The organism is Kribbella sp. NPDC056345, assembly GCF_042262745.1.
Lineage (GTDB): Bacteria > Actinomycetota > Actinomycetes > Propionibacteriales > Kribbellaceae > Kribbella.
In genome coordinates, this window is the sequence record NZ_JBHJQQ010000001.1 from 662002 (window position 1) to 719672 (window position 57671).

Below are 57671 nucleotides of genomic sequence, written 5' to 3' on the forward strand. Positions count from 1 at the left end.
GAAGCCCTCGAGGATCTCGATCGTGGTGCTCTTCCCAGCCCCGTTCGGCCCGAGCAGCGTCAGCACCTCCCCCGCCCGAGCCTCGAACGAAACCTCATGCAGAACCTCGACATCGCCGTACCGCATCCGCAGCCCGTCGACCGTCACTATGCCTTTACTCATACCCGAAAGCTACGTTGCGTTTATCCTGCAGGAAAGCTCACCGAGCGGGATCTGTGCAATCATATGACGGTGAATGCACTGATGTTGCAATGACTAGAGATGAAGGCTCGCGGAGGAACCCATGCCAGGTGGCCGACTCACCCAGCAGGAACGACGGACGATCGCGGCCGGCCTGAGCGAAGGACTTGGGTACGCCGAGATCGCGCGGCAGCTCGACCGGCCGACCTCGACGATCAGCCGGGAGATCGCCCGCAACGGTGGCGCGCGTGCGTACCGCGCCGATCATGCGCATTACGCCACCTCGTTCCGGGCTCGCCGGCTGCGGCCGCAGAGCCCGCCTCCGACGGGTGACACCCATGAGTACGCCGAGCGGTTCGCCGCGATCATGGTCGAGGGCGGAGTCCCCCGGATGGCGGCGCGCGTTCTCGTCCAGCTCTACACCGCGGAGAGCCGCAGCCTGACCGCGGCCGAGCTCGTCGCCTCGCTGCACGTCAGCCCGGCCTCGATCTCGAAGGCCATCGGCTACCTGGAGCAGGTCGGGATGCTGCATCGCGAGGCTGATCCGCGGCGCCGGCTGCAGCACTATGTGATGGCCGAAGACGTCTGGCAGAAGGCGTGGCAGGCCAGTTCACGCACCAATGAGAGCTGGGCCGAGATCGCGACCGAGGGGATCGAGTTGTTCGGCTCCGACAGTCCGGCCGGTCGTCGGCTCGCGCTGATGGCCGACTTCTTCCATCAGCTCGCCGACGACATGAGCGGCGGGCCCGGGTTCGCCGTCATCGACGATGCGCTGACGATTCTCGCGGCGTACCGGGAGGCCGGCCGGGTGCTCGACGCCGACCGGCTGGCCGCCGTACTGGACTGGCCGGTCGACCGGATCAAGACCGCGCTGGACGTCGCGGCAGTTGCTCGGCTGTCCCCCGAGCAGCGAGCAGTCCTCGCAGCAGGCGGGGAGTGACCGTGCCCTCGGCCAGGCCGAGTTCCACCAGGTCGTCGAAGACACCCTGATCGGCCGCGGCCGCGCGGATGCCACGGGTGAGCACGTGCGGCGAGTTGGTGAGATAGGCCGTCAGCGCCGTATGGCGGATGTGCCGGCCGAGGAGTTTGCGGACGCTGCGGTCGTAGCGGCGACTGGGGTCAGACTCGTTGCCACGCAGGGATTCCGCGGCGGCACGTCCGGCGAGGAGACCGGTCGCGATCGCGTAGTAGATCCCCTCGCCGGTCATCGGGTTGATCAGACCGGCCGCGTCACCGGCGAGCAGAACCCGCCCCTTGGTCGGTCGCCAAGACCAGCCCGTGAGCGGCAGATGGTGACCTTGCCACTCGCCACCGCCCGCAGTTGCGCCAGGAAGAAGAGCCTCCAGTTGCGTGAACAGCTCGGCGCGGGTCGGATGCGGACGGTCGGCGGCGAGGCGTTCGCCGTACCCGACATTCGACAGACCGTCGCCGCGATCGAAGGACCAGGCGTACGACGGTTGCCGGCCGGCGCCGTACGCGATCACCTGACTGGCGGCACGTCCCGGCGGAGTGGGCGCGTACCCGCGGATCGCCAGTGCGACCGGCCCCGGCGGTACGCCGAGCTCCCGCCGTACGACGGAGTGCGCCCCGTCCGCACCGATCACGCAGCGAGCCTCCAGGTCCTCGACCCTGAGCGCCCCGAGGTCGAGTCGGCGCACTCGGCGGCGAACGAACTCAGCACCCGCTGCCTGGGCAGCCGCCACCAGCCGGTGGTCGAAGACAGCGCGTGGGACAACCCAGTTCGGCCGGGCCATATCGCGCTTCACTCCGACAACCCCGTTGGTCAGCACGAAGCGCCGTACCGGGGTCCAGTCGTCCACCAGCCCGGTCACGCCGACCGCAGCCAGGAGGTCGAAGACGTGCGGAGCGATCCCGTCGCCGCAGGTCTTGTCGCGGGGAAAGTCGTGGCGGTCCACTAGTAATACAGACAGCCCCGGGTCGACCGCGAGCGCGCCCAGAGCGGCCGCGGCCCCGGCCGGTCCGGCGCCGACGATCACCAGATCCCACACGGCACCCAGTCTCCCATTGGTCTACTCAGTGTTCGAGGGTGTTCGAACAGGTTCACGCCGACAGGGCTGGCCGCGACCATCGAGGCATGAGAATCCGCCTCCTCGCGGCCGCCGTACTGATATTCGGAGCCACTCTGGTCGCTCCGGGTACGGCGCAGGCCCGCGATCTGCAGCTAGAGAGTGTCGCGAACGGCCCGATCTCGCGGCAGGAGATGCTGCTGCGGTCCGCGTCGTGGATCCGCGACAAGGTGCCGTACAGCCAGGACAACGGCAGCCCACATGTGAACGAGTTCGGCAGCTACCGCCGCGACTGCTCGGGGTTCCTGTCGATGGCCTGGCACCTGAGCAGCTCACTCAGTACGTCGACGCTGCCCTCGGTGATGCGGCAGATCACGTACGACGATCTGCAGCCGGGCGACGCGTTGTTGCGGCGATCGGGTGGGGTGAACCACGTCGGTCTGTTCGTCGGGTGGTACGACACGGCGCGGACCCGGCCGAAGGTGCGTGAGGAGTACGACTTCGGCCATATCGCCGAGGAACGGATCTGGACGAACAGCTACTTCAAGACGTTCACGCCGTACCGGTACAACAAGGTGGTCGGGGCGACCACGAGCCCGGGGTCGTCGATCGGTCAGGACGTGACCGGGCGGCTGATGCGGTTCGAGGCGACCACTGACGGCGCGGTCCAGTTGACCGAGCAGACCGGCCCCGCCACGACCACCTGGCAGACCGGCACGATCGACCCACCGGGTGGCGTCGTTCCCGGCGTACCGATTGCGACAGCGGCCGACTCGATCGGGCGGGCGTACTACTTCGCGCGGACGCCGGACAACAAGCTGCGCGCCGGTCGGGAGAGCACCCCGGGTGCAGGACCGTGGCTGTCGGCAACTATCGAGCCGACCACCGACCTGGACGGGGTCGAGACAGTACAGCCGGTCGGGCGGATCGCTGCGGCGATCGATGCCCGAGGCAAGTTGACGTACTTCGTCCGGACCAGCGACGGCCGGCTGCTGCACGGATGGCAGGACCAGCCGGGGAGCGCGGCCTGGCACGCGACGATCATTCGGGACAGTGCGGGCGTCGCCGTACAACTCGACGGCGACCCGGTGGTTTCGCAAGACGTGCACGGCCGCATCGCGTTCCTGGCTCGCACCTCCGACGGCAAACTGCGCTATGGGCGACAGGCCGCACCGGGTACCGGTCCGTGGGTGGTCAGCACGCTGGCGGCGACCGGCATCGTCGGCAACCCCTCGGTCGGTCTCGATGTTTCGGGCAAGCTCGTGTACTTCGCTCGCGGCACCGACGGCAAACTGCAGCACGGCTGGCAGTCGACTCCGGGTGCGGACACCTGGCAGTCGACCGTGGTCCCGCCGACCACCGATACGGACGGCATCGAGACCGTGCAGCTCGCCGGCGATCCGGTGATCAGCATGGACAACAGCGGCAAGCTGACGTACTTCGTCCGGACCACCGACAGCCGCATCCTGCACGGCTGGCAGGACATCCCCGGCTCGGACCCGTGGCACGCCACGATCATCCGCGATGCCGACACAAACCAGGCCGCCCCGGCCCCGGTCGACCCGGTTCTCTACACCGACTCCGCCGGCAAACTCGTCGTACTGATGCAGGGCACGTGGCTCTACCAGCACGCGCCGGGCACCGGCCCCTGGCACCTTCGGGCAGTCGCGGGGTAGCGCCGGAACTACCTCGATCAGGGTCCTTGGGCCACTGCAGGCGCCGGAGTCCAGCTCTAGCGTCTGCAGTGACTTCAAGGAGGGGACGATGAAACTACTGCTGGCGCTGGCGCTCCTGGCCGCATCGACCAGTACGACGGCTGTCGCGCAGGCGGCGCCTATTGAATGGCATCAGTGCGCGTTGAACGCGAACGATGCCGAAGGCAACGCCCTCGACGAGGCCGGGGCGCAGTGCGGTGAGCTCGAGGTCCCGCTGGACTACACCCGGCCGAGCGGACCGAAGATCACCTTGGCGATGTCGCGGATCAAGGCGACCGGTGATCGGATCGGCGCGCTCGTCATCAACAACGGCGGGCCTGGCGGTCCGAGCCTGAGCGCGGCGCTGGACCGGCCGGACGTGATGGCGACCGTTGGCAAGCGGTACGACCTGATCGGGCTGGATCCGCGGTCCGTCGGTCGGTCGACGCCGATCGACTGCAAGCTGCCGTTCGCCGGCTGGCCGTGGGCAGGCGGAAGCACGCGCGCGTCGTACGGGGAAAGTGTGGCGATCCAGGCGGACATCGCGAAGCGTTGCACGCAGAATGCCGGTTCGATGCTGCAGTACATCAACACGCGGAACACTGCACGCGACATGGATCAGGTCCGGGTCGCGCTCGGCGAGCAGAAGATCTCGTACCTGGGCTACTCCTACGGCAGCTATCTCGGGGCTGTCTATCTGCAGCTGTTCCCGGGGCGGACCGATCGGGTCGTCCTGGACGGGCCGGTGAACCCGCTGACGTTCGGACCGCGCCTCCTCCAGGGGAACGGCCCGGTGAACGAGGACAACCTGCGGGCCTGGGCGTCCTGGACAGCTGCCCGGAACTCGACGTACCAGTTGGGTGCGACCACCCGCGAGGTGCTGGCCTCGATCGACCGCGTCTACCGCCACGTGCGGACGACCGAGCTGGAGATCGGCGGGCACAAGATCGGCGAGGGGCTGCTGCCGATGCTGTTGTTCGTGTCGATCAACGACGACCGGGAGACTCCGCGCGCCGACGCTGCCGTCCTCGTCCAGACGTTGGTGAAGGCGATCGACGGGCCGGTGGAACCGCGCGCCGACCTGGGCGAGCTCCTCGATGCAATCCTCTCCCCCGCGATGTCGCAGACCATCAGCGCCCAGACTGCGATCGTCTGTGGCGACCGAGCGGCTCCGCGCGATCCGCAGGTCTACTGGCGCGACATCCAGGCGCACCGGGCCCGCGAACCGCACTACGCGCCGCTCACCCGGAGCATCTCGCCGTGCGCCTTCTGGCCGGTGCAGCCACAAGAGGCACCGACCAAGATCGCCAACTCCGAGCACGCGCTGATCGTCGCGGCCGAACACGACCCGCGGACCCTCTATGCGAACGCCGCGGCGCTACGGAAGAGCATCAGCAACTCTCGCGTGCTCACCGTGCAGAACGCACGGAAGCACGGAGTCTTCGGTGAGTACGGCAACGCGTGCGCCGACCAGAAGGTTGTGTCCTACCTGTTCAGCGGCAACCTGCCAGCGACCGACGAGAGCTGCTAGTAGCCCGGTCGTCTACCGGGCTTGTTGGTACGGCGAGGCGTCGTACGACGTGGGCGGGGTGTCAGGCGATCGGCGTGGCCCCCGCCCGCCGGGGCGGATGGAGTGACCGGGCGCGCCTCGTCCAGGTCGACCACCTTGGGTGGCGGCGGGACGAAGAGCGGCTTGGTCCTCTCCTCTACTACTGCCGGAGGCGTCGGCGCCCGCGGCGCTTCCGCTCGGGCGACCGACTCCTTGCTAGCGCGAGGCACGACCGCCACCGCGGCAGCCGCGACCGGGGGCCGGACCGCACGGCGCCGCAGCTTGGTGCGGAGCTCGATGCCGAGAGCGTCGATCAACCGGCTCCAGGCGACGATCATCACCGCGACCGCGAAGACCGTGCACCCGGCGAACAGGATCGACTGGAAACCGGCCGCCCAGTCCGATGGGCCGGTACGGGTCATCGCGGCGAGCATGGCCACCACCACCGCATTGGTGATGCCGACGGCAACGGCCACCCCGACCGTGCGGAGCAACACCCGCCGCTCGAGCCCGACATCGTCGGCCGCGGCCACCAAGCCGGCGATCAGCCCCGCCAGAACCGGCACTGTATAGACAAGCGCCAACGTCAGCCCCGGGCTGGCGACCAGATAGAAGACGTCGAAGACCAAGGCCGTGCCGGTCAGAGCTGCCGCAAAGCAGACCACCATCGGCGGATACGCCCGCACAATCGCAGCCGCGTCCGCCGGCACCGTCCTGATCATCCCGAACGCCAACCCACCGACCCTTCCACTCTTCCCCCATTGTGCCGCCCGCACCGCCCCCAGTAACCACCCCCTCCAAGGCGAGTCGCCCCACGCCGGTCCCATTTGCCTGCCTAGCCACCGAAATTGGGGGTTCAGCACCGTCATGTGGGTGCTGAACCCCTGATTTGAGTGCCTAGCCAGCGAAATGGGCCCGCGGGGGTGGTTGCTGGGGGCAAGGGGTGGGGGTTAGGCGGCGGTGGGGAGGGGGGTCAGTTTGGTGCGGAGGTCGTCGAGGGTTTTGCGGAGGACCCGGGAGACCTGCATCTGGCTGACGCCGATGTCCTTGCCGATCTCGGACTGGGTCCAGCCTTCGACGAAGCGCAGGTGCAGGATCCGGCGTTCGCGATCGTTGAGGTCGGACAGGATCGGCTGCAGCATCTCGACGGTTTCCAGCTGGTCGATGCTGCTGTCGTCGGAGTCCGCGACCACGTCGGCCAGGGTCAGGTCGGCGTCGGTCTCGGCCGGGCGGTCCAGGGACAGCACGTTGAAACAACCCTTCGCGGCCATCGCCTGCTCGACCTCGGTCACGTCGACGTCGAGGCACTCGGCCAGTTCGGCCGGGGTGGGTTCGCGGTTGAGCTCCTGCTCCAGCTCCGGCAGCTTGCCGGCGATCGTGCCCTGCATCTCCTGCAGCCGGCGCGGGATCCGGACGGTCCAGGCGCAGTCGCGGAAGTACCGCTTGACCTCACCGCGGATGGTCGGGATGGCGAACCCGATGAACGGCGTGTCGGCCTCGAGCCGGTAGTGGTGTGCGGCCTTCACGAGCCCGAGATAGGCGACCTGCTCCAGATCGTCGGCCTCGGCGCCCCGGCCGCGGAACCGGCGAGCGATACCGCGCGCCATCTCCAGGTTGAGTTCGACGACCTCTTCGAGCAGCTCCTGCCGCTCGGCCTCGTCGGTGCTGGCGGCCCGGCGTTCCATCAGATCCCGGGTGGCTGCTTCACGGGCGGCCCGATCGGCCGCTGTCGAACACTGCACGGTGGTGGTGATGCTCATCGGATGACCTCGCGACTGTTCTCGTCACGGCGTGGCTCTTAGCTGAACCACGGTCATGCCTGCCTGCTGCCCGTACCCACCTGGCGGGATCGCATGCACCCACTTCGCAGGGCCCGGTTTCGCTCACTGACCGCGACCGAACGGCGGGTCGAACGGTCGTTTGAGCGCGACACGGTGACAGCAAGTAAGGAAGCGGACACGAGACCCCTAAACGTGTACGATGCAAATGCAAGCCCAAATGCACGTGCATATGCCAAGGACGTACGGAAGGTGCAGCTGATGACTGCTATCTACAACGGCATGCCCGGCGACTCCATCGAGGACCTGACCTGGCGGAAGAGCCAGCGAAGCGGCCCTCAGGGCAACTGCGTTGAGGTGGCGAAGCTGCCGGGCGGCGGCGTGGCGATGCGGAACTCGCGTCACACCGACGGACCGGCGCTGGTATTCACCAAAGCGGAGATCGAGGCCTTCCTGGGCGGCGCCCAGGACGGGGAGTTCGATTACCTCGTCTGAACCTCTTAGCCCGGAAAAAGCCAGGGCCCCTTCGCCAGGCGAGTGACGAAGGGGCCCTTTTCCATGCCCTCATGCCGGTACGGCGCCGGCAACGTCGAAGGCCGGCCCTCGGAGGGAGGACCGGCCTTCGGTGTTACCGGGAATGCTTGCTGCTACTGCCTTTACTGCACGGTGAGCGGCCAGAGCTGTTCGCTGCTCGGGAGCTCGGACGCCTTGCCGGTGGCGGCGTTGTCCACGGTGATCCGCAGACCGGTGAACTTGGGCGTCATCACGCGCTGGTACCGGGAGGCACGGTCAGGCTCGGCCAGGTACTCAGCGATCAGATGATCTCCCAGCCAGATCCGTACCATCTTCCGACCTCCTCGGTCCGTGTTCATGGGGCCAGGCTCACGATGGGGTCACCGTCGAGCTGACGGACACCGCGCAACCAGCCTTCGAAGGCCCAGCGCTGCTGCTCGGGGCAGCGCGCCACCAGCTCCTGGATCTCCCGCTCAGTCAGCTCGTCGGGCGCGCGTCCGCCTGCATAGGCGGTGTGCTCGGCTACCTCACTGTCGTCGTCAATCATCGACTCGGGTTCCCCAACCAGTCATGCCGGTGCACTCGTCACCAGCGATCTGTAGGACCGGCCTGCCGGTTCTCGCGATGCCGGCCCGTATGCCGTCACCGTTTGCGAGATCCAGCTCACCTTCTGTGCATGATTCAATCATGGCGTCGGCACGCTGCGAATGCAAGCGCCCGATGCACGTGCATCCGCACGTTTTCCGTTTCGAGACCCAAATCGGCCCCTTCAGGCGTGATCCGGCGTCCCCGAGGTGCCGGCGAACACCGTTCGAAGGCTTGTCGGGCGGTAGATTTGTCTTGACAATTGGGAGACCGCAGCCGCGACCCGAATCACCCTGAGTCACGATCGATGGCGATTCGCGTGGCTTATGTAAGAACTTCGGCAGATTCAGGTCGGGGCATGCGATGATGTCTGCCTGCGGGACCGGTTCACCCCGGAATCGCGTTGGGGTAGCTGAGGACTGAGCCGCTGGGGGCCGGAGGTGAGTGTGAACGAGTCGGGCGCGCAAAGCGGACCGACGGCGCTCCGCATCATCCTCGGAGCGCACCTGCGCCGGATGCGGGAGGCCGCCGGGATCAGCCGGTCGGACGCCGGGTGGGAGATCCGCTCTTCGGAGTCGAAGGTCAGCCGGATGGAGCTGGGCCGCGTCGGCTTCAAGGAGCGCGACGTCCGCGACCTGCTCACCCTCTACGGCCTCGACGACAGTGACGAGCGCGAGCGCCTGCTTGCCCTGGCCCGGGAGGCCAACAACCCCGGCTGGTGGCACCGGTACGGCGATGTGCTGCCGAGCTGGTTCCACTCCTATCTGGGTCTCGAGTCGGCCGCTGCGCTGATCCGTTCTTACGAGCTCCAGTTCGTGCCCGGTCTGCTGCAGACCCAGGACTACGTCCGCGCGGTCGTTCAGCTGGGCCGCGGTCTGGTCACCGCCGAAGAGGTCGAGCGTCGCGTCACCCTGCGGACCAGCCGCCAGGACGTGCTCACCCGTCCGAGCCCGGTCCGGCTGTGGGCCGTCATCGACGAGGCAGTACTGCGCCGGCCGATCGGCGGCGTGAAGACGATGATGATGCAGCTCGACCACCTCATCGAGATGAGCCACCTGCCGAACATCACCCTCCAGGTGATGGGCTTCGGTGCCGGAGGCCACGCAGCCACCGGTGGCGCCTACAGCATTCTGCGCTTCCCCGAGCCCGACCTCGCCGACGTCGTCTACATCGAGCACCTCACCAGCGCCCTCTACCTGGACAAGCTGGAAGACCTCGACCAGTACACGGCAACGATGGAAGCCCTCTGCGTCGCAGCACCGCCGCCGAACAAGACCCGCGACATCCTCGCCGGCATCCGCCGCGACTTCGACGACGTCTGACGGATTCCCGTCGTACGCGTCAGAGTCCTTTGAGGAACTCGAGGAGGGCGGTGTTGACGAGGTGGGGTTGTTCTTGCTGGGTCCAGTGGCCGCAGTTCGGGATGTCGACTGCTCCGCGGAGGTTCGGGACGATGGCGCGGGCGGTGTCGTCCAGGGGGTACAGGAAGCGGACGCCGTCGTTCTCGCCGCTGATGTACAGCGAGGGCGGGGTGATCGGGGCGTCTTGCCAGGCTGCGGTTTGTTCCCAGTTGCGGTTGAGGTTGCGGTAGTAGTTGAGGCCGCCGGTGAAGCTGCTGGCGGTGAACTGATCGACGAAGACAGCGAGGTCTTCGGCGGGGAGCCAGGCAGGCAGCGTTGACGGGTTGAGGAAGCGGCCGGCGAAACCTGAGGTTGGTTCGGGAGCAGGTACGCCGGCGTAGATTCGGCGGAGTGCATCTGGAATGTCGTTGCCCAGCTCGGCATCTGCGATACCGGGCTCCTGGAAGTAGTTCTGGTAGAAGTCCGGGCCGAAGCGTTGTTCGGTGACGGTCAACGGCGGCAACGCACCCCGTGGGATCGGCGGCACACTGATACCGACAACACCTCGTACGACGCTCGGCCGCAGCAGCGCGGTGTTCCAGGCAACGATCGCACCCCAGTCGTGGCCGATGACAACGGCTTGCTCCTCCCCCAGTTCGTGGATGAGCGCGACGACATCGCCGACCAGGTGGAAGATCGAGTACTGGTCGATGGCGTCCGGGCGGTCGCTCGCGCCGTACCCGCGTTGGTCCGGGGCGACGGCGTGATAGCCGGCGTCGGCGAGTGCTTCGAGTTGGTGGCGCCATGAGTGTGATGTTTCGGGGAAGCCGTGCAGTAGGAGGACGAGGGGGCCTTCGCCCTGCTCAGCGAGGTGAATGTCGATACCGTTCAGCCGGACGATTCTGTTGCTGGGCAAGGTTTTTGGCTCCTCTGTTATTTGCCGATGGATTCCAGGAGTGCTTCGCGCCTGGTCGCGAGTTCGGCGAGGGCCGCGTCGGCCGTGGCGCGGACGTCGCCCGGGCCGGGCTCCTCCGGACCGAGTAGGGCAGTCACCGCGGCGGCGATGACTCGGGCCGGATCGTCCACGGAGATATGGGCCAGCACCTGCTGCTCGACGGAGATGGTCAGGAAGCCCCGGATCAGTGCCTGCAATGCATACGCCTGGTCGTCGAAACTCCAGTCGGTGCGCACGAGGTGGTGCTTGCGCCACACCGGCAGCGCGACGCGCATCAGCGCAGCGGGACCGAGATTCTCGAGCAGCGAGGCACTGCGCGGATGCTGGGTGAGCGCGCCGAGCAGGTCGTCGTCTTCGATCTGCAGCGCGCGAATGAACGGATGATCAACCGTGCTCCGGATCAGCATCGGCAGCAGCCGGCTGGGGCGAGCGACCTCCGGGTCAGCGGTGAGCTCGGCACCCAGGTGATCGAGAGAAGCAAGGAAGTCCCGGCCGAACAGACCGACCAGCAGATCCTCGCGGGTGCTCCAGTGCAGGTAAATGGTGCCCTTGGCAACATGTGCCCGCTCCGCGATCTCCGCGACCGTCAGTCCTTTGACGCCGCGTCTGAGCACCAGCTCCCGGGCGGCGCCGAGAATGCGCGCCGCGCTGCCGGAATCCTGCTCGGCCAGTACAGCCATGATGGTCCTTCCGTTCACACCCGGGCGATATCGAGATCCTTCATGCGACCGGACTTGTTGTGCGTCCGCACGAAGCGCAGCACCTGCGAGGCTACCGGCATCGTCATCCCCCGCATCATCAGCCGCCGCACGGTGATCTGCTTGCGGTTGGGTGTGAAGACCGCGGTCTGCTGGAAGCCCAGCTGCTGGTAGTAGCCCATGTGCGGACGCAGTTGGCTCTCCCATTCGGACAGCGCGCGCCCGATGTCGTCGTACCGGCCGAGCATGGTCCCCAGCAGATCCGCTCCGGCCAATCCTGCAGAGACACCCATGCCGGCGTACAGCGTCACGCACCAGGCCGAGTCACCGACCAGTACGACGCGCCCCTGGTGCCAGTGGTCCATGTGCACCTGCTCAACCGAGTCGAACAGCAACTCGTCAGTGGCCTCCAGTGCTTCCAGCGCAGCGCCGAGTACGTCGCCCGTCGGCTCTGGCCCAAATGCCTTGCGCACCCGCGCCGCCGGAGGCTCGCTGAACTCGGCATCCACGTCGTCGGTCTGATAGCCGATGAGCACGGTCGGCGCGTGGTCGGCGAACGGGAACACCCACAGCGAACGGTCAGGCTCCAGCAGAGTAAGACCGTCGTGCAGCGCGAGTTTGCCGAGCCCACCAGGCAGCTGGAACGCAGCGATCATGTAGTTGAGCCGATGCAGGTAACGCTCATCCGGCCCGAAAGCCAGCCTGCGAACCGTCGACCGCAGACCATCAGCGCCGACGACCAGATCGAACCGCTCAGTGACGCTACTGCCATCAGCGGCGTTCGTCAGCGTGACGTCGACACCGTCGGCGTCCTGCTCAATCTTGGTCGGCACCGTCGAGTAGCGGACCTCAACCCCGGCGGGCAGCGCCTCGAACGCGGCCTGCTCGACATCCCCGCGCACCATCAGCCACGGGTCACCCGGGATGTCCCGGAAACCGAACCCGGCTCGCCACTCACCGAACCGATCGACGTCGTAGTTCCGCCCGTCGAACGCCGTCCGGTCGTGCAACGAATCCAGGATGCCGAGCCGCTCGGCCGCGGTCTTGCCCGCGCCGAACAGTCCGACGAAGTACCCGCCGGAGCGCCGCTGCGGCGCCTTCTCGATCAGAACCGGCGTCCAGCCGGCCCGGAGGAGCGCGAGTGCTGTCGAAGTGCCGCTGATGCCGAGCCCAACAACCAGTGCCCGGCGCTGCCGTTCCGTTGTGGTCATGTCTTCAGAATAGACACACTGACCAAATTCGTCATTTGGTTCAGTCAGTGAGGCGCGTCACTCCCCGCGACCGGGTCGGCACAGGTCTAGGTGTTGTCGATCAGCCAGGTCAGAAGAGGCTGAGTGGCCTTCCAGTCAGCGCGGACGGCGTCGGCCAACTCCGGCGTGTGGATGACGGGCTCGAAACCGTAGGACTTGGTGACCGTCAGGGACTTGTGCCGCAGGAGCTCGATCCGCGGGTGCTCGGCGTCATAACCACGAGGGCTGGTCTTGAGCCGATCGCCACCGACCGTCCACCCGTCTGCGGTGAGATCGGCCAGCAGTCCCTCGAGCTGCTTGCCACGACGGTCGTCGTCGATGGCAGTCCGAACCCGCGCCAGCCGCTCGGAGTTCGCCTCGTAGAACCCCGCAGCGACCCGAACCCCGGGAGCCGACACCTCGACGTACCAGCCAGTGGCCGGCGCCAGGTCGATGAACGCACCCTGGTGTGTCTTGTACGGCGTCTTGTCCTTGGCGAACCGGACATCGCGGTACGGCCGGAAGAGTTTCGCCTTACCGAACTCGGCTTCCAGCTCGGCCAGCAAAGCCGCCATCGGTGCCCGGACCGACTCCTCGTAGACGTGCTTGTTCGCCGTCCAGTAGGTCTTGCTGTTGTCCATCTCGAGGTCGTCGTAAAAGTCCAGCGCTGCCGCCGGGAAACCGGTGAAACCCATGTCCGCAACCCTAGTCCGTCAGATCCAGCCCGCCCGCTCGGCCTTGCGAATCGCCTCGATCCGCGTCCGCGCCTGGGTCTTCGTGAGGATCCGGGACAGATAGTTGCGCACAGTCCCCGAGCTCAGACACAGCTTCCGCGCAACCTCCTGAGCAGTCGCGCCGGTGGTCACCAGCCGCAGCACCTCACACTCACGATCGGTCAGCGGATTGTCCTTGACTCGGATCGCGGCCAGCATCAGCTCCGGATCCAGCACCGCCTCGCCGCGCGCGATCTGCCGGATCGCGCCGACCAGCTCACCAGGTGATGCATCGGTCGCGACCAACCCCACCCGCGGTGCCTGCCGGACGAGCTGCAGACTCGCGGCGGCCGACAGATCCCCGTCGGACAGCACCAGCACTCCGCCGGCCGGCGAACGCCGCACCAGCAGATCGATGCCGACGGCACCTGGCAGGTGTGCGTCGAGCACCATCACGTCGGGCTGTCCCCGCACGGACGCCGGCAGCACGTCGTCCGCGTGGTCGATGACCGCCACGACTTCCAGATCGTCTTGAGTTTCGAACACCGTGGTCAATGCTCCACGCAGCAATGCGCCCCGGTGTCCGAGCAGTACTCGGATCACGGCCCCCGCCCCCCATGGCGATCTGATTCCGGCACTCGTCAGTCACGAAAAATGCCGGTAATCCCTTATCAGCAACGCCAGTTTGATGGCCCCCCAGCCGATTGTCACTACCTACTGTAGGAAAGGTTCGTGAAGAACGCACGTACGTCCCCGACGAAAACGGCCGCTTGTTCGATGGCCGCAAAATGTCCGCCGTGCGGGTGACTCGTCCAGCGGACGAGGTTGTCGGTCCGCGCGACCTTGTGCCGCAACGGGATGAAGTTCTCGTGCGCGAGGTCGAGCAGCGCGGTCGGGGTGGCCGACGTCAGCTCCCCGTACGACGTGTGCGCGCGCTCGTAGTAGATCCGGCCCGCCGACCCCGCTGTCCGGGTCAGCCAGTAGAGCATCACGTTCGTGAGCAGGTGATCACGGTCGATCTCGCTCGCCGGATCGCTCCACGCCACGAACTTCTCCGCGATCCACGCCAGCTGCCCGACCGGCGAATCCGTCAACGCGTAGGCCAGTGTCTGCGGTCGGGTCGACTGCAGATCGGCGTACCCCTGCTCCTCCTTCGACCACGCCTGGAACCGTCGCCACGACGCCCAGGTCCGGTCCCGCTCAGCCTGATCCAGCGGCTCCAACTCGGCAACCGTCGGCTCCGAGGTCGCCCCGGCGCCGGGGATCAGATTGAGATGTACGCCGATCACCCGCTCGGGGTGGATCCGACCGAGTTCGCGCGAGATCGCGGCACCCCAGTCGCCGCCCTGAACGCCGTACCGGTCGTAGCCGAGCTCGCTCATCAGCACCGCCCAGGCACGCGCGATCCGCTGGTACTCCCAGCCACGGTCGCGGGTCGGACCGGACAGCCCGAAACCGGGGATGCTCGGGATGACCAGGTGGAACGACTCCAGCAACGGTCCGGCGACCTCGGTGAACTCGACGATCGACCCGGGCCACCCGTGCGTGAGGATCAGCGGGATCGCATCCGGTGCGTCCGAGCGGAGATGGGCGAAATGCACCCGGGCGCCATCGATCGTGGTGGTGAACTGCGGCCACTCGTTCAGCCGCGCCTCAGCCGCTCGCCAGTCGTAGGTGTCCCGCCAGTAGGCGACCAGCTCCTGCAGATACGCCAGCGGTACGCCGTACTCCCAGCCGGCGTCGGGGATTTCGTCGGGCCAGCGGACCAGGTCGAGGCGGGTCCGCAGGTCAGCCAGTTCGCTGTCGGGCACGGCAAGCCGGAAGGGTTCGATAGTCATCCCCGCCATCTTCCCAAGTCAGGGCACACCCGAATTCAGCCGCCGACGCGGGCCGAGATCTTCTTCACGGCGAGTGCGCCCACCAGGAGCGCCACCCCGGCAGCGATCACCACGGTGACCAGCGTGCCCGCGTTGCTCAGCGCACTGTCGCAGGTCATCGGCGTGATCCCGGCCGCGGTCCGGAAGGCCGAGCCGCAGTTGGTCCCACTCGACGACACCGAGCGGAAGCCGAGCGCGATCCCAGCCAGCAGGACGGCCACCCCGGCGACACCGAGCACCCTGTTCAGCGCCGTCACGATGTCAGCTCCGGCGCGTGAGGGCATGCCGACGGCACACCACGCGAGCCCCGTTGCACGTTCCTTCACCCCAAACCTCGACGGACCACCCGCATCCGAACTTACGGTCCGGACCGGATGAACCACAGCCGAGGAGGCCGTCAGCAGCGATTCTTCACAGAGTCCTTACTCAGAACATGACAGATTGTGACCGCCGCCACGAGATCCTGGCCGGTTCAGAGCCGTTCCGTGAGGTGGACAGTGATCTCATCACCAGGGTTTTTCGCCAGTACGGCGCGCAGATCCGCCTTCACCGGCAGCTTGTGGGTGCCGTCACCCAGAGCCATGAACGAACTCTCGAACGGGTGCCCGTCCATCGTCCCGCGCACCTTCACCAGCCCGCGCGTCCCGAAGTACTCCGCCGATCCCGGCAGCTGCACGTAGGTCCAGCCACCCTTGGCCGGGCTCTTCTGCAGCGGTGCGGTGAAGGTCTTGTCCAGCTTCTGTGCGCTCACTTTGAGCTCCTCTCTACACCACTAGGTAGAGACTGCCAGACGGCTTTCGACATCTATCCTGAAAATTGTGCAGATCACGATGCGGCCCGGCCGCGGCGACGACGTACCGGCGGTGCTCGCGCTGCTCGACGGAGCGACCGAGTGGCTGGTCGCGCAGGGGCGGACCGACCAGTGGGGCACACAGCCGCACTCGACCAGCCCGTGGCGGATCGAGCAGATCACCGGGTTCGCGACCGATGGCGCACTCTGGATCGCCGAGTACGACGGTCGCCCGGTCGGCGCACTCGCGATCGGGACCGCCAAACCACCGGTCCCGGCGGCCGACGTACCGGAGATCTTCGTCCGGCTCCTCGTCACCGATCGGAAGTTGACCGGCCACGGCATCGGCGGCGTACTGCTCGATCACGCCCGCAAGCTCGCCCGTGACGCCGGGATCACCCAGATCCGGCTCGACTGTTTCGCGGGGAACGACGGCGCCCTGATCCGGTACTACGAAGCGCAGGGCTTCACCCGGGACGGGACCTTCAGCGTTGAACGGGTCAATGCCCCGGACTGGCCAGGTCAGGTCCTCGTCCAGCGGTTGTGATCGAGCGGTGCACGGTGCCGTGCGCGTCCGAACAGTGCGCGTCGATCTCGTCGCCACTCGCATGGTCGACCTGCAGGGTGGAGTGCGTCAGCCCGTGCCGCTCGGCCAGCAGCGCCTCGATCCCAACCCGGATCTGGTGACAATCCAGCCCCTCGGCAACCAGGATGTGCGCTGAGGCGGCCGGCTCACCCGAGGTGATCTCCCAGACGTGCAGGTCGTGCACCTCGACCACGCCCTCGATCGCGCACAACTCGACGCCGAGCGCCTGCGGGTCGATCGCCGCCGGAGCGGCCTCGAGGAAGATCCGGCCCGAGTCGCGCACCAACGCGACACCTGCCTTCAGCATCAGCGCGGCGACCACCAGCGCGGCGATGGCGTCCGCCCGGGCGAAGCCGGTCAAGAGGACCACCAGACCGGCGATCGCAGTCGCGATGAACGCGAACAGGTCGTTCAGGATGTGCTGGAAGGCGCCTTCGACATTCAGGCTCGAGCGGTTCGCCTTGCTGATCAGCCAGGTCGCGAACAGGTTCACCACGATGCCGACCACACCGGTGATCAGGACCAGCGCACCCTTCACCTCGGGCGGGTGGATCATCCGGGCGACGGCCTCGTAGACGAAGTACACCGCAAGTAGCAGCAGGGTGATCCCGTTCGCCTGGGCGGACAGGATCTCGACCCGCTTGAACCCGTACGTGAAGCCGCCGCGCGGCGGTTTCGCGGACAACCGGATCGCGACCAGTGCGAGCACGATCGCGATCGCGTCGGTCAGCATGTGCGCGGCGTCGGTGATCAACGCCAGCGAACCAGCCGCGAACCCGACGATCACCTCGGCCACCATGAAGCCGACGATCAGCGCCAGCGCACCACTCAGCAGCTTCCGGTCCGCGTTCCCCGTCACCGCATGGCCGTGGCCATGCCCGTGTCCAGCGTCAGCCATCTCAGCGCTCCGGGTGAATCGCGTCGGTGTGCTCGGTATGCGCGACCGCGAGGTCGACCAGCATCCGCACATGGGCGTCGTCCAGCCGGTAGAACGCGTTCCGCCCATCCCGCCGTACGGCGACCACCCGGTGCGCGCGCAGCAGCCGCAAGGCATGCGAAGTCGCCGACTCACTGAGCCCGGTCACGGCGGCCAGGTCGCAGACGCACAGCTCACCATCGAGCAGCGCAACCAGCAGCTTCAGTCGGCGCGGATCTCCGAGCAGACTGAAGACGTCGGCAGTGTCGACGATGTCGTCCTCGGCCGGCATCCGAGCGTTGACGCTCGTCACCCGCTCCGGATCAACCAGCCGGACCGCGCACTCGTCCAGACCCTGCACATCTGCAGAACTGTTCATATGTCCACGCTAACCCATCGCATCCAGCTGCGCCAGTTGCGTGACCGGCGCCTCATTGGAGCCCGAAGAACAGGACGTATACGCCCGTCGGGTCGTCTGGGCTGCCGTCGGTGAGCGTGGCGGCGGCATCTACTAGACCTATACGTCCTGTCGTTCGGAGGATGCCGGGTCTGGGAGCGGTCCCAGAGGGCGGGCATCGGGCGGTGCGAGGGGCCGGGGAACTGTTACCGTCCGCGCATGCCGCCTCCCCCGTCCAGGATCCGGTTGCTCGGCCCGATCATGATCGACACGACCCACCTCGGCGCACCCAAACTCGCGTGCGTGCTCGCAGCGCTTGCTGTGCGACCCGGTACGCCGGTCGCCCAGTCCGAGCTGATCGACCGGGTCTGGGACGGCGACCCGCCTGACGCCGTCCTGAACGTTCTCTACTCGTACGTCGCGCGCCTGCGAACCGCGCTCAAACCGATCCCCGGCGCGGCGATCCGGCGCGCGGGATCGCACGGCTACGTCCTCGACATCGAACCGCGCGACGTCGACCTGCACGCGGTTCGGGCGCTTCGTGATGAGGCCCAGTTGCTGGGTTCTGCCGAAGCCCTGGAGATCTGGCGCCGAGCCAGTGAGCTGGTCGGGACTGAGGCTCTGGCCGGGCTCAGCGGGCGGTGGGCCGACGAGACCCGCGCGGCACTTGCGGCCGAACGGCTCGAGCTGCTGACCGAGCGGTACACCGCCGAACTCGACGCCGGCCACCACACCGCCGTACTGGGTGAACTGGCTGCACTTAGCGACGCTGAGCCATCGGCCGAATCGGTCGCTGAGCTGCTGATGCTGGCCTACTACCGCAGTGGCCGACCGGCCGACGCGCTGGCCCGCTTCGAGGCCATTCGGGTCCGGCTGCGCGACGAGCTGGGCGCCAATCCGTCGCCGCAGATGCGCGACCTTCATCTGCAGATCCTGAACCACGATCCAGCGCTCGATCTGTCGACTGCGCCGATCCAGCTGCCCTCGGACATCAGCGGCTTCACCGGCCGCGCCGCCGAACTCAAAGCGCTGGACCAGCTCGCGGAAGCTGCGTCACTCGCCGCGGTGGTCGGTCCGGGTGGCGCGGGGAAGACCGCGCTGGCCGTCCACTGGGGCCATTCGATGGTCGACCGGTTCCCGGGCGGGCTGCTCTACGTCAATCTCCGCGGCTTCGACGAAGGCGAACTGGTGCAACCGCGGGACGCGATCGGACGGTTGCTGGGGGCAATGAATCTGCCGGGCGAGGCAGTCCCCGACGACGTCGATGCGGCCGCCGAGCTGTTCCGGACGACCACGGCCGATCGCGGCGTACTGGTGATTCTGGACAACGCGCGCGACGCCGAACAGGTACGGCCGCTTCTTCCTGGCAAAGGCTGCTTCACCATCGTGACCAGCCGCGACCGCCTCACCGGACTGATCGCACTGAACGACGCCCGCCCCGTCCCCGTCGGCACGCTCGGCCGGCCCGAAGCCATGGAACTGCTCACCCGCATCCTCGGCGCGGACCGAGTCCATGCAGAGCAGGACGCGGCCGAGCGGCTGGCAGAGCTCTGCGGGCACCTCGCCTTGGCGTTGCGCATCGCCGCGGCCCATCTGGCCGGCGAACCGACCACCCGGATCGCCGACTACGTGGACGAGCTGGAACGGCGCGACCGCCTCGACGTACTGGCCGTCGACGGCGACCCCTCCGCAACGGTCACCACGAACCTCGAACTGTCCTACCGCGTCCTCGGCAAAGACGCCCGCGACCTGTTCGCCCGGCTCGGAATGCTGCCCGGCGAGGACTTCTCCGAAGAGCTGATCACGTCGGTGTCCGGCGCCTCCGAGACCGACACTTTGCGAGCGCTGCGGCGACTCGTCACCGCACATCTGGTGGAGCAACATCGGCCGCGCCGTTACCGGATGCACGACCTGGTGCGCCTGTACGCCGCGCGCACAGGTCAACGCGACCTGAGCGAACACGACCGATCGACACTCATCGACAACTTCCTCGACTGGCACCACGACCGCGCTTACCAGCCGATCGCCGACGAGGAAACCAACGTCTTCCTCGCCTGCGAAGCCTTGCAGGACCACCCGAGACTGTGGCGAGTCGTTCTCCCGCTACGCAACACCATCAACGAATGGCGTTCCATCAACCGCGTCCACCGGTTCATCGAGGCCGCCGCCCGCCGAGCGAAGGCGGCCGCGGACGAGGTCGGGTTGTTCCGGATGACGAGCATGGAGGCCACCGTGCTCCGTGCGAACGGCGACAGCGATGCCGCGGTCGAGCTCGGCACCCGTGCGCTCGCCCTCGCCGAAACGCTCAGCGATGTGGAGCGAACCGTGGCGAGCGGGAACCTCGGTATCTACCTGTTCGACCACGGTGACCTGGCTGGCTCGGCCGCGGCGTTCCTCCGCGGTGTCGACCTCGCCATCGCGTCGGGCAACTCCCGGTCTCAGCTCATCTTCACCAGCAGCATGGTCCAGGTGCTGGTCAGGCTCGGCCGGTTCGATCAGGCCGAGGCCTACGTCCGGAGCGCCGAAGCACTCGGCGAGAACGCTCTCGCCTCCCAGGACCGCCTCAGGCTCGAGCTGTCCACCGCGGAGATCCATTTCAACCGCGGCACCTTCGAGCGGGCGATGGCAGCCGCCGACGCGGCCGCCGCCATCGCCCGCGGAAGCTCGTACGGCCATCTCGACCTGTGGTGCATGCAGGTACAGGCCCAGATCCTCCTGCACAGCGGCCGCGCGGAGGAGGCACGCGCCGTGTACGAGGAGGAGGTCAGACAGGCGCGCAGCCGCAAGATGGTCTCCTACGAACCGGAGGTCCTGTCCTACCTCGCCGGCGTGCTGGTCGAGCTCGGCGAATACTCCGGGGCCGGCGAGCTCATCGCCGAGGCCCGCAGGAAACAGCCGAACGTCGCCCGCGGTTTCCAGGCCTTCGTGAACCTCGTACTCGCCGGTGTCCACAACGGACTGGGCGAATTCGGCACCGCGCTCCGCCACGCGACGGAGGCGGTCACCGGCTACGCCGCCATGCCGTGGCCGGCGCGGCACGAGCTGGCGTTGATCGCACTGGCCGATGCCCACGCGGGCCTCGGAGAAACCGAGAGCGCACGTGAGCACCGAGCCTTGGCCGACCGGATCGCCGCTCCGGTCAACCGCGTACGAAGAGGGCGGGGCTGACCCCGCCCCCTCAGATCAACAACTCGACAGCCCTATCCGGCACTCGACCCCGGCTTTCTGACCGTCACCGTGGATGCTGTTGCCCTCGAGGTCGTGGAAATCATCGAGGTTGTCCTCGATGTACCCCCTCAGGTCGTCCTCGGTCATATCCTCGCCGTACTCGTTCCACAGGTCGATCCCCATCTGCACGGCAAAGTCGTCGGCAGCATCGGTTCTCCCCGCAACGGACGCGTGCGAACCGGCGATGAGGGTGTCGCCTCCGATGCCTGCGGCGGAGCCGACATAGCCGTAGTGGATGTTCGACCACACGTCGTATCGCATCCGGTAGTTGGTGCCCGGGACGTTCACGTACCGCGTGTCGTCGTTGTCGGGGTCCAAGTTGATGTACTCGGCGATCATCGGCTTGTGGTCCCAGGCATGGTTCTTCCACACCATCCCTGCCCACCACGCCAACGTCCCGGCGTCACAGGCGGTGCGGGAGAAGTAGTTGCCGCTGCAACCCTCGTCCACCGACATCGCGGTGTCGGCGTTGGCGTCCATCTCGCCGAACATGTAGGCGAGGATCGTGTCGAACTCCTTGTCGACAGGCATACCGTGTCCACCCGGCCTCGGCCCCATCGGCGGGCCCATCCGCGGGCCTGGCTTCGGCCGCCGCTGGTCGCCCGGCAGCCCATGTGGAAGCGGCTTTGGGCCGCCGCGGCCGGCTGCCGCCGGGTCGTTGAAGCGTTTGGGCTTCTTCTGATGGCCGCTGCTCTGCGGCTTCTTCGTCTTCTTCTTGTGGGGTGTCGCTCCTCGATTGACCTTCTTGAGGCTCTTCAGCCCGCTGGGGTCCGACCTCGTGATCGGAGAGTTGTTGGCGTAGGCGTAGCCGTTGATCTGTTGTGGGTCCTTCAGGTCCATGATCGGGTCGGCGGACAAGAACCGGCCGGTGGTCGAGTCGTATTCGCGGGCTCCGACTGTGGTGAGCTCTACGTCGTCGTTCTCGATGCCGCCGACGAAGCCTCGCTGGTCGGGCCAGCTCGGCGGAGCTTCGCCTCGGACGTTGCCGAACGGGTCTCGTCTGCGGACGGTTGCCGTCAGCGTGTCGCCGTTGACGATCCATTGGTTGGTGCCGTGGTGGTCACCGGCGAGCCACTGGATGTCTCCGAGGCCCTTGCGGACGCCGACGACGGATTCGCCGTGCTTGTAGTAGCGGGTGGCTTCGACCTTGTTCGTCGCCTTCGTGTAGGTCAGTTCGTAGCCCGCGACCCATGCGGTCAGATCGCCGTTGGCGTCCGCGCGCAGGATCCGCTGGCCCTCGGCGTTGTCGAAGAACTTCGCCGTACCCTCGTCCGACTTGATCGTGTCCAGCCGTCCGGTGGGGGTCCAGTTCAGGACATCCACTTTGCCGCCGCGATCGATGCCGGTGGTGAAGCCGGCCTTGTTGTAGGTGAATGCGGTCGCCGCGCCACCGGTCGAGCTGACATCGGTCAGCTCGTGCGGTCCCGCCTCGCCGGCGCCGGTGTACGAGTACTTCTTCTGCACCGGACCTGTGGGGGTCCACTGCGTCTCGCTCTTCCGGTTGCCCACGACGTCGTACTCGTACGACGAGTGGTACGCGCCCGGTCCACCGACAGCCGTCGGCTCGGTGCCACAGGCGGCCGCGGCACCCGCCTGCGCCCACGCATCCGTGAGCCGCTGCAGGTAGTCGTACTGGAAGCACTGCGTCTCCGGGTCCAGCTTGTCCGAGGTGTGTACCGGATCGTCCTTGATGGACAGCACGTTCCCCGAGTTGTCGTACTGGTACGACAACGCTGCGATCCCGTAGTTGGACCCGTCGAACTCACCCGCGGTGTCCTTGTCGAAGTAGAACTGCGAGAGCCGGCGGGTGCCTTCCTCGTAGATCCACGTCTGCCAGGTCTGCCCCGAGGTCCCGCTGACATCAGCGGGGTCACCGAGCCTGCGCTGCAGCAGATCGCCGTACGGCGAGTAGACCGCCTGGTCCACGTAGACCTGCCCGAACCCGAAGTCGTCGCCCCATGAGGTGACCCGTCCGGGCCGGCCCATCGAGTCGTACGACTGCGTCATGACCTCCTCGTCCAAGCTGCCCGCGGCCTTCGCGCCGTACGTGTGCAGCGAACCGTCCTCGTTGTAGGTGAATGCCTGCCAGTACGAGCCGGCCAACGCTCCCGCAGCCGCGGGAAGGTGCGAGTAGACCTGCTTGGCCTGGCCTTCGGGGGTGTACTTGGCGGTCTCGGTCGTCCATGCCTGTCCGCCGACCCACTTGGTCGACTTGTGCGGCATCCCGATCCCGTATTCGGCCGCGTCGTAGCTGCGCTCGGTGAGCAGCGTGGATCCGGACAGCACCTGCGTCGGCCGGCCCAGCGCGTCGTACTTGTACGTCAGGGTCTCGTTGTTCGCGTTGGTCGTCGTGGTGGTTTGGCCAGCCGAGTTGTACGTCGTCCGCGAGGTCCCGGTGTCCGGGTCGTGCAACGCGGTACGGCGCCCGCGCAGGTCGTACTCGTAGGTCCACTTGTTGGCCGCCGGGTCGGTGACCTGGCGGAGCTGGCCGTTGCCGGCGTACGAGTACTTCGTTGCGTCGAACGCGCCGGCCGCACCACGGTCGTGGAACTGCCGAAGCTCGACGGTGCGACCGAGCGCGTCGTCCAGCGTCGCGGTGGCCGTGCTGCCCTCCGGCGGAACGACCGTGGTCTTCCAGTTCGCCGGGTCGCCGCCGAACCGGTACGACGTCCGCCACTTCTCCCGGTCCTTGACCACGAACACCTCGTCGGTGACCCGGCCGGCGCCGTCATACACGAGCTCGGTGCGGGACAGGTCGTTCGACCGGCTGATCCGGACGAGCTGCCCGGTCGGGCCGGAGCCGTTGTTGTACACCGGTCCCGAGCTGTACCGCTGCCGCCCGTACGAGTCGTACACGGTCTGCGTGATGAGCCGGCCGCCGTCGGTCTGCGCCTGGACCTGGCGCTCGCGGAGCAGCCCGTCGTACAGCGCGATGCTGGTCAGGTACGAGCCGTCGTGGATCATCCGCTCGGTCTTGATCGTGGCCGGAGCGGTCTGCGAGAGGTTGTAGGTGAACTTCTGGCTGGCGCCCTCCGTCGCCGGGTCCCGTCCGGGCAGCCAGACCGCGGTCCGTCGGCCGAGCGGGTCATAGGAAGCGACCGTACGCCGGGAGTTCGGGTCCACCGTTTCGGTGGCGGTCCCCCGGAGCGAGAGCTTCGTGGTGGTGGTGTGTCCCAGCGCGTTCTTGGTGACCGTCGACGTGAGCGGTCCGCCCGCGCTCGGCGTCAGAGTGGTGGTGGTCTTGTTGCCGAGGGCATCGGTCGCGGTCAGCTGACGGCCGAGGGCGTCGAAGGTCGAGGTGCCGACCGTCTTGTACTCCGCCGCGTCACCCCAGCTTTCCAGCGCGTCGGCCCGGGTCATCAGTCCCTTGGTCGGCGCGGCGGTCAGCGAGGTGCTGCCGTCGTAGTACGCCCGCACGGAGCCGACCACGTCAGCCGGCCGGTTCGCCGCGACCATGCAGCCGACCGACACCGATTCCGTCGTTGACACTGGTTCCAGCAGCCAGGCGGCGGTGTTGTCGACGTACGTCGTTCGCACGCAGCGCTCGTCGCCGGTCTTGCTGACGTCGCCGTGCTGCGCGACCTGCACCTCGCGACCGTGGTCGTCGTAGACGGTTTCGGTGCGGGTGGTTCGCCAAGCTGAGGCAGCCAGCAGTGTGCGGCTGTCGGTACGGCGCTCGCCGGTCAGCCACGCCTCGATCGAGCCGCCGTCGTAGGTGCGCTTGGCAGTACGGGATGTCCAGTACCAGCTGGTCTCCGTTCCGATCAGGGTGGTGTCGTCGAAGGACGCCGACTCCCATTCGGCGCCCGCGAGGGCACGGTGGTCGGGAGCGGTGTTGCCGGCAGCGTCGGTCACCGTGACCGCGCGCTTCTCGCCGTTGGGCAGCCGGTCGCCGTCCAGTCCCCGGTAGTAGCGGGACCGCGATCGCAGCTGCGGTCCCGGGTCCGCAGGGTCGCCGGTCAGGGTGACGACCTGGGCGTAGCCTCGCCACTGGTTCCAGTCGCGGTCCTTCTTCTGGACGAACTCGGCGTCGTTCCAGGCCCACAGTGCGTTCGTGCCACCGCCGTCAGTGGAGTACTCGTAGAACTTCCAGACCGTGTCACCACCGCCGGTCGCGTCGGACTCGGCCACCGAACGGACGACGTACTTGTGGAAGTACACGTCGACCGGCTCGGTCAGGCCCTCGGGGGTGTAGCGGGCGGGGTAGCAGCGCCGGTTGTTCTGGTGTGCGCTGGCCGGCATGCTGCCGGGGCGGCAGTCCGGTTCGGTGTAGTTGATCGTCGTGACGCCGCCGGTCTCGTTCTTGATCGAGGTCAGCCGCGGCCGCCAGATCCCCGGGAACGACTCCCCGGTGTCGACGCGGTTCGGCAGGAAGGTGCCGCCGAACTCCATCGGCGGGGTCGACGCCGTACCGCCGACGTGGCCGGTGTGCTTGACCGCCGCCAGCCACAGGACGACCTGCTCCTTGTCCCCGTAGTCCTTGAACTCGTGGGTCAGGGTCCAGGAGTCGACCGCGGAGTATCCGGTGCCGGAGGCAACATACGTGGTGACCGCCGCCAGGCGCTTGCCGGAGAAGAACGCGGGCGAGTACTCCTCGCACTTGACGCCCGACTTGCAGGTCAGGTCCCACGGGGTGTCCGGCCACTTGGACTTCTTCGGATCGCCGTTCGTCTCGCGGCAGTCCGCCAGACAGCGGTCCGCCGTGGTGAATTCGACCTTGGCTGTCTTCACAGAGGTGCGCAGGCCGTACTCGACGGTCTTCAGCCAGCCCTCACGGATGTACGTCGCCTGCGTGTCCGAGTCGACCGCCGGTGCGTACCGGCCGGTCGCCGTCTCGTAGGTGTACTGCGAGAAGGTCCCATGCACGTCGACCGACTTGTCGAGCATCCAGCGGTATGCCTGGTTGCACCGCGAGCCCTTGAAATCGCCTGCCTTGTAACAGGTTTCGCCGGAGTGGTTGCCGAACACCGGCACCGTCCAGCGGGACGAGGCGACGGAGCCGAAGTGGTGCTTGGTTCCGTCGGTGGTCGTGATCGTCCACTGCTCGGTGGTCGCGCCGCTCGCGGTGGCCCGCGATCCGGAGTGCTCGATGCGCCAGTTGACGTCGTCCGCGGCCTTCCACTTCTTGGTGGTGTCGTCGAGGACGAGCGACGTGCTCACCCCGTCGAGGTTGACCGTGATCGAGGGCGAGTCGTCTTCCCAGCACAGGTCACCGGTCGGGTCGTCGCCCTGGTTGCCGCCCTTGTCGTCGGCGCAGTTGGTGTAGGTGCGCTCGATGAAACTCGGCGACGCGGACCAGCCGTCACCGACCATCGAGGCCTGGTTGTTGGTCCCGGATGTGCGCCCGTCGTGCTCGGCGGACGAGTAGGACAGCCCGAGCGACGGAGTCGGCCCCGCCGCGGGTGGCACCCGCATGTCGTAGCTGTAGCTGAATCCGCCGGACGAGCCGCCCTGCGACCAGGCCCCGGACGCGGTCAGGTCGGTGGCCGACCAGTTGCCGTCGTCGGCGTCACCGGCCGCGTCGCCGGACTCGCCGGACCAGTCCCTGGCCGCGTCCTCGAAGGCGGAGCCGGCACCGGAGACGGTTTCGACGGGTGTCGAGGAGAACGTCTGCGGGCTGCGCTCGAGGTTGGCGAACGCCGACGACGAGAGCACCAGCAGGGACAGGACCATCGAGGTCGCGACAGCGCCGGCTTTGACCTTGAGATTGCGCATCGTCAGCTCACCACCGTCTCGTTGGTGCCGAACATGTTCTTGATTCCCTTGGCGGAGACTGTGCTGTGCCAGACCACGACGTCGTCGATCCGTCCCTTCAAGTAGTGGCTCGGTGAGCCGGTCGTCGTGTCACCGGCGCCGATCACCAGCGGCCCCGCGGCCTTCCACGGGCCGGCCGGGCCGGTCGTGCTCCCGACCTCTTCGCCATCGACGTAGATGCGCATCATCTTGGTGCGCAGGTTGTAGCTGCCGACAACGAAGTACCAGGTGCCAACCGTGGGAGCCGGGCCGCCACTCGTCCAGTGGGTTGTGGCGCTGGCGGTGTCCTCCGCTGCCATGCCGAACTCGAACCGCTGATAGGTCGTGCTGAACCGCAGCCGCAGCGCTGTGTTGTTCGCACCGGATGCGGCCACGATCGTCTGGTGTGCGTCGAGCGCATCGAGTCGCACCCAGGCTCCGACCGTGAACGACTCGTCGGTGTTGACCACCGGCGTGGTCGTCGCCGCGTAGTTCGTTCCGTCCAGCTCAAGAGCGCTGTCCGGGTTGTCCCACCAGCCGTCGTTGTACTGCGGCTGCCGGCTGAAGGTGAGGTTGCGGCCCTTACCGGTCTCGTCGACACCGGTCTCCTCCAGGGACCACCACGACGCGACCTCCGCGGGAGCGGATTCCTTCAGCGAAGCGGTGGGCTTGACGCCCCGCCAGACCTGTACGTCGTGCAGCAGGCCCTTGAAGAAGTCCTTCTGCCCCTGACCCCTGTCATGGCAGCCGATCGTCAGCGGCGCGTCCGCACGACCCGGCAGGCCCCGGGTCCACGTCATACCCTCCCGGCCGTCGACACTCGCGGTCCACTTCCCATCACCGTGGTACTGGAACTCGACGTACTGCCAGCCGGCCTTCGGCGGGACGTACGTTCCCCCGGCCGCTCTGGTGCCCATGGTCGCCAACCCGATCTGGGACAGCGAACCAAGCTCCCACTTGCCGTCGGCCGTGATCATCATGGCGAAGCCGTCCCCGGCGGAGTCCGCCTGCGAGAACAGCACTTGCCGTCCACCGGTCACCTGACCGGGCTTGACCCAGGTACCGATGCCGAACGGCGTGTCCGACGGAATGATCGGCGTACTCGTCGTGGCGCACGACTGGCCGTCGAGGACCAGTGCACCATCGGGGCGACCGAACGGGTCGAAGGACTGCTGGGCCGAGGCCGGCAGGGTCAGGTCACGACCGAAGCTGCTGGAATCCGTGCCGTCGCCGCGGAGATCCCAGTGCGCGATCTCGCCGTACGGGAGCTTCGCTCCGTTCGTGATCTCGGTCGGGGTCATCAGTCCCTGCCAGACGCCCACGTTGTCCACCGCACCGGTGAACGTGTGGGCAGCGCCGCCGCTCGAGGTCGGCAGGCAGCCGAGGCTGAAGAAGGCGGTCGCGTTCCACGGCGTGAAGCTCACGGCCTTCTCCCCGGCCAGGGTGCCGTTGAGGTAGATCCGCGACAGTCCGGCGTCCGGGTCGTACGTTGCGACGATACGCAACCACTTGCCGAGGGCAACCGGGTTGGGGACGGTGATGCTCTTCCACCCGTACGTGTCACCGGGTGCGTCAAGGAGTGAGAACGACCAGGTGTTGTCGGCCGCGTTGTGCTGGATCTGGTACATCGAGTGGCTCGTGTTGCCCTGGGCAAGCAGCTTGGTGTATCCGCTGTTCATGGCGTCCATGCGGACCGACAGGGCGACGGTGAACGCCGCGTCCGTGCGGATCGCGGTGGGTGCCTTCAGGCAGTCGTTTCCGTCGAACTCGACGGCGGAGTTGGCCGGGTCGACGGGGTCGGCCGCGAAGGCCGGATCGCCGGTGAGAACGCTCATGTTCTTGCCGTGGCTGGTGTCGTCGACGAGGTCACTGCCGAGCGGCCAGGCGGCCATCGGCGTCTTCGGGATGTTGCGGCCGGCGAAGAACGTGAACACCCTGTGCTTCGACTTGTTGCCGGCATTGTCGACCGCACGGATGTACAGGACATGCCGGCCGGCGGCGACGGCCGGCCTGCCGAGCCGCGTCGTACTGGTTCCGGGCAACCTCTGATCGAAGGTGTCGGTGTTCCACGAGTACTCGTAGCGGTTCAGGCCCGAGCTGGACCCGTTCACGGTCGGATCGCCGCCCGTGATGTTCATCGTCACGTTGGAGCCTTCGGTGACGGCCCCCGTCGGTCCGGTCACATCCGGCACCCGTGGCACGGTCGCGTCGACCCGGAAGTAGCAGTAGTTCGTGTAGCCGGAGTTCACTGCGTCGTACTGGCGCGAGTCACTGCGCGCCTGCCACCGGTACGGTCCGTCGGCGAAAGACTTGGTGCTCTTCCTGGACTGCGTGGACGCCGCGACCGGGTTCGGCGTGCGGTAGTAGTAGACCTCGCTCGTCGAGGCCGCCGGGTGGACCCGGAACCTCCAGTACACCGAGTCCGACTCCGAGGTCTTCACCCGGGCGGAGAAGGTCGGCTTCCGCTCGTTGATCCACGGCGACCCGGACAGGGTCGGGTCGCAGCCCGTGCCGTCGACGGTCAGCCGGTCCGGATGCGGCGGGTAGATGAAGTACGTGACGTGCAGCTTCACGCTCGTGGCCTTGATCCGCCGCCACGCGTCCCGGGAGGACTCGTTGGACGACCGCACACCGAACGAGATCGTGGAGTCCTTGTTGGAAGCCGCCGACTGGATGCGCTTCTTGACGTTCGAGCCGTCGAACTCGACCCATTCGTTGGAATTGCCCGAGCAGCCGGTCTGGTTCGACGACGGCACGGTCTTCGACTGCAACGGGTCGCCGTACCACCAGTTGACGCTCTTCCAGGAGGTCCCGTTCGAGATCTCGCCGGTGCGCCAGAGCTGCAGGCCCTGGTCGCCACAGCCGCCGGTGTGCGTCTGGAGCATGTTGACGCTCGCCGAGTCGATGTACTTGCCCTTCAGCTTGCCGATGTCGAGCTTGACCACCGAGCGCCACAGACCGCAACCGTCACCACAGGTGCTCCAGGTGTCGTTGCCGACCCGCATGCCACCGGACCGCGGCCAGCTGCTGTCTCCCGTCCAGCCCTGGCTCGGACGCCCCTGGAACACGTTCGCCCACGCCTTGCGGGTCGAGGTGAACGGCGGGTCGATGTACAGCGGGAACTTGAGGTCCGGGTCGGCCAGCATCTTGGTGTCCGGAACCAGGGTGAGCCCCGTCGCGGACTTCTGGACGTCGACGTCGCCGATCCGCCCGGGGTCTGCAGTCGCGGCGTTGGCCGTCTGCTTGCGTGCGGTCGCGCCGGCGGGCGAGGAGTCCCACATGATGCCCTGGCCGGCCTCGAACACGACGTCGCCGTCAGCGTTCAGTACGTCGATGCGCCCCGACTCGGGGTCTTCCACGACGGTCAGCCCGACCGTGGTGATGCCGACCCGGATCGTTTTCAGCTCCGGGTTCTCTGCCGCCTCGGGCGTCTTGACCACGAGCACCCAGGAGAAGCCGACAGCCTCAGCCTGTACGGCGAGGTCCACGTCGGGAAGCACGTTCGGATAGGTCGCCACCGCGCCACTGATCGTCGGCTTCGGCAGCGGACCCTTCGGCCAGGTCAACGACAGTACGCCGCCGTCCGGGTCGGTGGCAGTCACGAACGGCGCGGTACCACCGGCGCCGGTCTCGATGCGGATCACCGTCGCGGCCGCCTGCGCGGAACCGTCCGGCCGCGCGGCCAGCGTCGGGTCGATGTCGACCCAGGCGCCTGCGCTGTTCTGCACCCAGTACGGCTCGACCGCGATCTGCGTGTCGAGCAGGCCGGCCGGCGTCGCGAACGCCTGCCGGTCGATATCGCGGAACGGCAGCACCTCGACGTTGCGGTTGCAGGCGAGCGCGAGCCGGTACGCCTCGAACTCGTCCTGGGCGGTGGGATCACCGGGGAAAGTCGGACACGCGAGCGGCGGGAGCTCGCCGTCCGGCGGCTCGTCACCGGCCCGGGCCGGAAGGGCAGCCGTGGCCAGCAGGGCGACGGCCGTGAGCAAGGTGGTGGTGCCGCGAGCGAACGAAAGCCATCGCGCGCGGCGAGACGGCGGGCGACCGAACATGTAAGCCTCACAAATCGGCGAGCATGCGGTGCGCAACGCACCGCAGGGCGATGCCACGGCGGGCACCGCGGCGAGGTCACGCTAAACACCCCAGCCGCCAGACTTCTTGAGCCAAACTTGAGTGAGGGTCAAGGGGTGAATTTGAAGGGGGCTTCGGCCTGCTTGGCGCAGATTGCATTGGCAGCTGTGTCCGTTGGCTGCAGGACGGAGACGCGCGCCGCATAGCTGGTCCACGTCGGAGCTTGGCGGCCGTTGATGGAGTCGGGGCCCAGGGCTCGCTCGGCATCGAGGCGGGCGACGCCGTCGGGGCCGGTGGTAGCGGTTCCGAGGAGAACGCCGTTCGGGCCGAGTGCGAAGAACTCCACCTTGGCGCCGACGACCGGATCGCCGTCGTCGGTCAGCCGTGCTGCGAGCGACAGGTCGACGGTCGGCCGACCGTGGCCGACGACTGTCAGCGGGTCCACCGACAGTTCGGCCCCGCAGCCCGCGCCACAACCGGACACGGCGCCTGGCGACGCCAGCACAAAGGCCAGCGCCGCCAGTCTCGAACGATTGAGCACGAGGCCGAAACTATCCGAGTCTCAGGCCAACGAGACCAAGGACAGGTAGTCGTCGGACCAGAGATCCTCGTCGGCGTCCGGGAGGATGAGGACCCGGTCGGGGCGGAGGGCTTCGATGGCGCCTTCGTCGTGGGTGACCATGACGATCGCGCCTGGGTAGCTGCCGACTGCGCCGAGGACCTCGTCGCGGGAGGCGGGGTCCAGGTTGTTGGTCGGTTCGTCGAGTAGCAGGACGTTGGCGCCGGAGTGGACCAGGCCGGCCAGGGCCAGCCGGGTCTTCTCACCGCCGGACAGTACGCCGGCCGGCTTGTCCACGTCGTCGCCGCTGAACAGGAACGAGCCGAGCACGTTCCGGACCTCGCCGTCGGTCAGGCCGGGCGCGACCGCCGCCAGGTTCTGCCGGACCGTGCCGGCCAGGTCCAGGGTGTCGTGTTCCTGCGCGAAGTAGCCGAGCCGCAACCCATGACCCGGTACGACGCGGCCCGCGTCCGGCTCCTCCCGGCCGGCGAGCAGCCGCAGCAGGGTGGTCTTGCCCGCACCGTTGAGTCCCAGTACGACAACCCTGCTGCCTCGATCGATTGCCAGGTCGACACCGTCGAGCACCTGGAGGCCGCCGTACGCCTTCTTGAGGCCTTGGGCGGTCAGTGGTGTCTTGCCGGACGGTGCCGGTTCGGGCAGCCGGATCTTGGCCACGCGGTCGGTACGGCGTGCCGGTTCCAGACCGGACAGGAGTTTGTCGGCGCGGCGGGCCATGTTGCGCGCGGCCACGGTCGTGTTCGCACCGGCCATCATCTTGCGGGACTGGGCATGCAGGATCGCGGCCTTGCGTTCGGCCGTGTTGCGCTCCCGGGTCCGGCGCCGCTCGTCGAGCTCGAGCTGCTGCAGGTACTTGTTCCAGCCGGTGTTGTGGACGTCGATCGTGGTCCGCTGCGGGTCCAGGTGGAACACCCGGTTGACCGTTGCCTTGAGCAACTCCCGGTCGTGGCTGATCACGATCAGCCCGCCCGGGTAGCCGAGCAGGAACGACCGCAACCACACCACCGAGTCGGCGTCCAGGTGGTTGGTCGGCTCGTCGAGCAGCAACGTCTCGTGCTGCGCGAACAGGATCCGGGCCAGCTCGACCCGGCGCCGCTGCCCACCGGACAACTCGCCGACCGGCTGCTCCAGCGCCCGCACCGGCAGACCGACACCCCCGGCAAGCCGGGCCGCCTCGGCCTCCGCGGCATAACCGCCGCCGGCCTGGAATCGCGTTTCGGCCCGCGCGTACGCCGCCATGGCGCGCTCCTGGGCCGGACCGGTCGCCGTACTCATCGCTGCCTCGGCCTTCCGCAGGTCGCGGATGGCCGTGTCGAGGTCACGGGCGGACAGGATCCGATCGGTGACCGTCGTACCGGGGTCGGCCGCCCGCGGGTCCTGCGGCAGGTAGCCGACGGATCCGGAGACCGTGACGGTCCCAGCGGCCGGACGCTCTTCCCCGGCGAGCGTCCTCAGCAAGGTGGTCTTGCCGGCGCCGTTGCGCCCGACAAGGCCGACCCGGTCCCCCGGGCCGACATGAAAGGAAAGGTCGGACAGCAGCAAACGAGCGCCGACGCGAAGATCTACACCACTGACGGTGATCATGACTATGACTCTCTGTGAAGGCATGCGGGCACACTTCGGGTACGGAAGCGGGTCGCACACCTAGACACAGAGGCAAGTAGCCATACGCCCAGGGTAAACGAGCACCCCAGGAGCCGTCAGCCGAATTACTTGGCTGGGAGTTCGATGACGAAACGGGCGCCGGCGGTGGGGTTGGTGGTGACGTGGATGGTGCCTTGGTGCCACTCGACGTGGCGGGCGACGATGGCCAGGCCGAGGCCTACGCCGCGGCCGCGGCCGCTGGTTTCGCCGCGGCCGAAGCGTTCGAAGATGCGGGCGCGGTCTTCGGGGGCGATCCCGGGGCCGGCGTCGTCGACGGTGATGACGACCCCCAGGCCGCCGGCGCCGACGGTGACGCCTTTGCAGCCCCCGGCGTGGTCTTCGGCGTTCTCGACGAGGTTGGCGATGACGCGTTCGAGGCGGCGTTTGTCGGCCTGCATCACGAGGAACTCGGCGGGCGGTTCGACCGTGGTGATCGGGCGGCCGGCGGTACCGTCGGCGGCGGCACGGACCAGGTCGGCGATGCGGACAATCTCGCGGCTGCCACGGTCGCCGCCGTCGTCGCGGGAGATCTCCAGCAGGTCGATCACCAGGCGGCGGAAGCGGTCGAGGTCGTCGCCGAGCAGGTCGACCGGCTCCCGCACGGCCTCCGGTAGTTCGGCGCGGTGGTTCTGGATCAGCTGCATCGAGTTCAGCATCGTCATCAGAGGAGTCCGCAGCTCGTGGCTCACGTCACCGGCGAACCGCGCGTCCGCCGCGACCCGGCGTTCCAGATTGGCCGCGGTCTGGTTGAACGACCGCGCCAGACCGCCGAGGTCACGGTCCTGCTCCGCATCCAGTCGCGCGTCCAGCCGACCGCGAGCGACCGCATCCGCCACCTTGGTCAGCTCGGCCAGCGGGCGAAGTGCGAGTGTGCTGGCCAGCCGTCCGACCGCGAGCCCGACCAGCAGCGTGGCGATCGTCGCGGCGATCAGCGTGACCCGCAGCGTCTGCAGGGTGTCGTCCAACCCGTCCAAGGGATGCCATTGGAAGAGAGCATTCCCTGGTTGCTGCAGCGGAACGCCGACCGCCAGCACCCGCTGACCGCCCACGACGATCCGCTGATCGGCCGTCGTCCCCGTCTGGGCCGAGAGGATCAGGTCCTGCGGCAGGTCCGTGGGGCGGCCGGTCAGCGAGTACCACTCACCGTTCACATAGACCATCGAGGCGGCCGAGTCGCTCGTCGGCAGGCTGTTCAGCACGTCCATCACCGTCACACCCGGTCGCGGCTCCGCCGGCCCGCACTCCACGCGTAACCGGGCCGGCGTGCAGGGCGACGAAGCGCCGTACAGACCGAAGCGGAAGGCGGCCGCGTTGTCGGAGGTCTGGCTGATCGCAGACTCCCGGCGCTGCTCGGTGAGGTAGTTCGACACGATGCTCCACGTCACGATCGCGAGCACCAGCGACAGTCCGAGCGCGAGCAACCCGTAGGCGATCGTCACCCGCCCGCGCAGACTCGTGCTGCCCAGGAGCCGCACTCAGCTCACCAATCGGTAGCCGAGACCGCGGGCGGTGACCAGGTGGGTGGGGCTCGCCGGGTCGTGCTCGATCTTCAGCCGCAACCGCCGGATGTGGACATCGACGATCCGGCTGTCGCCGAAGTACCCGTAGCCCCAGACCTTGGAGAGCAGCTGCTCGCGGGACAGCACCCGCCCCTCGGCCCCGGCCAGCTCGGCGAGCAGTTTGAACTCGGTCCGCGTCAGCGGCAGCACCGTGTCCCCCCGCGTCACCTCGGCACCCGGTACGTCGATGGTCAGATCACCCACGACCAGTACGTCGGGCTGCCGCGCGTTGGCAGGCTCGACCCGGCGCAGCAGCGCGCGGATCCGGGCCGACAGCTCCTTGGCGACCAGCGGCTTGGTCACGTAGTCGTCCGCCCCGGCCTCCAGCCCGGCGACCACGTCGTGGCTGTCGGTCCGGGCCGTCACCATGATCACCGGTACGTCGCTCGTCCGCCGGATCTCGCGGCAGACGGTGAACCCGTCCCGGTCCGGCAGCATGATGTCGAGCAGGACCACGTCCGGTGGCTGCCGGCGCAGCGCCGCGAGCGCGTCGAGCCCGTTGGCCGCCTCCGCGACCTCGTAGCCCTCGTCTTCCAGGGCGAGCCGCAGTACCCGGCGGATGCGGGGCTCGTCGTCGACCAGCAACAGGCTGTGTGCCACGGGACCAGTGTCGCTCACCAGCGGTCCGCACGGTCGTTACGGCTGTCATGAATCCGTCATGTTCCCCCCGGACCCAGATGACAAGTCCTTGACGCTTGGGTGATCGCCGTTCCGGCCGGGTCCGGAAGTCCTAACTTCGGCGGCATCCAGTCCTGGAGGAGGACACATGGCTCGAAAGAGGCTGGCGGCCGTATCCCTGGCCGTCGTGGCGACCTTGGTGCTCGCCGCCTGCAACAGTAACGGCTCGTCGCCGACCGGATCGGGCACGGCGGGCGAACCGGTCAGAGGTGGAACGCTGAACATGCTCGGCGCACAGGACGTCGACTACATGGATCCGAATATCAGCTACTACTCCGTCGGCTACCTGAGCCTGCGCCTGTGGAGCCGCCAGCTGTTCACCTACCCGGCCGAGCTGAACGGCAAGAACACCACGCCGGTCCCGGACATCGCACCGGAGATCCCGACCACCGCGAACGGCGGGATCAGCGCGGACGGCAAGACCTACACGATCAAGATCCGCCCGGGCGTGAAGTGGGGCACGACGCCGGCCCGCCAGGTCACCGCGGCCGATGTTGTCCGCGGTTTCAAGCGGACCGCCAACCCGGTCCAGCCCTTCGGCGGTTCGCCGGACTTCGCCGAACTGATCGAGGGCTACCAGAAGTTCGCCGACGGGTTCGCCAAGGCGCCGAAGACGGTGGCGGGAATCCAGGAATACATCGACAAGACCCCGCTGCCGGGCGTCGAGGCCAAGGACGACAGCACGGTGGTCTTCCACCTCACCCAGCCGGCCAGCTACTTCGTCGACATGCTCACGCTGCCGGCCCTCTCCCCTGCTCCGGTGGAGGCGCTCAAGTACCTCCCGGCCAGCACGGAACTCGGCAACAACTTCCCCGCCGACGGCCCGTACAAGGTCGACTCGTGGGTACCGAGCAAGTCGATCACGTACTCCCGCAACCCGGCCTGGGACCCGGCCAGCGACCCGGTCCGCAAGGCGTACGTCGACAAGGTCGTGGTCACCCAGGGCCTGACCCAGGACTCGATCCAGCAGCAACTGCAGACCGGTACGCCGAATGCCGACATGGAGTTCGATGTCGCGCCACCGCCGTCGCAGCTGCCGGCGTTGCAGGCCAAGAAGGACCCGAACCTGAAGATCGGTGACACCGCGGGCTCCAACCCGTACGTCATCTACAACACCGCCTCGCCGAACAACAACAAGGCGCTGGCGAACCCGAAGGTCCGGCAGGCGATCAACTTCGCGATCAACCGCGACCATGTCCTGCAGGTGCTCGGCGGCAAGACGCTCGCTCCGCCGCTCACCCACGTGCTGCCCGATGTGATCGTCGGTTCCAAGCAGATCGACCCGTACCCGTACGACCCGGACAAGGCCAAGCAGTTGCTCGCCGAGGCCGGCTACCCGAACCTGACCCTGAAGTTCCTGTACCGCAACGCGGCCGAGGGCAGCAGCAAGGCCTTCCAGACGATCCAGCAGGATCTGACGAAGGCCGGGATCACGGTGACCGGCGTACCGTCGCCGAACTCGGACTTCTACGTGAAGTACCTGCAGGTACCGACCGTGGCCCAGAAGGGTGTCTGGGACCTGTCGCTGGCCGGCTGGGGTGCGGACTGGTACGGCAACGCGGCGCTGTCGTTCTTCAAGCCGCTGTTCTACGGCAAGGCGGCGTTCCCGCCGGTCGGCAGCAACTTCGGTCTGTACGACGACGCCGAGACCAACAAGCTGATCCAGGAAGCCGCCAAGGCGCAGACCGAGGACGAGGCCGCCGAGCTGTGGGCCAAGGCCGACGCGCGGGTGATGGACCAGGCGCCGTTCTTCCCGCTCACCAACAACAAGCAGGCGAACTACCACGCCTCCCAGGTGAACAACGCCGTCTACGTGCCCTCCCTGCAGAACTTCGATCCGACGAATGTCTGGCTCTCCAAGGACAAGCAGGGCGGATAGAACCTCATGGCTCTGCTTGAAGTAAGAGACCTCAAGGTCTCCTTCGACACCCCGGACGGTACCGTCCGCGCCGTCCGGGGCCTGTCGTTCGATGTCGAGGCCGGACAGACCCTCGCGGTCGTGGGCGAGTCCGGCTCCGGCAAGAGCGTGTCCACCCAGACGGTGACCGGGCTGACGCGCGGTGCGACGGTGTCCGGTACGGCGTACTTCGACGGCACGGACCTGATCACCGCGGACCAGTCGACACTGCGTCAGCTGCGGGGTGCCCGGATCGGGATGATCTTCCAGGACCCGTTGTCGAGCCTGCATCCGCACTACCGGATCGGCTGGCAGATCGTCGAGATGATCCGTGCCCACGACCGCGTGATCAGTAAGCAGGCAGCCCGGAAGCGGGCCGCCGAGCTGCTCACGCTGGTCGGTATCCCGCGGGCCGAGGAGCGCATCGACGACTACCCGCACCAGTTCTCCGGTGGGATGCGGCAGCGGGTGATGATCGCGATGGCGATGGCCCTCGACCCGGCGCTGCTGATCGCGGACGAGCCGACCACCGCCCTCGACGTGACCGTGCAGGCTCAGGTCCTGAACGTGATGCGCCGGCTCCAGCAGCAGTTCGGTACGGCGATCGTCCTGATCACCCACGATCTCGGCGTGGTCGCCGAGATGGCCGACGAGGTCGTGGTGATGTACGCCGGGACCGTGATGGAGCGGGCACCGCGCCGGGACATCTTCTATCGCAACCACCACCCGTACACCCAGGGACTGCTCGCGTCACTGCCGACGCGCAGCGGCGAACGGCTGACCCCGATCCCCGGCAGCCCGCCGAGTCTGATCAGCCTGCCGAAGGGCTGCCCGTTCGCGTCCCGCTGCCCGCACGTGTTCGACAAGTGCCGCACCGAGGCCCCGCCGCTGGCCGACATCGGCCCCCGGCATCAGTCGGCCTGCTGGCTCCCTGTTCAGGCAAGCGAGGCGATCGCGTCATGAACGACGTACTGCTGAAAGTGGACAACGTCCGCAAGGAATTCCCGACGCATGGCAAGGAGGTGGTCCACGCCGTCGACGGGGTATCCCTCGAGGTGTTCAAAGGCGAGACGCTCGGACTGGTCGGCGAAACAGGCTGCGGCAAGTCGTCACTGGCCCGCTGCATGGCCCATCTGTACGACGTGACCTCGGGCTCGGTGTCGTTTGAGGGCACCGAGATCAGCACGTTGTCCCGCCGGGCGATGCGGCCGATCCGCCGGGAGATCCAGGTGATCTTCCAGGACCCGTACGGCTCACTGAACCCGCGCCGCCGGGTCGGATCGATCATCGGTGACCCGTTCGCCATCCACGGGATCGCGTCCGGGGTTTCCAGGAAGAGAAAAGTCCAGGAGCTGATGGAGCTCGTGGGCCTGAATCCCGAGCACTACAACAGGTTCCCGGCCGAGTTCTCCGGGGGCCAACGGCAACGAATCGGCGTCGCGCGTGCGTTGGCGCTGCGCCCGAAGCTGATCATCTGCGACGAACCGGTCTCCGCGCTGGACGTGTCGATCCAGGCTCAGATCATCAACCTGCTGGCCGATCTCCAGCGGGAACTTGACCTGACCTATGTCTTCATCTCGCACGATCTCTCCGTGGTCCGGCACGTGAGCAACCGGATCGCGGTCATGTACCTGGGCAGGATCGCCGAGCTGGCACCGACGGACGAACTGTTCGGCCAGACCCGGCATCCGTACACCCGGGCCCTGCTGTCGGCGCTACCGGTCGCCGACCCGGACACCGCCGACAGCAGGGAACAGATCATCCTCGGAGGCGACATCCCGGCCGCGACGAACCCGCCGGAGGGGTGCAGGTTCCACACGCGGTGCCCGAAGGCCCGAGCCGACTGCGCGACGACCGAGCCCCCGATGATCGCCGTACTGGATGACACGGACGACCACCGGACGGCGTGCCTCCATCCGCTGACACTCGGCGAGGACCTGTCCACCGCCGTACCAGACTTGAAGGCATCATGACGGCCGCTCTTGAGCTCGTGGATGTGGTCGACGAGCCGAAGGCGATCGAAGGCCGCAGCCCGCTGGTGCTGGCGTTGCGGCGGTTGCGGCGGGACAAGGTGGCGATGATCTCGCTGGTCGTGATCATCCTGATCGTGCTGATGGCGGTGTTCGCGCCGGTGTTCGCCGCGATCACCGGGCATCCGCCGAACGAGCAGTACCGCGATATCGGCCTGACGCCGGAGGGGTTGCCGCGCGGGCCGAACGGCACCTTCTGGTTCGGCACCGACGACCTGGGCCGGGACATCCTGGTCCGGATCGCGTACGGCGCCAGGGTGTCGCTGCTGGTGGGGGTGTTCGCGACCGCCATCACGGTCGTGGTCGGAGTCGTGCTCGGGCTTGCTGCGGGGTTCCTCGGGGGGATCACCGACACCATCCTGACGCGACTGATCGACGTCGTACTGTCGGTCCCGTTCCTGCTGGTGGCGATCGCCCTGGTGTCGATCACCGGGCCGAGTCTGACCGTGACCGTGCTGGTGATCGGCTTCTTCAGCTGGGCCTCGGTGGCCCGGATCGTCCGCGGCCAGGTGCTGTCACTGCGGGAACGCGAGTTCGTCGAGGCGGCCCGGTCGCTGGGGGCGAGTGACGGCCGGATCATGTTCGTCGACGTACTGCCGAACGTGCTGGCCCCGGTGATCGTCTACACCACGTTGCTGGTGCCGGTGGTGATCGTGACCCAGGCGACGTTGTCGTTCCTCGGGCTCGGACTGCCACCACCCACCGCCGACTGGGGCGGAATGATCAACTCGTCGCAGAACTACTACACGACGTCCTGGTGGTTCATCCTCTTCCCCGGTCTGGCCTTGCTGATCACGACGCTGGCGTTCAACCTGTTCGGCGACGGCGTCCGGGATGCCTTCGATCCGCGCGCCGACCGGACCTAGGAGGCTTGTGATGGCTCGTTTTCTGCTCCGCCGTCTCGGGCACGGGGTGCTGGTGCTGTGGCTGATCTCGATGGCCATCTTCGCGCTGTTCTTCATTGCCCCCAGCAACGTTGCGCAGACCCTGGCCGGCCGGCAGGCGACGCCGGAGACGATCGCGCTGATCCAGCACCGGCTCGGTCTCGACCTGCCGGTCTGGAAGCAGTACCTGAACTTCGTCACGAACGCCGTCCAGGGCGACCTCGGGTACGACTACTACCACCAGGTGCCGGTGACAACGATCATCGGGCAGGCCTTGCCGGTCACGTTGTCACTGGCCCTGGGCGCCGCCGTACTGTGGCTGCTTCTCGGCGTGACGAACGGCGTCATCTCGGCCGTGCATCCGCGGTCGCTGGCCGATCGCGGACTGACGATGTTCGCGTTGTTCTTCTACTCGTTCCCGTCGTTCCTGCTCGGTCTGCTGTTGCTGTATTTCCTGTACTTCAAGCTGACTCTCGCCGGTTTCGACTGGTTCCCGGCCGGTGGGTACACGGCGTTCGGCGACGGGCCGGGGGCCTGGTTCCAGCACCTGGTGCTGCCGTGGATCGCGCTCGCCCTGCTGCTGGCGGCGACGTACACGCGGTTGACCCGCGGCTCGATGCTCGATGTCCTCGGCGAGGACTACATCCGGACCGCACGGTCGAAGGGGATCCGGGAGAGTCGGGTGGTCGTCCGGCACGGGCTGCGCAGCGCACTCACGCCGGTGGTCACACAGTTCGGGATCGACCTCGGGCAGCTCGTCGGTGGCGTGGTGGTGACCGAGACCGTATTCAGCCTTCCGGGGCTGGGCAAGACCGTGGTCACCGCGATCAACCAGCAGGATCTACCGGTGATCATCGGCATCGTGCTGTTCGCGTCGGCAGCGGTCGTGGTCGCGAACATCCTGGTCGATGTCGCCTACGCGTTCCTCGACCCTCGAGTCCGGTTGCACTAGAACAGGAGGGCGGTGGTCTGCGGGCTCGGGGTGGTCTGGACGGCGGCGAGGATCTCGGTGAGGGCGTCGTACTGACGTACGGCGGCCGCGCGGTCGCCCTGGATGAGGTGCAGCGAGATCAGCGCGCGGTGGGCAGCTTCCAGCAACGGCTCGAGCCCCACCGCCTGCTGATACAAGGCGATGCTCTCCTCGACCCGGCCCTCGGTGGCCTTGGCCTCGGCCAACGCCAGCAGATCCCCCTCCGCCATTCCAACAGCGTAACCTCCTGGGATGGCGATCGTCGTGTATGGAGCTGGGGGAATCGGCTGTTACGTCGGCGGACGGCTGGCGGCGAGCGGGAGCCCGGTGACGTTCGTCGGGCGGCCGCGGATGGCCGCCGAGCTAGCTGCCCACGGCCTGCGGCTGACCGACTACCTGGCCGCGGACCTGCGGGTCGAGCCTGGAGCGGTGCGGTACGAAACGACGCCGGCCGCGGCGGCCGAGGCGGATCTGGTGCTGGTGACGGTGAAATCAGCCGCGACGGCGACTGCGGCGGATGAGCTCGCCGGGGTGCTCAAACCGGGTGCTCTGGTGGTGAGCTTCCAGAACGGGATCCGGAACGGCTCTGTGTTGGCAGAACGGCTCACTGAGCAGCACGTGCTGACTGGGATGGTTCCGTTCAATGTGCTGAACAACGGCGGCGGGCATTTCCACCAGGGCACCGAGGGCGCGCTCGACATCCAGCGGGACGCCGCGTTGACGCCGTACGTCGGTGCCTTTGAGCAAGCGGGGCTGCCGCTGAAGCAGCACGACGACATCCTGCCGGTGCAGTGGGCGAAGCTCCTGCTGAACCTGAACAACCCGATCAACGCGCTGGCCGACGTACCGTTGCGTGACGAGCTGTCGGATCGGGCGTTCCGGCGGTGCCTGGCGGCGGCACAAGCCGAGACCCTGGACCTGCTGGCTGCCAAGGGGCTGGAGCCGGCGCAGATCCTGCGGGTCCCGATGCGCCGCTTCCCGATGATCCTGCGGCTGCCGAACTTCCTCTTCCGCCGGCTCGCCGCCGCGATGCTCGCCATCGACCCGCTGGCCCGGACCTCGATGTGGGAGGACCTGCAGGCCGGCCGGACCACCGAGATCGACTACCTGAACGGCGAGGTCGTCCGCCTGGCCTCCGAGCTCGGTCGGACCGCGCCGGTGAACGCTCGGTTGGTCGCTCTCATCCGCGAGGCGGAGGTCGAGCGGCGAGCGTGGTCCGGGGTCGAGCTGTACCGCGAGCTGCAGACCTAGCTACGCCGCCAGCTGCAGGAATAGTCGCGCGCGACCCTTGTCCGCGGGCCGCAGGTGTAGCTGCCCTGCACCCATGTTCCGCTGCCCCGGGGCGCACCCTACTCCGACACCTGGAACGGTAGGGGGCCTCGGACGGTGATGCTGGTGAGGCCGTAGCGGAAGCCGAGGTGCTCGTTCAGCTTCCGCATGTTCTCGTTGCCTTCCTGCGTCCACGTGTAGATCTCGGTCAGCCCGTTCTCCGCAGCCCACGCGGCACTCATCCGCTTCAGCGTCGACGCAACACCCCGGCCACGCCAGTCCCGCCGAACGGCGGTGTAGCCGACCTCGGCGCGCTGCGGCTGGTCCGGATCGGGGATCAGGCCGGCGAGCCCGATCACCTCGTCACCGTCGAGGGCCAGGAACATCGCCGCCGGATCATCGATCCACTCGGTCTCCCACTGCTCGGCCGTGACCTGCATCGGCCAAGCAAGGTCCATATCGGGGAACGTCGGCAGCGCGACCTGCTGGTAGGCCTGCGCCCACAGCTCCGGCCGCTCCGCCACCGAAACAATCCGGTACGCCGTAGGTGCGGGCGGCCGCGGTTCGTGCCCGATCGCGCGGAGCTGCTCGACCTGACGTCCGGTCTCGGTGAATCCGAACCGCTGCGCGAAGGCGAACGATCCCTCGTCGTCGACACTGGCCCCGCCGAACTCGTAGCCCTGAGCAACGGCATGGTCGACCAGCGGCCCCAGCACGGCAGTGCCGACACCCTGCCGACGAGCCTCCGGACGGACGCGGGCCCCCACGAAGGCACGACCGGCCTCCGACGAGCGATCGGCGAGACCGTGCCCGACGACCTTCCCGTCCACCTCGGCCAGGAGCAGCAGGCGCTCCGGACGCTTCAACTCGAGCAGCTCCGCCACGCTCGGGCAGCGTTCGTACGGCATCGCCGCGATCCGCACGTCCCGCCAGGCCTCGTAGTCCGCGTCGGTCAGCACGGGCCGGATATCCACCATGCTGACGGTTGTATCAGGGACGGGCAGCCGGCGGCAGCAGGTTTTCGTCGGCGATCGCCCAGCCGGCCGGCTCCGGGCCGAGCTGGTCGAGCTCGTCGAGCTGCAGCTCCGCCCACGGAGACAGCCCGGGGACGGCACGGATCTCGGACCACTCGATCCAGCGGTACGCCGCGACCTCGGCGGGAGCGGGCTCCGGTTCACCGGACCAGCGGACCCGGTAGACCGGGCAGACCTCGTTCTCGACCATGCCGTTCGGCATCTCGGCGCGGTAGCGGAACTCGGGCAGCACGAGCTCCGCCGTACCGTCGCTGATTCCGAGCTCGTCGGACAGCCGCCGTACAACGGCGTCCTCGATCGCTTCACCGGGGAGCGGGTGCCCGCAGCAACTGTTCGTCCAGACACCGGGCCAGGTCGGTTTGCCAAAGGCGCGCTGGGTGATCAGCACCCGGCCGAGGTCGTCCACGACGTAACTGGAGAAGGCCAGATGCAACGGTGTATGGGCATGGTGGACCGTCGCCTTGGCCTCGGTCCCGATCGACCGGCCGTGCTCGTCCAGCAGTACCACCAGCTCCTGCGTCACCCCACGAGGGTATGCGGATATCGGCCTGCGGGCCGAATGCGTGCGTGTTAGCGTTGTCGCATGATTTTGCGAGGCGTGGCGTATCGACCGGCTCTGGGAGGAGCCGGCGTTCGGTAGTACCCACCTCGCTCCATCCAGAGCCTCCTCTTCTGTTGCCGGAGGCGCTGTCGCTGGGTGTCTCCATTCATTCTTCCTTTGGAGCACCCCGCATGAACGATCCGCTGACCGTGATCAACCGGTTACGCCGTACCACCGACTCCATCGTCGGCGAAGCCGACCTGCGCGACCGCCTGGCCGCGGGCCGGCCGCTGCGGATCAAGTACGGCGTCGACCTGACCGCGCCGGACCTGCATCTCGGGCACGCGGTCAACCTCTGGATGATGCGCCAGCTGCAGGACCTCGGCCACCAGGTCGTCTTCCTGCTCGGCGACCTCACCACCCGCGTCGGCGACCCGACCGGCCGCTCCGACACCCGCCCGGTGCTGACCCCTGATGCGATTGCTGCGAACGCTGAGTCGTTCCTGGAGCAGGTCTCGCTGGTACTGCGGACCGAGCCTTCGGTGTTCGAGGTTCGGCGGAACTCCGAGTGGTACGACGGGATGCCGATCGCGGAACTGCTCGGCCTGTTCAGCCAGGTCACGCAGGCACAACTGATGAGCCGGGACATGTTCCGGGCGCGGGTCGAGGCCGGACGCGAGATCGGCGTCCACGAGTTGGTGTACCCGGTACTGCAGGGCTACGACAGCTTCGCGATGCGCAGTGATCTGACGATCGTGGGCTCGGACCAGCTCTTCAACGAGCAACTCGGCCGCCACTTCCAGCAACGCCTGGGCATGCCACCGCAGGTCGTCATCACCACCACGATCACCCCAGGTCTCGACGGCCGCGCCAAACAGTCGAAGTCCTTGAACAACTACATCGGTCTGACCGACACCCCGCGGGACAAGTTCGGCAAACTCATGAGCATCCCCGACCACCTGGTCGAGCCCTACGCCCACGTCTACACCGAACTCCCCCTCGACACCGTCGCCGCCCTCGCCGCCTCAGCAGAAGCCGGCGGCCCCGCAGCCCGAGACGCCAAACTCCGCCTGGCCGCAGCCGTGGTAACCCGCTACCACGGCGCCGGAACCGCCCGCGCTGAGTTGAAGGCCTTCCAGCAAACCTTCACCCACCGAACCCAACCCACCGACATCCCCACCGTCGTACTGGACCACCCCGTCGCCACCGTCCTAGACCTCCTAACCGCCATCCGCCCCCACGACACCCGCTCCCAACTCCGCCGCCTCATCCACCAAGGCGCAGTAACCATCAACAACACCCGCACAACCGACCCCACCCACCCAGTAGACCCCTCAATCCCCCTCGTCATCCGCTCCGGCCCCCGAACCTGGCACCAAACCCACCCCACCCCCTAACCCACACTGGACCCACTCGCGGCACACATGAATTCCACCGACAGTCCGCACCGTGTCGCCCGCAAAGGTTTGCCAACGGCACACCACCGCCACTCGACCACCCCCGAGCACAGTGGGTTCAGTCGCGGAGGCATCCGCGGGCACGGTGGGTTCAGTCGCGAGGGGCGCCCGCGGGCACCGGGGGTTCGGTCGCGGGGGGCGGTTGGGTGGGGGCGCGTGGGGGTGCGGACCTGGGGGCCATCACAACTGGAGGGTGGGGAGGTGGTCACGCGGGGCGGGGAGGATTCCGGGGAATTGTGATGGCCTGGCGGTCCGGCGTTCAGGCTGGTGGGGCGGGGGGCTCCGGCGTCGGCGTCGGGGTTGGGGTGGGAGTCGGCGGCGGCTCCGGGGTCGGGGTGGACGTGGGGGTTGGGGTGGGCGTGGGGGTCGGGGTTGGGGTTGGGGTGGGCGTGGAGGTCGGGGTTGGTTGCGGGGTGGTCGGGTGGACGGGTGGCTGGTACGGCGGTTTGGGGGACTGGGGTTGGTCGGGCGGCGGTTTGAGGGGCGGCGGGAGGACGATGGGTGGGGTGACGACTGTGGGGGTACCGGTGGGTTGGGTGGGGAGCGTGGGGGTGGGGACGGGTTTGTCGGCGTTGCCCTGGTGGTCATTCGCCGGCGGGAGGATGACGCCCTCGGAGTCGGGGACCTGGACGGTCTGCCGGCTGTAGGACTGCATCCAGCGGAGCACCGTGGACACGTACTCCATCGAGTGGTTGTACCGCAGCACGGACCGCACGAGACCCTGCGGATCGCCCAGGTTCGCCCCGCCCCAGCACAGGTAGTTCCCGGCGGCACGGGCCGCGTCGTAGACGTTGTGTGGGTCCTTCACGCCATCACCGTTGCCGTCGGCACCAAAACTGGCCCACGTGCCGGGGATGAACTGCATCGGCCCGACCGCCCGGTCCCACTGTGTGTTCCCGTCGTACCGGCCCTGGTCGGTGTCGGAGATGGCGGCCATGCCAGGGCCGCCGTCCAGCACCGGACCGAGGATGTGGCCGCGGGTGTTGCCCTGGGCATCGACCTTCCCGGCGCCGGCATGATCGGACTCGACCTTCCCGATCCCGGCCAGCAACGGCCACGTCAGATGGCACCCGGGCAGTGCCACGCTCACATCCTGAGCAACCCGCTGGTACGCCGCCAGCACAGTCCCCGGGATTCCGGACGCATCACCAGCGATCCCTGGAATCGGCTGCACCGTCCCATCAGTCGTCCCGGTCTCCGGTACGTCGGCCGGCTGGAGCACAGGCAGTTGCCCATCCACCCCCGGTCCCGGTGGCAGGTCCGCCGGCTGGTCGATGAACCCAGTCAGCGCATGGGAATCGACCACGAGCTGGGAAGGAGTGCCACCACCACCGGATGCGACCACCAGGGCCATCACTCCGAGCGGTGCCGCACAAGCCCAGCCGGCGATCAGTTTGATCCGCCACGTATCGCCCCGCGTGATCATCCGAACCGCCCCTCCACGTAGTCCGCCGTCCGCGCGTCCTCCGGCGTCGAGAAGATCTTCGTCGTCGGCCCGGACTCCACGATCACGCCCGGAGTCCCCTGCTCAGCAAGGAAGAACGCACAGGTCTGCGACACCCGCGCGGCCTGCTGCATGTTGTGCGTGACGATCACGATCGTCACCTCACGGCGCAGCTCATGGATCGTCTCCTCGATCCGCCGCGTGGACGTCGGGTCGAGTGCCGAGCACGGCTCGTCCATCAGCAGTACGTCGGGTCGCACGGCCAGCGATCGTGCGATACACAACCGTTGTTGCTGCCCACCGGACAACGCGCCACCCGGGGAACCGAGCCGGTCCCGGACCTCTTTCCACAGCCCGGCCTTGCTCAGGCACTCCTCGATCAGGTCGGTCCGTTCGCTGCCGCGGACCCGGGTCCCGGTCAGCTTCAGGCCGGCCGTGACGTTCTCCGCGATACTCATCGCCGGGAACGGGTTCGGCTTCTGGAACACCATCCCGACCCGCTTCCGGGTGTCGGTGATCCGCCGTTCCGGCTCGTAGATGTCGTCGCCGTCGAGCAGCACCCGCCCGGCCAGCGACGCACTCGGCACCAGCTCGTGCATCCGGTTCAGGATCCGCAGGAACGTCGACTTGCCGCAGCCCGACGGGCCGATCAGCGCAGTGACCTGGCCGGCCTCCATCCGCAACGAGATGTCGGCCAGGACCTTGTGGCTCCCGAACCACGCCGCGACCCGATCACTCTCCAGCATGCTGCCGCCGCTGACGGGCGGCAGCACGGTCGTCTCGTCGTTCGCCGCGGTGGGAACGACAGGCAGTAGGGACGTCATGCGAGTCCTTCCGATCGAATGGTCAGGTCAGCCACGGCGGCGCCCCCGACGCAGTAGCCCGGCCAGGTACGAACCACCCGCGGCCAGACCGCGCCGTACCGGGTGTCCCGGCTGTGCAATCACCCGGATTCCCGGCGACGCGACCCCGGCCGCGAGGCCGGCAGCGAGCAGCGCGGGCAGACCCCAGGCCAGCCAGCCGAGCGACTCACCGGTTGTCGCAGCGACCGGCTTGGTTCCGGAGTTGTTGACCGGCGGCTGACTCGGCCCGCCGGACGGACTAGCCGGGCCCGGCGTGGGCGTCGGCGTCTTCCCATCACCGCCACCGTTGCCGTCCGGGCTGTTGGTGTTCTGGTTCGGCTGCCTGGTCGGTGGATCGGTCGGCGTCGGGTCCTTGGGGTCGTCGACCGGGTCCTTCGGCGGGATCGGCGGCGTACCGGTCTGGGCTCCGACGGCGTCGGCGACCTTGCCGGCCTGGTCTCGCATCTCCTGGGTCAGCGCCAGGTAGCCGTCCGGCAGCTGCCCGGCCTCCTGCCCCCACTGCTGCCCCTGCGTGCTGATCCAGCGCAGGTTGTCGGCGTACCGCTGGGCCAGGGTGCTCGGCAGCGATGAGGTCGGCACGGCCGCGTAGCTGATCATCGTGCCCGGGTAGCCGCGCTTGTCCATCGCGGTGTAGTCGAGCTTCCAGACCCCGGAGTTCTTGTCCGCCATCGCACCGTCCAGGGCGTACCCCATCGACTCGACCGTCGGCCCGACGAACTCGCCGGCGCTGTTGCGCAGGTCAGCAGCCCGTACGCCGGTCTTCTCGAGCTCAGGCAGTACCGAGAGCACGAAGATGTGCCGCTCACCGAAGTTCTGCGCGTTGTCCCGTTTGCCCGCGAAGCCGCTGTCCGGGTTGCTCGTGTCCCGCAGTTGCGGGCTCTGGGTCAGCGGCCAGCCGGACATCGTGATGTCGGAGCCGTTCGCCCAGGAGTTCGTGTTCTGCGCCCAGAGGGTCTGCGGCTGGAAACCTGCCCAGTCGCCACCGGTCTTCGGTACCTGCCAGCCGTCGTTCTGGTTGTAGTCGTCGGTGGGCAACTCCCAGCCGCGGTACGTCTTGTTGACCGTCATCCCCCACGGATCCGCCTTGCCCTGCAGGAAGGAGCGGGCGGTCGGGTCGGCCCAGATCCAGCGCGTCAGTGCGAGGAACACGTCGCTGCGGGCCGTCGGCATCGCGAGCTGCGTGCCCTCGGCCGCGTTGGCTCCGGCGTAACCGGTCGCTCCGGGATTGAGCTGCTGGAACTCGGGATCCTTGAAGATGTTCGCCGGGTTGCTGCCGGTGTTCGGATTGACCGGCAGTTTGTCCGTGTTCGGGCGGAACTTGCCCGGGTAGGACTGCGACAGCATCTTGGCCACCAGGCGCTGGTTGAGCTTCACATCGGTGACCGGGCTGGTGGTGCCGCCCTGGTTCTGGTCGAGGGTGTAGCCGATGGCGAAGCCGGTGGTCGCGATCGGCGCGTACCCGAGCTTGCGATCGCTCGAGACCGGGTCGTCCGGGGTCGCCGGCTCGCTCACCACGGCGGCATCCGCGGCGTACTTCGATGGTGAGGCGGGGTCACGCAACCCGAGCTGACGCATCGAATCCGGTTCCCAGGCGCGGGTGAAGTCCAATGCCGCCGGACTGTCCTTCTGGCAACGAGCCGGGACCCAGCGGCGCATGGCCTCGGCGGTGAGTTCGGACCCGAGGAACTTGGCCTGATCGGTGCGGCCGACGCACTTCGGCAGGCTCGGGCTGAACGAGAGCTTGAAGATGTACCGCTCGTACCAGTTGGCCAGCAGCTGCCAGTTCCCGATCCCGGCCTGGCCGACGGCCTTGGCACAGTTGCTGACCGTCAACGGCGGCGCGTCCGGACGGCAAGGACGCTCACGCACCGGTACGACGACCAGCGAGCACGGCGATTTGTCCGAGCAGCCCAATGACGGGTTCTCGACCGCGGTGTTCACCCAGGTCTGCACCTGACCGGTGCCGTCCGCCTGGGTCACCCCGCGCCGGAAGTTCCGGGTCCCCGGCGTGAAGTCGTCGATCGGTCCCAGGCCGTGCTCCGGGTCCGGCGGGATCAGCAGGGGCATGGTGTTCCAGAACCCGTTCAGCGCGTTCCGCCAGCCCTGGTACTGATCCTTCTTGTCATCCTTGGCGTCGACCTTGCGGAACGGCACCGAGAAGAACGGACCGGCCGGCAGCGTCTTGGGCTGGCTGTACCAGTCCGAGGTCTCGACCGGCGCGTAGTACGTCGCCTTGGCCTGCAGCTTGTTCGTGCCCTGCGCATCGCCGTTGTCGGCGACCGAACCCATCCAGCAGTCCTCGCGACTCGGATTGATGCCGCGGCACTGCATCACCACCACGGGGTAGATGAAGTTCGTCGGAGACCGGTCGAGGCCCTTCCACGACACCGAGATCATCTGCCGGGTGAGGTTCCCGGTCCTGGATGCGGTGACACTGACGCCGTCGCGCTGCAGCGTCACCGGATTCGCGGACGGCTCGGCGACCAGCGCGGCGTCCGTCGGATCCGGCGGCGGCTTTTCGTCCGCGGCGACGGCCGATCCCGGCACCAGCGACAACATCGCCAGCAGGCACGCACCCGCGATCATCGTGAACTTCTTGGGCCTCACGGCGTTCCTTCCTTTCAAGCCTGAACCCCGATGGGCGCGGAAAGCTCCGCACCCACCGGGGGTTGTTGCGTTTGCAGCAGAGGTCAGAGCACGCCGCAGGTGCCACCGTTGGCGGCGTCGCCGAGCGGCAGGAAGCCGTTGGCGGTGACGACGTCACCCGCGGTGGTGGTGGCCGGGTCGGTGTCGGCGTCCTCGCAGATGAACGGCGTGGTGCCGAGCGAGGAGAAGCCCGATCCGTCACCGAAGACGTCGGCGAGGCCGGCCGGAACCGAACCGCTGACGGTCTTCACGACGTTGTAGAGGTTGCGGTCGTACGCCGCGGAGTCGGCGGCCGCGACGTCGCCGCGGAAGGTGCCGCTCTTCTCGGTCGCGGTGAGCAGGTTGTAGCGGCCGATCGAGAACGGCGCGATCGCACCGGCGTTGGCCTTGATCAGGGTCGGGCTGTGCTCCTGCACCGGCGAGCCGCCGACGTTGTCCTTGACGCAGGACGGCAGGCTGCCGGCGTTGATGCCGACCTGGGTGGCCCAGAACGCCCGGGTACCCGAACCGGCCTGCGGGATCAGCGGCAGGATGACCTGGTTCGGTCCGCCCACCTGGTTCCAGTTGGTGATGGTGCAGTTGTAGATACCGGTCAGCTGCGCGTCGGTCAGCGAGGTGACCGCGGCGACGCCGGAGTGCGCGGCCCAGCGGACGCTGTCCTTGGCGAACGGCAGGAAGGCGAGACCGGCGCAGTCACCGGTGGCCGGGCCACGCGACGAGCGCGCCGCGGAGACGTTGGCGTTCGAGCACAGCGCGGCGATACCGGCGCTGGAGCCGTTCGGCCGGGTGACGGTGGGCGTACCGGAGCGCAGCGCGATCGGCGAGGTGCCGGTCGCGTCCCACGAGGCGAGCTTGGCCGACGGGGTCGGCGTCCGGCCGTTGTAGACGGCGGCGAGGTCGTTCAGCACGTTCTCGCTGGTGTCCGAGCCGACCAGGACGATGTCGTTCGCGTCCGGCGCGAACGTCGGGTCGGCCGCGGCGGTCAGCGCGGAGGTGGCGACCAGCGCGACCGCGGCAGCGGCGATCGCGGTGGCACGGGCGGTGCGGGTGAAACGCATTAGGGGAATTCCCTTCCTCACAAGCGTTTTCGCGACCCTGGTGTGGTCGCGGTGCCGGTTTGCGGTCACATCCCTAATTCATCGTGCCGGGGTCACCAGCAGGTCGCTGTTCGGTTAACCGGACATGACCCGCTGGCTAGCCGGAAACGTTGTCACTCTCAGCAGGGGAAACCGATCCCCCAAGCAATCGCATTGAGCGCGTTCTGGCTCCCGATCAGGCCGGTTGCCGGGTTGTAGGTGTCGGTCCGATAGTCGACATCGATGTCATCGGCAGTCCCACCGAGGCCGTCCGGACCCACGCCGTACAGGCCGGGGAAGTTGCCATCGGCATCCATCAGGGTGTTGGTCGTACTCGCCGGGTCGGCCGGAGCGGCGCCGTACAGGGCACCTAGTTCGCGGCTGGCCAGATTGCCCAGGGCCGTGCCGATGAACGCGATCCGGTCGGAGGTGGCGGTGAGGTAAGTGTTCAGGCTGAGTGGGCCGGTGGCCGCGCTGATCCGGTCGAGCTGGACGAGTGCGGTCTCCTCATGGGCGAAGTTGCCCGGGTCGATGGACTGAGCGGTGCCGATCCGGCCGATTCCGGACTCGGCGGTCTTGCCACCGATCACCACGCGGCTCACGTTCGGGCTGCCGAAGGTGTCGGTGTCATCGGCGCTGGTGCGGATCCGGAGGTTGACGTCGTACCCGGCGCGGACGGCGTCAGCGCGCAGGTTCTCCCGAACAGTCGCCGTCACCTTGGCGATCACAGCGGCCTCGTCGGCAGCGGTCAGACCCCAGTTGGTCAGGTACGGCGTCAGTCCGGACAGCTGCCGTACTCCCGTGCCACCGAGTGGCGCGAGGTCGATCGAACCCCCATCGAAGTCAAGGAAGACCGTCTGCGGAGCCTCGTCGACGGCCGGCCGGGATACCCCGAGCGTCAGGTCGTAGGGGCCGAAACCGTCGGTGACCGAGACGGCGTACCAACCGGCCTGGTCGGCAACGACCGCCAGGTCGACCGCACCACGCGGCAGCGTGGAGGCGGCCGGCAGCCTGCCGAGACTGTGCAGATCGGTGCCCACGGCAACCGAACCGTTCGGCCGGAACACCGTCAGCCGGTCGCCGGTGGCACCGAGAGCGGTGCCGAGGACGTCACCCGGGGCCAGCTTGACGGCGTAGAAGTCGCGGTCGATCGGAGCCGCAGCAATCAGGAGCTCGTAGGCGCCGGTGTCGGCACCGCCTAGGCCGCTGCCCGAGTTCTGCGGGTCGGTCGGGAAGTCGCCAGCCGCGCTCTTACCGGCCACAGCGACGTAATAGGTGCCGGAGGTACTCACCGGGTACTGCAGCTTGCTCAGCGCACCGGCGCCGTTGTCGTCGTCCGACGCGAGCAGTTGCCCGGCCGCGTCGTACAGGCCGACAACCGTGTTCGTGGACGCCGGCGAACCGTCAGTGCTGACAGTCAGCGTCTGCCCAGAGACACCAGCCACTTGGTAGAAGTCGAAGTCGTTGGTCTTGTCACCGAGCACACCGTGCGGCCCGTCGCCAAGTGTCCCGCTGGTGGTCACGGCCCGGACAGCGCCGGTACCGATCCCGGTGGCCGTCGCCGAGGCGATCGACCCGTTGTCCTCGTCACCGGCAGCCAGTGCGACCGGAGCCGGTGAGAGGGTGCCATGCACGGTCGCCGTACCGACGCCGTACAACCGCTCTGCTGTGGCCCGGCTGTCGTTCTCCCCCGCCGCCGTGGCCACTTCGCGCTCTTGATGGTTGGTGGTGACTACCGCGGACGAGACCCCCGGGGTGGTGGCAAGTAGCGCAGCGAGCAGCGCAGCACCGACCACGGTCCGGTGGATTCGTGCATTGCCGGAGGCAATTAATCGGTAGAGCATCGTTTTCCCCTCCAGGAACTGATCTGCTCAAATCAGGTTCGGAAGCATGGCGGCGATCTGCTCGAACACACGCCACACCAGCGCGACGACTACCGGCGCGCCGATCAGGTAGGACTCCCAGCGACCGATCCGGGACCGGAACCAGACAACTCCGACGGCGACCGCGATCAGTGCCTGTAACCACAGCACCAGCGTCAGCACACCGGACAGGTTCACTCCGAACGCCTGCTCAGAGTCCGCGACCCGGGCCAACCGTCCGCCCGGGTCGGGTAGTGCAGCGCCGTCGACCAACTCAGCATCGACGTACACCGTCTTCGAAGGCAGCGGCGCACCCTCAGCGGTGACAAGCGTGACGCGAGACCCGCCACTCGGCAGCACCGCAGGCAACGGATCCCCCGCCCGTCGCACAGCCTTCACCTCGTAGTTGAAGCGCCCCTCCCCCGTGACAACTTCGAACCGCGCACCAGGCCCCAACTTCGGTACGGCGCGGAACGGGCCGCCGTAACTGAGTGCACGACCGTAGATGACTGCGACACCAGCCTCGCCAGGCAACGGACTGTCGGCCCGATGCCCCGGTCCCTGCATCAGGATCGACCCGGTCGTACCCTCGCGAATCACCTGCCGCAGCCCGAGGCCGGGAATGTCCAGTACGGCGACCGGAGCGCCGTACTGGATGCCCGGGCCGATCGGTGCCGTCGCCTCGGCGAGTTGCCCGCGGATCTTGTCGTACGCGACGTCCTGCGCGCGGTTGTACTGCAGCGCGCCGAGGAGCAGCACGTAGATCACGAACACGAGGATTCCGAGCGCGAACAGCCGCAACGCATCCGACGTCAGCTGTGGCCGGAGCGCGAGCTCGGCGCGAGCTTTGGTTGCCATCCGCAACGGTGCGGAGACGGCCACGGTCACTGGCCGGCCCGCTTACGCTGCAGGTGCCGGGACACCAGGGTCGGGACCAGGAGTAGTAGGAGCGCCTCAGCCGCGACCAGTAGCGCGAGGTTGCGGAGCATGTCACCGCTGCCCCGGTTGCCGTTCAGGTCGGTCACCTGGCCGGTCGGCACATATCCACCGTTGTTCTGACCGCCGGCATTGATCACCTGACCGGTCTCCGGATCGACCACTGCTCCACCGGTCGGGCCGCTACTCGGCTGTTGCCCCGGCTGGGTCGGCTGATCGCCGTTCCCGTTGCCAGTCGTATTGCCGTTGGTGTTGCCGTTCCCGGTGTTGTTGCCAGTTCCGTTGTTGCTGCCGTTGTTGTTGTTGCCGTTGTTCCCGTTCCCGTTATTGCTCGCGGTCACGCACTTGCCGTTCACCGCCGGACCAGCACCATCGCGGTCGCACGGCAACGGTTGCGGAGCGAGTGTCGCCAGCACGTTGCGGCTCAGATTCTTGCCGTCGAAGGTCGGGTTACCGCACTTCTTGATGTTCGTCGCCCCGACCTTGCTGCCGGGGACCCGGGCGATCTGGTGGAAGCCGGCCTGCACCAGGTTCAGCGGCAACGGCGAGTAGCCGAGCGGCGCCGCCTTCTGCTGGCCCTGACACAGGAAGTACGCCGCGAAGTCCGAAAGCGTCTGTCCCTTGCCGGCGCTGAGGTTCGCGGTCGGCAGGATCATGTAGGAGTACGACGACAACGGGTACGTCCGCGGGTCCGGGTTGTTGTACACCCCGGTCAGCTTCTGGGTCAGGTAGAGCGGCGACTTCGTGTTGGTCTCGATCTGTGTCCGGGTCAGTGCCACCGCGGTGTTGTACGAGTTGGGCTCGGTGTAGTACCCGGCGTTGTTCTTCATCTTCACGACCGGATAGCTCTTGCCCAGCGCGTACGAGTACTCGACGTAGCCGATCGCACCGTCGGCATAGGGAGCCGCGATGAACCCGGCCGACTGGGCCGAGCCACCCTGTGCCTTGACCCCGGGGAAGTTCGTGGTCGGGAAGTACGACGTCTGGCCGCACTTCCGGTTCTGGGTGGACTGGCAGAAGCCGTCCCACAGGGCCTTGTGCTGGGTGTTCATCCAGAGCGTGAACTGCGCCGTCGTACCGGATCCGTCGGAGCGGACCACCGGGATGATCTTCTTGCTCGGCAGCTTCTTGCCGTTGTTGTCCCGGGTGATCTGCGGATCGTTCCAGTTGGTGATCTTGCCGGTGAAGATCTTGGTGATGGTGTCTCCGGACAGCCGCAGGTCGCGGTACAGCTTCCCGCGGATCTGGATCTGGTACATCAGCGCGGTGCCACCGGCAACGATCGGCATGTAGGCGTACGCCCGGCCGTGCGAGCTGTCGTCGGCCTCGGTCAGCGGGTCCTTGCCCTGGTACGGGATCTCGCTGATCGCGAAGTCGACCAGGTTGTTCGCGAAGTCGAGCCGGCCGCGCGACGACCCGCCGGCGCCGTACTCGACCCGCATCCCCAGCGGTTCGACATCGCGCATCCACTGGTCCACGGCGTTCAGCGACCAGGTCGACCCACTGCCGTAGATCGGCGCGTACGCCGTCCTTCCGGCCGACGCCGGGAGTGCCGCCGACGCGAGCGTCAGCAGCAGGGCGAGCACGAAGGCACCGAGCCGTCGCATGAATGGTCCTTTCATCGGGATCCGGACCGGCCGCGACCGGCCATCCAGCGGGAGAAGGCGAACAGCAGCAGCACCACAACCAGCAGCAACGCCGCGGCGCCGAACGCCCGGCTGATGTAGTTGGGCTCCGGCGACTGCGACATCTTGAAGGTGAACAACGGCAGCGAAACCATCGGCCCGGAGAACGGGTTCAGGTTCATGTACGTCGTGAATCCGGCGGTCAGCAGCACCGGGGAGGTCTCGCCGATGCCCCGCGCCGTACCGAGCACGAGCGCGGTGGCGAGACCCGGTCGCGCGGTGGGCAGCACCACCGACCAGACCGTGCGCCACTGGGTGGCCCCGAGCGCCAGTGACGCTTCCCGCAGCCCGCTGGGCACCAGCCGGAGCACGACTTCGGACGAGCGCGCGATGATCGGCAGCATCATCACCGAGATCGCCATCGCTGCCACGAATCCGGACAACCGCATCCCGAATCCGATCAGCAGTACGACGTACGCGAACAGGCCGGCCACGATCGACGGCAGCGCGGTCATCGCCTCGACCACCGAACGCACCAGCCGCGACGCGCGACCACCGACCTCCGTCAGATAGACAGCGCACAGGATGCCGAGCGGCAGCGTGATCGCGATCGCGATGGTGATCTGGATCAGCGTCCCGACCAGCGCGTGCAGTGCGCCACCGCTACTCAGCGGCTCGAGCGGTCCCGCCGTCCGCAGGTCCTGGGTGAAGAAGTTCGTGTGGATCAACGCCCGGGCGCCGCGGATCAACGTGTAACCGATCACCGTCGACAGCGCGATGCCGACGAGCGCTGCGGCACTGTGGGCAAGCAGTACGGCGAAGCGATCGGTGAGCACGACTCGCCCGCGCCTCAGCCCCGTGTACAGCAGGTAGAGCGCGGTGAACGATAGCCACCAGCAGACGATGAAACCGAGCGTGCCTTCGGTCGGCAGGATCCGGTTGTAGAGCAGCCAGGTCAGCGACAACCCGGCCACCGCCGACCCGATCAGCCCGGCCCGGTCCTCGACATCCACAATCCGGAGCTGCCGGCGTACTGGTTCTTCCACAAGGGTGGCCATCAGATCTCCGTTCCGGCGCCGCTGCGGCTGCGGGCAACCACGAAGCCGGCGATCAGGTTGACGATCAGGGTGATCACGAACAGCACCAGGCCGGCTGCCATCAGGGCGTTCAGCTGGGAGCCCTGGGCCTCGCCGTACCGGAGCGCGATCATCGACGAGATCGTGATCGACCCCGACTGCAGGACGTGCCAGTTGATCTCGAACAGCGGCGACACGATCATCACCACGGCGATCGTCTCGCCGAGCGCGCGGCCGAGGCCGAGCATGGTGCCGCCGATGATCCCGCCCCGGCCGAACGGCAGCACCACGGCGCGGACCACACCCCAGCTCGTCGATCCGAGCGCCAGCGCCGCCTCCCGTTCACCGGCCGGTGTCTGGTCGAAGACCTCGCGCATCACCGCGCAGGCGATCGGCATCACCATCATCGCGACCACGATCCCGGCGATGAAGGCCGAGGACGCGTACGTCGCTCCGTCGAAGACTGCAGCGTCCGGATCGGTGTCGACCTTGAAGATCGGGATCCAGCCGAAGAAGTCAGTGATCCAGCGGGACAGATGGATGACGCGCGGCTGCAGCAGGAAGAAGCCCCACAGGCCGTAGACGATCGACGGCACCGCGACCATCAGGTCGACCACCGCGACCAAGCTCTTCTTCAGCCCTCGCGGTGCCCACTCGGTGATGTAGAGCGCCGTCGCCACCGCCAGTGGGAACGAGATCGCGATCGCGATGGTGGCGACCACGACGGTTCCGAACAGGATCGCG

General features: G+C 67.7%; 48 protein-coding genes (2 of these 48 only partly in view). 14 read left to right on the forward strand and 34 right to left on the reverse strand.

The window, feature by feature from the left end; genetic code table 11:
- Positions 1-162: the beginning of an ABC transporter ATP-binding protein gene (locus ACFCV3_RS03025; protein WP_376025577.1), read on the reverse strand. The gene continues 720 nt to the left of window position 1, outside the view; the window shows 162 of its 882 coding nt (coding positions 1-162); it begins with the start codon at positions 160-162; its stop codon lies off the left edge, out of view.
- Positions 163-283: 121 nt separating this feature from the next.
- Between ACFCV3_RS03025 and ACFCV3_RS03030 the strand changes: the two genes are divergently transcribed.
- Positions 284-1120 (forward strand): helix-turn-helix domain-containing protein, encoded by an 837-nt coding sequence (locus tag ACFCV3_RS03030; protein WP_376025578.1) that lies wholly within the window; start codon positions 284-286, stop codon positions 1118-1120.
- Here the strand turns inward: ACFCV3_RS03030 and ACFCV3_RS03035 are convergent.
- Positions 1041-2189: an NAD(P)/FAD-dependent oxidoreductase gene (locus tag ACFCV3_RS03035; RefSeq protein ID WP_376025580.1), complete on the reverse strand. Its 1149-nt coding sequence runs from the start codon at positions 2187-2189 to the stop codon at positions 1041-1043. The genes ACFCV3_RS03030 and ACFCV3_RS03035 overlap by 80 nt on opposite strands.
- Before the next feature lie 86 nt (positions 2190-2275).
- On the opposite strand from ACFCV3_RS03035, the gene ACFCV3_RS03040 reads away from it, so the two are divergent.
- On the forward strand, positions 2276-3883 hold the full coding sequence (locus ACFCV3_RS03040; protein ID WP_376025582.1) for a hypothetical protein: 1608 nt from the start codon (positions 2276-2278) through the stop codon (positions 3881-3883).
- Positions 3884-3971: 88 nt separating this feature from the next.
- Positions 3972-5432, forward strand: coding sequence for an alpha/beta hydrolase (locus tag ACFCV3_RS03045; protein WP_376025583.1), 1461 nt, complete (start codon positions 3972-3974; stop codon positions 5430-5432).
- Here the strand turns inward: ACFCV3_RS03045 and ACFCV3_RS03050 are convergent.
- A complete protein-coding gene (locus tag ACFCV3_RS03050) occupies positions 5429-6172 on the reverse strand; it encodes a hypothetical protein (protein ID WP_376025584.1) in 744 nt (247 codons plus the stop codon). The genes ACFCV3_RS03045 and ACFCV3_RS03050 overlap by 4 nt on opposite strands.
- Before the next feature lie 228 nt (positions 6173-6400).
- Positions 6401-7210, reverse strand: a complete 810-nt coding sequence (locus tag ACFCV3_RS03055) for a SigB/SigF/SigG family RNA polymerase sigma factor (RefSeq protein WP_376025586.1) — start codon at positions 7208-7210, stop codon at positions 6401-6403.
- Between the two features lie 279 nt (positions 7211-7489).
- On the opposite strand from ACFCV3_RS03055, the gene ACFCV3_RS03060 reads away from it, so the two are divergent.
- On the forward strand, positions 7490-7723 hold the full coding sequence (locus ACFCV3_RS03060; protein WP_376025588.1) for a DUF397 domain-containing protein: 234 nt from the start codon (positions 7490-7492) through the stop codon (positions 7721-7723).
- Positions 7724-7884: 161 nt separating this feature from the next.
- On the opposite strand, the gene ACFCV3_RS03065 is transcribed toward ACFCV3_RS03060, so the two are convergent.
- Complete coding sequence (locus ACFCV3_RS03065) at positions 7885-8073, reverse strand: hypothetical protein (protein ID WP_132176115.1); 189 nt, start codon at positions 8071-8073, stop codon at positions 7885-7887.
- Positions 8074-8096: 23 nt separating this feature from the next.
- On the reverse strand, positions 8097-8288 hold the full coding sequence (locus ACFCV3_RS03070; protein WP_132403887.1) for a hypothetical protein: 192 nt from the start codon (positions 8286-8288) through the stop codon (positions 8097-8099).
- Positions 8289-8772: 484 nt separating this feature from the next.
- On the opposite strand from ACFCV3_RS03070, the gene ACFCV3_RS03075 reads away from it, so the two are divergent.
- Positions 8773-9648, forward strand: coding sequence for a helix-turn-helix domain-containing protein (locus tag ACFCV3_RS03075; RefSeq protein WP_376026437.1), 876 nt, complete (start codon positions 8773-8775; stop codon positions 9646-9648).
- Between the two features lie 19 nt (positions 9649-9667).
- Here the strand turns inward: ACFCV3_RS03075 and ACFCV3_RS03080 are convergent, their stop codons facing one another.
- From ACFCV3_RS03080 to ACFCV3_RS03115, 8 genes are all read right to left on the reverse strand, one after another.
- Positions 9668-10582, reverse strand: a complete 915-nt coding sequence (locus ACFCV3_RS03080; protein ID WP_376025590.1) for an alpha/beta fold hydrolase — start codon at positions 10580-10582, stop codon at positions 9668-9670.
- A gap of 17 nt (positions 10583-10599) precedes the next feature.
- Positions 10600-11301 carry a TetR/AcrR family transcriptional regulator gene (locus tag ACFCV3_RS03085; RefSeq protein WP_376025592.1) on the reverse strand — a complete coding sequence of 234 codons (702 nt, stop codon included), beginning with the start codon at positions 11299-11301 and terminating at the stop codon, positions 10600-10602.
- A 14-nt stretch (positions 11302-11315) separates the two neighbouring features.
- On the reverse strand, positions 11316-12530 hold the full coding sequence (locus ACFCV3_RS03090) for an FAD-dependent monooxygenase (protein WP_376025593.1): 1215 nt from the start codon (positions 12528-12530) through the stop codon (positions 11316-11318).
- An 86-nt stretch (positions 12531-12616) separates the two neighbouring features.
- Positions 12617-13243, reverse strand: coding sequence for a DUF2461 domain-containing protein (locus tag ACFCV3_RS03095; RefSeq protein WP_376025595.1), 627 nt, complete (start codon positions 13241-13243; stop codon positions 12617-12619).
- A gap of 18 nt (positions 13244-13261) precedes the next feature.
- Positions 13262-13807 (reverse strand): DNA-binding response regulator, encoded by a 546-nt coding sequence (locus ACFCV3_RS03100; protein WP_376025597.1) that lies wholly within the window; start codon positions 13805-13807, stop codon positions 13262-13264.
- Positions 13808-13971: 164 nt separating this feature from the next.
- Positions 13972-15099 carry an epoxide hydrolase family protein gene (locus tag ACFCV3_RS03105; protein ID WP_376025598.1) on the reverse strand — a complete coding sequence of 376 codons (1128 nt, stop codon included), beginning with the start codon at positions 15097-15099 and terminating at the stop codon, positions 13972-13974.
- A gap of 35 nt (positions 15100-15134) precedes the next feature.
- Positions 15135-15464, reverse strand: coding sequence for a hypothetical protein (locus ACFCV3_RS03110; protein WP_376025600.1), 330 nt, complete (start codon positions 15462-15464; stop codon positions 15135-15137).
- A gap of 146 nt (positions 15465-15610) precedes the next feature.
- A complete protein-coding gene (locus tag ACFCV3_RS03115) occupies positions 15611-15889 on the reverse strand; it encodes a DUF1905 domain-containing protein (protein WP_376025602.1) in 279 nt (92 codons plus the stop codon).
- Positions 15890-15956: 67 nt separating this feature from the next.
- Between ACFCV3_RS03115 and ACFCV3_RS03120 the strand changes: the two genes are divergently transcribed.
- Positions 15957-16475 carry a GNAT family N-acetyltransferase gene (locus tag ACFCV3_RS03120; RefSeq protein ID WP_376025603.1) on the forward strand — a complete coding sequence of 173 codons (519 nt, stop codon included), beginning with the start codon at positions 15957-15959 and terminating at the stop codon, positions 16473-16475.
- Here ACFCV3_RS03120 and ACFCV3_RS03125 read toward each other — a convergent pair.
- On the reverse strand, positions 16429-17412 hold the full coding sequence (locus ACFCV3_RS03125) for a cation diffusion facilitator family transporter (RefSeq protein WP_376025605.1): 984 nt from the start codon (positions 17410-17412) through the stop codon (positions 16429-16431). The genes ACFCV3_RS03120 and ACFCV3_RS03125 overlap by 47 nt on opposite strands.
- A 1-nt stretch (position 17413) precedes the next feature.
- Positions 17414-17809: a helix-turn-helix transcriptional regulator gene (locus tag ACFCV3_RS03130; RefSeq protein WP_132403857.1), complete on the reverse strand. Its 396-nt coding sequence runs from the start codon at positions 17807-17809 to the stop codon at positions 17414-17416.
- A 237-nt stretch (positions 17810-18046) separates the two neighbouring features.
- On the opposite strand from ACFCV3_RS03130, the gene ACFCV3_RS03135 reads away from it, so the two are divergent.
- Positions 18047-20995 carry a BTAD domain-containing putative transcriptional regulator gene (locus tag ACFCV3_RS03135; protein WP_376025607.1) on the forward strand — a complete coding sequence of 983 codons (2949 nt, stop codon included), beginning with the start codon at positions 18047-18049 and terminating at the stop codon, positions 20993-20995.
- A gap of 15 nt (positions 20996-21010) precedes the next feature.
- Here ACFCV3_RS03135 and ACFCV3_RS03140 read toward each other — a convergent pair whose 3' ends face one another.
- The 6 genes from ACFCV3_RS03140 to ACFCV3_RS03165 all read right to left on the reverse strand — a co-directional run bounded on the left by ACFCV3_RS03140 (position 21011) and on the right by ACFCV3_RS03165 (position 35239).
- Positions 21011-26770, reverse strand: a complete 5760-nt coding sequence (locus ACFCV3_RS03140; protein ID WP_376025609.1) for an RHS repeat-associated core domain-containing protein — start codon at positions 26768-26770, stop codon at positions 21011-21013.
- 2 nt (positions 26771-26772) lie between these two features.
- Positions 26773-30840: a LamG-like jellyroll fold domain-containing protein gene (locus ACFCV3_RS03145; RefSeq protein ID WP_376025610.1), complete on the reverse strand. Its 4068-nt coding sequence runs from the start codon at positions 30838-30840 to the stop codon at positions 26773-26775.
- 128 nt (positions 30841-30968) lie between these two features.
- The gene (locus ACFCV3_RS03150) at positions 30969-31400 is read right to left on the reverse strand and encodes a hypothetical protein (protein WP_376025612.1); all 432 of its coding nucleotides are present in this window, start codon (positions 31398-31400) and stop codon (positions 30969-30971) included.
- Positions 31401-31421: 21 nt separating this feature from the next.
- A complete protein-coding gene (locus ACFCV3_RS03155; protein WP_376025614.1) occupies positions 31422-33020 on the reverse strand; it encodes an ABC-F family ATP-binding cassette domain-containing protein in 1599 nt (532 codons plus the stop codon).
- Between the two features lie 125 nt (positions 33021-33145).
- Positions 33146-34555, reverse strand: coding sequence for an ATP-binding protein (locus ACFCV3_RS03160; protein WP_376025616.1), 1410 nt, complete (start codon positions 34553-34555; stop codon positions 33146-33148).
- Positions 34556-35239: a response regulator gene (locus ACFCV3_RS03165; RefSeq protein WP_376025618.1), complete on the reverse strand. Its 684-nt coding sequence runs from the start codon at positions 35237-35239 to the stop codon at positions 34556-34558.
- Positions 35240-35405: 166 nt separating this feature from the next.
- On the opposite strand from ACFCV3_RS03165, the gene ACFCV3_RS03170 reads away from it, so the two are divergent.
- Genes ACFCV3_RS03170 through ACFCV3_RS03190 form a run of 5 tightly spaced genes read left to right on the forward strand, consistent with a single transcriptional unit; the run spans position 35406 to position 41080 of the window.
- Positions 35406-37196 carry an ABC transporter substrate-binding protein gene (locus ACFCV3_RS03170; RefSeq protein WP_376025620.1) on the forward strand — a complete coding sequence of 597 codons (1791 nt, stop codon included), beginning with the start codon at positions 35406-35408 and terminating at the stop codon, positions 37194-37196.
- A 6-nt stretch (positions 37197-37202) separates the two neighbouring features.
- Positions 37203-38177 carry an ABC transporter ATP-binding protein gene (locus ACFCV3_RS03175; RefSeq protein ID WP_376025622.1) on the forward strand — a complete coding sequence of 325 codons (975 nt, stop codon included), beginning with the start codon at positions 37203-37205 and terminating at the stop codon, positions 38175-38177.
- Positions 38174-39187, forward strand: coding sequence for an ABC transporter ATP-binding protein (locus ACFCV3_RS03180; RefSeq protein ID WP_376025623.1), 1014 nt, complete (start codon positions 38174-38176; stop codon positions 39185-39187). Before ACFCV3_RS03175 ends, ACFCV3_RS03180 begins: the two co-directional genes overlap by 4 nt.
- On the forward strand, positions 39184-40110 hold the full coding sequence (locus ACFCV3_RS03185; RefSeq protein WP_376025625.1) for an ABC transporter permease: 927 nt from the start codon (positions 39184-39186) through the stop codon (positions 40108-40110). The genes ACFCV3_RS03180 and ACFCV3_RS03185 overlap by 4 nt, the downstream gene beginning before the upstream one ends.
- 10 nt (positions 40111-40120) lie before the next feature.
- Positions 40121-41080 (forward strand): ABC transporter permease, encoded by a 960-nt coding sequence (locus tag ACFCV3_RS03190; RefSeq protein ID WP_376025626.1) that lies wholly within the window; start codon positions 40121-40123, stop codon positions 41078-41080.
- On the opposite strand, the gene ACFCV3_RS03195 is transcribed toward ACFCV3_RS03190, so the two are convergent.
- Positions 41077-41328, reverse strand: coding sequence for a BTAD domain-containing putative transcriptional regulator (locus tag ACFCV3_RS03195; protein WP_376025628.1), 252 nt, complete (start codon positions 41326-41328; stop codon positions 41077-41079). The two genes, ACFCV3_RS03190 and ACFCV3_RS03195, sit on opposite strands and share 4 nt — an antisense overlap.
- A 22-nt stretch (positions 41329-41350) precedes the next feature.
- Here ACFCV3_RS03195 and ACFCV3_RS03200 point away from each other — a divergent pair, with 22 nt between their 5' ends.
- Entirely contained in the window at positions 41351-42349 is a 999-nt protein-coding gene (locus ACFCV3_RS03200) for a 2-dehydropantoate 2-reductase (protein WP_376025630.1), read from the forward strand.
- Positions 42350-42447: 98 nt separating this feature from the next.
- Here ACFCV3_RS03200 and ACFCV3_RS03205 read toward each other — a convergent pair whose 3' ends face one another.
- Positions 42448-43344: a GNAT family N-acetyltransferase gene (locus ACFCV3_RS03205; RefSeq protein ID WP_376025632.1), complete on the reverse strand. Its 897-nt coding sequence runs from the start codon at positions 43342-43344 to the stop codon at positions 42448-42450.
- A 13-nt stretch (positions 43345-43357) separates the two neighbouring features.
- Complete coding sequence (gene idi / locus ACFCV3_RS03210; protein ID WP_376025633.1) at positions 43358-43924, reverse strand: isopentenyl-diphosphate Delta-isomerase; 567 nt, start codon at positions 43922-43924, stop codon at positions 43358-43360.
- A gap of 209 nt (positions 43925-44133) precedes the next feature.
- Here idi and tyrS point away from each other — a divergent pair, with 209 nt between their 5' ends.
- Positions 44134-45339, forward strand: a complete 1206-nt coding sequence (gene tyrS / locus ACFCV3_RS03215) for a tyrosine--tRNA ligase (protein ID WP_376025634.1) — start codon at positions 44134-44136, stop codon at positions 45337-45339.
- A 319-nt stretch (positions 45340-45658) separates the two neighbouring features.
- Here tyrS and ACFCV3_RS03220 read toward each other — a convergent pair whose 3' ends face one another.
- The 9 genes from ACFCV3_RS03220 to pstC form a co-directional block, all read right to left on the reverse strand.
- Positions 45659-46825, reverse strand: coding sequence for a lytic transglycosylase domain-containing protein (locus tag ACFCV3_RS03220; protein WP_376025636.1), 1167 nt, complete (start codon positions 46823-46825; stop codon positions 45659-45661).
- The gene (locus tag ACFCV3_RS03225) at positions 46822-47589 is read right to left on the reverse strand and encodes a phosphate ABC transporter ATP-binding protein (protein ID WP_376026439.1); all 768 of its coding nucleotides are present in this window, start codon (positions 47587-47589) and stop codon (positions 46822-46824) included. Before ACFCV3_RS03225 ends, ACFCV3_RS03220 begins: the two co-directional genes overlap by 4 nt.
- Before the next feature lie 105 nt (positions 47590-47694).
- Entirely contained in the window at positions 47695-50313 is a 2619-nt protein-coding gene (locus ACFCV3_RS03230) for a hypothetical protein (protein ID WP_376025638.1), read from the reverse strand.
- A gap of 83 nt (positions 50314-50396) precedes the next feature.
- The gene (locus ACFCV3_RS03235) at positions 50397-51410 is read right to left on the reverse strand and encodes a PstS family phosphate ABC transporter substrate-binding protein (protein WP_376025639.1); all 1014 of its coding nucleotides are present in this window, start codon (positions 51408-51410) and stop codon (positions 50397-50399) included.
- A 158-nt stretch (positions 51411-51568) separates the two neighbouring features.
- The gene (locus tag ACFCV3_RS03240) at positions 51569-53272 is read right to left on the reverse strand and encodes a PPC domain-containing protein (RefSeq protein ID WP_376025641.1); all 1704 of its coding nucleotides are present in this window, start codon (positions 53270-53272) and stop codon (positions 51569-51571) included.
- Between the two features lie 27 nt (positions 53273-53299).
- Positions 53300-54148, reverse strand: coding sequence for a sortase (locus ACFCV3_RS03245; RefSeq protein WP_376025643.1), 849 nt, complete (start codon positions 54146-54148; stop codon positions 53300-53302).
- Between the two features lie 26 nt (positions 54149-54174).
- Complete coding sequence (locus tag ACFCV3_RS03250) at positions 54175-55833, reverse strand: phosphate ABC transporter substrate-binding protein PstS (RefSeq protein WP_376025645.1); 1659 nt, start codon at positions 55831-55833, stop codon at positions 54175-54177.
- Positions 55834-55844: 11 nt separating this feature from the next.
- Positions 55845-56909, reverse strand: coding sequence for a phosphate ABC transporter permease PstA (pstA, locus tag ACFCV3_RS03255; protein ID WP_376025646.1), 1065 nt, complete (start codon positions 56907-56909; stop codon positions 55845-55847).
- A protein-coding gene (gene pstC / locus ACFCV3_RS03260; protein WP_376025648.1) for a phosphate ABC transporter permease subunit PstC crosses the window boundary here: on the reverse strand, positions 56909-57671 show its 3' portion. Its footprint extends 242 nt past the window's final position; the window shows 763 of its 1005 coding nt (coding positions 243-1005); its start codon lies off the right edge, out of view; its stop codon occupies positions 56909-56911. Before pstC ends, pstA begins: the two co-directional genes overlap by 1 nt.

Excerpts from the sequence above, each read along its gene's own strand:
- ACFCV3_RS03180 (WP_376025623.1), top strand. The coding sequence starts at position 38,174 with ATGAACGACGTACTGCTGAAAGTGGACAACGTCCGCAAGGAATTCCCG.
- ACFCV3_RS03235 (WP_376025639.1), bottom strand. The coding sequence starts at position 51,410 with ATGCGTTTCACCCGCACCGCCCGTGCCACCGCGATCGCCGCTGCCGCG.
- ACFCV3_RS03175 (WP_376025622.1), top strand. The coding sequence starts at position 37,203 with ATGGCTCTGCTTGAAGTAAGAGACCTCAAGGTCTCCTTCGACACCCCG.
- ACFCV3_RS03240 (WP_376025641.1), bottom strand. The coding sequence starts at position 53,272 with ATGCTCTACCGATTAATTGCCTCCGGCAATGCACGAATCCACCGGACC.
- ACFCV3_RS03225 (WP_376026439.1), bottom strand. The coding sequence starts at position 47,589 with ATGCTGGAGAGTGATCGGGTCGCGGCGTGGTTCGGGAGCCACAAGGTC.
- ACFCV3_RS03040 (WP_376025582.1), top strand. The coding sequence starts at position 2,276 with ATGAGAATCCGCCTCCTCGCGGCCGCCGTACTGATATTCGGAGCCACT.
- ACFCV3_RS03125 (WP_376025605.1), bottom strand. The coding sequence starts at position 17,412 with ATGGCTGACGCTGGACACGGGCATGGCCACGGCCATGCGGTGACGGGG.
- ACFCV3_RS03130 (WP_132403857.1), bottom strand. The coding sequence starts at position 17,809 with ATGAACAGTTCTGCAGATGTGCAGGGTCTGGACGAGTGCGCGGTCCGG.
- ACFCV3_RS03200 (WP_376025630.1), top strand. The coding sequence starts at position 41,351 with ATGGCGATCGTCGTGTATGGAGCTGGGGGAATCGGCTGTTACGTCGGC.
- ACFCV3_RS03030 (WP_376025578.1), top strand. The coding sequence starts at position 284 with ATGCCAGGTGGCCGACTCACCCAGCAGGAACGACGGACGATCGCGGCC.
- pstA (WP_376025646.1), bottom strand. The coding sequence starts at position 56,909 with ATGGCCACCCTTGTGGAAGAACCAGTACGCCGGCAGCTCCGGATTGTG.
- tyrS (WP_376025634.1), top strand. The coding sequence starts at position 44,134 with ATGAACGATCCGCTGACCGTGATCAACCGGTTACGCCGTACCACCGAC.
- ACFCV3_RS03170 (WP_376025620.1), top strand. The coding sequence starts at position 35,406 with ATGGCTCGAAAGAGGCTGGCGGCCGTATCCCTGGCCGTCGTGGCGACC.
- ACFCV3_RS03135 (WP_376025607.1), top strand. The coding sequence starts at position 18,047 with ATGCCGCCTCCCCCGTCCAGGATCCGGTTGCTCGGCCCGATCATGATC.
- ACFCV3_RS03190 (WP_376025626.1), top strand. The coding sequence starts at position 40,121 with ATGGCTCGTTTTCTGCTCCGCCGTCTCGGGCACGGGGTGCTGGTGCTG.
- ACFCV3_RS03095 (WP_376025595.1), bottom strand. The coding sequence starts at position 13,243 with ATGGGTTTCACCGGTTTCCCGGCGGCAGCGCTGGACTTTTACGACGAC.
- ACFCV3_RS03070 (WP_132403887.1), bottom strand. The coding sequence starts at position 8,288 with ATGATTGACGACGACAGTGAGGTAGCCGAGCACACCGCCTATGCAGGC.
- ACFCV3_RS03140 (WP_376025609.1), bottom strand. The coding sequence starts at position 26,770 with ATGCGCAATCTCAAGGTCAAAGCCGGCGCTGTCGCGACCTCGATGGTC.
- ACFCV3_RS03060 (WP_376025588.1), top strand. The coding sequence starts at position 7,490 with ATGACTGCTATCTACAACGGCATGCCCGGCGACTCCATCGAGGACCTG.
- ACFCV3_RS03185 (WP_376025625.1), top strand. The coding sequence starts at position 39,184 with ATGACGGCCGCTCTTGAGCTCGTGGATGTGGTCGACGAGCCGAAGGCG.
- ACFCV3_RS03105 (WP_376025598.1), bottom strand. The coding sequence starts at position 15,099 with ATGACTATCGAACCCTTCCGGCTTGCCGTGCCCGACAGCGAACTGGCT.
- ACFCV3_RS03050 (WP_376025584.1), bottom strand. The coding sequence starts at position 6,172 with ATGATCAGGACGGTGCCGGCGGACGCGGCTGCGATTGTGCGGGCGTAT.
- ACFCV3_RS03195 (WP_376025628.1), bottom strand. The coding sequence starts at position 41,328 with ATGGCGGAGGGGGATCTGCTGGCGTTGGCCGAGGCCAAGGCCACCGAG.
- ACFCV3_RS03045 (WP_376025583.1), top strand. The coding sequence starts at position 3,972 with ATGAAACTACTGCTGGCGCTGGCGCTCCTGGCCGCATCGACCAGTACG.
- ACFCV3_RS03155 (WP_376025614.1), bottom strand. The coding sequence starts at position 33,020 with ATGATCACCGTCAGTGGTGTAGATCTTCGCGTCGGCGCTCGTTTGCTG.
- ACFCV3_RS03245 (WP_376025643.1), bottom strand. The coding sequence starts at position 54,148 with ATGGCAACCAAAGCTCGCGCCGAGCTCGCGCTCCGGCCACAGCTGACG.
- ACFCV3_RS03250 (WP_376025645.1), bottom strand. The coding sequence starts at position 55,833 with ATGCGACGGCTCGGTGCCTTCGTGCTCGCCCTGCTGCTGACGCTCGCG.
- ACFCV3_RS03090 (WP_376025593.1), bottom strand. The coding sequence starts at position 12,530 with ATGACCACAACGGAACGGCAGCGCCGGGCACTGGTTGTTGGGCTCGGC.
- ACFCV3_RS03205 (WP_376025632.1), bottom strand. The coding sequence starts at position 43,344 with ATGGTGGATATCCGGCCCGTGCTGACCGACGCGGACTACGAGGCCTGG.
- ACFCV3_RS03145 (WP_376025610.1), bottom strand. The coding sequence starts at position 30,840 with ATGTTCGGTCGCCCGCCGTCTCGCCGCGCGCGATGGCTTTCGTTCGCT.
- ACFCV3_RS03220 (WP_376025636.1), bottom strand. The coding sequence starts at position 46,825 with ATGATCACGCGGGGCGATACGTGGCGGATCAAACTGATCGCCGGCTGG.
- ACFCV3_RS03055 (WP_376025586.1), bottom strand. The coding sequence starts at position 7,210 with ATGAGCATCACCACCACCGTGCAGTGTTCGACAGCGGCCGATCGGGCC.
- ACFCV3_RS03085 (WP_376025592.1), bottom strand. The coding sequence starts at position 11,301 with ATGGCTGTACTGGCCGAGCAGGATTCCGGCAGCGCGGCGCGCATTCTC.
- ACFCV3_RS03065 (WP_132176115.1), bottom strand. The coding sequence starts at position 8,073 with ATGGTACGGATCTGGCTGGGAGATCATCTGATCGCTGAGTACCTGGCC.